Here is a 57,671-nt window from a genome sequence, read left to right as displayed (position 1 = left end):
GGATGGCATTGGTACGGTCTGTTTCTCCGGTTCCGGTGGCTCTCACTTTATGCTGAATAGTATAAGGATCTGCCCATGCAATAGCAGAAATGGCGGCAATAAAATAACAGTTGGCAACTGCACCCTGAATCGGGTCATTATATTCGGTAACGTCATTGAAGAAATTTCCTCTGTCGCTCCACGAAGTTCCTGCAGGAGTCCATCCGTTGGCATTTCCTATCCCGAAAATGATATTTTTAATAGAAGGGGAGAGTACTTTATTGCTGATGGTGTTATTCAGCTTTGGGATATTCAGTACTACTTTTACATCACCTTTGTCTAATCTGGCATTTTTTACAGCGATGCTGTTCAGGTCTTTTATTCCGGTACCTGAAAAATCATTGAGCGTTTTAATATTCGAAAGATTTACAGTTTCCAGCTTATCTGCAGCTCTTACTTTAATATCATCAGATTTCATAACTTTTACAGTGTTGTCGCTGTTAAGCTGCAGTCCGGCATACAAAGGAGAATTAAATTTAATGTCGAACAGTTCTGCGTAATTGGTTTCCAGGGTTTCCTCAAGGATTTGATACGATTTTGTGTCTTTCCAGTCGAATGTTCTGCCGGTGATGGCTTCAGTTAGTGCATAAGGATTAATAACTCCTACAAACAGTTCTTTAGGTGCTTGGTCCATGATAATTGGTTTTTAAAGGTTAAGGTTAGAATTAATTTGGTTGATGAAATCGGGATTGTACAGATATAAAAACCGGTTGAACAGAGAAACTCCGAAATCATCATCCGGATGGATCTCGATTTTTTTTGAATTCACCTCAATCATTCTCTGGCTTCCTCCCACCATTGAAGGATCTTTTACAGAATCTTTTATTTTGCTGATTAAAGAAAGAAGCTGAAGAAAAATTTCTGTGTTGAATTTTATTTGCTCAGATACAATCATTTTTTCATTCGTTTCGTAACCTCTGAAGATTTTCAGCTCGGCATTTCCGTCCTGTTCGGAAAATAAAATCTGATATCGGTAAGCATACTGTGGCGGAACACTTCCGTTATTGAATGATACGATGATGGTATTGGCTTTCATACTGTTGATTTCTGAAAACAAAATTATATCAGATTCATATTCTGTATGTTAGGGATTTCACGAAATGTATATGGGGAAAAAACGGAAAATAAAAAAAGCTGCTTCAAAATGAAACAGCTCATTATTTTTTAATGGAAAAATTGTTTAAAGAAATTAAATTTTAAAGCATTCCAAGCTCAAATTTAGCTTCTTCGCTCATCATATCTTTGTTCCAGCTTGGTTCAAAGGTAAGCTCTAAGTCTACGCTTTTTACATTTTCCACTTCTGCAACCTTATCTTTTACCTCCTGCGGAAGCGTTTCTGCAACCGGACAGTTAGGCGTTGTTAACGTCATGATAATTTTTACGTCCGCTTCATCGGAGATCTGAACATCATAAACCAACCCAAGTTCATAGATATCTACGGGAATTTCAGGGTCATACACGGTTTTTAAAACACCGATGATTTCCTCACCGATGTCAGCAATCTGATCGTCTGTAAATTTCATTTTTTAATCTAAATTGATGTACCTTTTCAACAAATCTTCCTGACGCATGCGCCGGAAAACATTCGCCAAAGTTAAGACATCTTTTTCACAATAGTCAACTATTCTTTGCAAGTCTTTCTCTATGTAGTAGATTGATGAAACCATTGAGCCGTCAATATCATCTTTTGGAGTGGGAATTCCGAAAACATGAGCCAACAGTTCCAGAGACACAAAACTTTTGTAATCCCCGAACTTCCAAAGCTCCATGGTATCGATATGCGGAATTTCCCAAGGCTTTTTTCCGAACATCTGAAACGGAGTAGGAGGCATCATTCCATTAATTAAATATCTTCTGGCAATCCACGGAAAGTCGAATTCTTTTCCGTTATGTGCGCATAAAATGACGTCGCGAAGTCTCGGGCTGTTAAAAATTTCACCAAATTCCAGAAGTAATTTTTTTTCATCGTCACCCGCAAAGCTTTTGATCTTCAGCGTATCGTTTTTTTCGATCATTCCGATGGTAATGCAGATGATCTTCCCGAATTCTGCCATAATTCCGGCTCTTTCCACATAAAATTCTTCCGGAGAAACCTCATCTTTTCTCTGGAATCTCGTTTTTTTATCCCAAAGTTTCTGTTCGGCTTCCGAAAGTTCTTCCCACAATCCAAATCCCGGAACCGTTTCAATATCAAGAAATAAAACTCTTTCTAAAGGAATATGCTGTATCATTTTTATTCTTCGTAATGATTTGTTAGAAACTAAACCTCACAGGTTTCAAAAACCTGTGAGGTTTTCCTGTATTCACAGATGTTTTTAAAAACTTATCCTACCTGCATTCCGTTCTTTGCCGGCAATGAAGGGGTTAAAAGGGTAACGTCTTTTTTATCTTCTCCGTAAACACCCAAAACCAGACATTCGCTGAAAAAATTGGCGATCTGTTTCTTAGGAAAATTGACCACTGCCAAAATCTGCTGACCGATCAGTTCTTCCTTCTGATATAACGAAGTAATCTGAGCGGATGATTTTTTAACGCCTAAATCTCCAAAATCTATTTCTAGCTGATAAGATGGATTTCTTGCTTTCTCAAAATCGTTCACAGAAACAATGGTTCCGCATCGGATGTCTATTTTTTCGAAATCTTCCCACGAAATTTCGGGTTTTACAATCATGATAATGTGTTGATTAATTGTTCTACTTCAAGTTTCTGTTCAGCATACTTTTTCTGCAGTTCAGAGCCTTCGCCCATTCTTTTATAATATTCAAGTGCTTTGTTGCCGAAATCTTTTTTATAAAAATCGGATACTTCAGGAATCTGCGGAAAAACCTTATGAAAAAGCATTTCGTAATATGCCTGAAATTCCCTTTCGCTTTTTTCTTCAATAACGTGTCCCGGAGCTTTCTGTCTTACATGCAGCATTTCGTGGGCAATTAAATTTAAAACCAGATTCAGATCAAAATCGAATAAATTTTTAGGGATCATTACTTTCTGGGGACTTCCTAAAACACCTTCTGCTGTTAAGACAAGAGAGTTTGGAAAAACCTCATCGCGAAGACCAAATCCTTCGAAGTTGTCGTGTTCGAGATTGAAGGAGCGGATAATGTATTCTGCTGCATCAATGATCTGGTCGTGTTCCCTGTAAGCTTCTAAGTGTAAAGCAACCTGTTCGAAATTCATCTTTTAATATGTTTTAACAAATGTATTAAAATCCTGAAACTTAAGAATTATTTCATTCGATTTTCGTTAAAGATCATCATGTTTTATTTTTTAACAACATCCTGAATGTATAACAAAAAACCTCCTAAAAAGAATAGAAGGTTGCTAAAAACACATAAATGATAATGAAAAATTTTATTTTTACTCGCCGAGTTAGTAGGAAAAAAGAAAAAATGTTACAGGAAATTTTCTGATTTTTCAGAAGCGATTTTACATCGAGAATTTTTTGTAACATTTTAAATTTTATGCTACAAACTGTGAAAAGATTCTGAATTTTAATTTAAACTATCCGGAATTTTTACACAGTTATAGTTCAATTTAAATTTGCAAGAGCCGGGTCAAAGATCCGGCTCTTTTTGATGTATGAATATGACGGTTACTTTTTAATCCACCATTGGCTGTCCTTTCTGTCGGAACGTTTCACGCCGTTGTTTAAAGTATAGGCAAAACCAACGCCCAATGTCTGTTTCAGCTGTGTTTTCTGAACCTGATTATGGTCGTACATTACATCTACAGTAATGTTGGACGATATAAATTTATTAACCTTTAAATTTAAGATCATTCCATACGCCAGAACCAGTCTTTCCGGATGATCCAGATAATTGGAGAAAACGGATGCTGTATTGGTAATATTTACGTTCTCCATCAAATTGAATTTATAATAGGCTGTTCCCAGAAAACCATATTGTAAAATTGATGAATCGCCATCAGCTTTTAAACCGTAATTTCCTGCAAGCTGAAGATCTCTATCCAACACAAAAGCCCATCTCGCGTTGCTCGGACGAAGGGTTACATTAATATTGTCATTGGGTCTGTAGGTAATCCCCATCCCGACATTCAGATAACCGGGAGCCATAAAATTGGATATTTTTTTTGCTTCCGGATTATTTCCGTCCTCATATCCCGCAGAAAACTGAGAAATCAGACCCGCTCCTACAGAAAGATACCAGCTTTTTGAAAACTTCCTTCCATAATTAGTGGAAACATTAATAACGTCCTGAGTTTTTCTTACACCAAGACCTTTGGTATCATTTTGTCCGTAATTCAAAAGAATGATGTTTTCCCAAAGATCTTTATCTTTCTCATACGTGATGTTATAATCCAGCGCAGCAAGCCATCCCACATTGTTGGCTCCTCCGCCGACCCAGTTAGAAAATGCTGCCTGATTAATCATCAGCGACTGTTTTCCTAAAACCGACCAGTGTTTAATGGTATCTGCTTTAATGGCTGCGGTGTCTGTAATAACAACCTGTGCATTGGCGAAAATTCCCAGAGAAAGAGAGAGTGCGAATAAAAACTTCTTCATGAGTTCAGGATTTCATTATACAAAATTCCTTACAAAAATATTAAATATAAATTTTATGGAAGGAAATTCAGTTTTAAGAATGGTTTTCAGCCTTTACTTTTTAAATTTCAATGACAAAACAGAGAACTTTTGTTTAAAAAGCAGTGAAAATCATTACTTTTTGGCTGAAATAAATTTTTGAATAGATTTTTCATCGACAATTTTTCCGAAATTTATCCTTGGCTTTTCATTTGACGTAGAATCTTCATGTTAAAAAACAATATAATTTCCAAAAAAGCGCTGCTTTATCCTTTGCTTATGCTTGCAGCAATGTGGCTGGGTTTCTTTTTACAGATGCAGGGCTTTTTTCAGAGCTGTTTCGGGGCGATCATTCCATTGTTGCCGGAAGGCTTATTGGGAATTATAACGTCACCGCTTTTACACGGCAATCTAGAACATATTGTGGGAAACTCTATCCCGATCGCGGTGCTTATGTTTTTACTGTATCAGTTTTATCCTTTGGTTGCCAATAAAGTGTTTATCACGGGCTGGCTCGCTACAGGATTTCTGGTTTGGCTTCTTCCGCCAATAGATATCATGACGGGAGATTATCTTTATACCTGTACCATCGGAGCGAGTGGAGTAGTCTATGTTCTTGCGTTTTTCCTTTTTTTCAGCGGGGTTTTTAAATGGAATATGAAACTGCTCACGATTTCTCTGTTGGTCGTTCTGTACTATGGAAGTCTGATCTGGGGAATGCTTCCCGAAGAACTTTTCTCCAATCTTCAGGAACCCAGCAAAATTTCTTGGCAGGCGCATCTTGCAGGTGGAATTGTGGGAGTAATTCTGGCTCTATTATTTAAGAAAGTAGGCGATAAAAAGAAAAAATTCATCTGGGAATTTCCAAACTATTACAGTGAAAAAGATGATAAACTCTGGCAGGAATACAAAGAAAACCATCCCGAAGATTTTATGGAGCTGCCTTACAAAAAGAAAGACGATATCTGGGAAAGACTGGATGAACTGAGAGGTAAATAATTTTAAAAATTTCTACATTTGTGAAAACAACACAAATGTATTCTGAAGAACATCTTTATTCCATTGCTCTGCGCGAGTGTAATTTAATCGGAGATATCAATTTTTATAAGCTTGTGCGTATTTTCGGAAGTGCCAAAAATGCATGGGAAAATGCCAAAAAAGAATACAAAAAGCTGGACGGATTCGGTTCTAAAATAATTTCAGACATCGGAAATCCTGCTCATCTGAAGTTTGCTGAAAATGAACTGAAGTTTTGTGAGACCAATCAGATCAAAATTAATCTAAGACATCTCCACGATCTTCCTAAACTCTTAAACGAATGTGATGATGCTCCTGTAATTCTTTACCAAAAAGGACATTTTGATGATGCTAAACCAAAAATAAGCATGGTCGGAACTAGAAATATGACTTCCTACGGAAAACAATTTATTGAAGATTTTTTTAAGGAAACATCATCCTGTAATTTTATTTCTGTGAGCGGTCTGGCTTTGGGAGTAGATAAAGAAGTTCATGAGCAGTCTCTTCATCATCAGGTTTCTACGGTTGCGGTTTTAGCGCATGGTTTTCATACATTATATCCTTCAAAAAATAAAAAATTATCCGAAAAAATTCTTGAAGAAGGAGGAACTTTATTTACAGAATTCAATTCATCCAAGAAGCCGGACCGCGAAAATTTTATTCAGAGAAACAGAATTGTTGCCGGAATTTCTCCTGCGACAATTGTGGTGGAAACAGCTTTTGGAGGTGGTTCAATCAGTACAGCAACGTTTGCCAATCAGTATAACCGCGAAGTATTTGCGCTTCCTGGAAAGATTACAGATAAGCATAGCCAAGGCTGTAATCATCTGATTTTTCAGAACAAAGCTTCGGCAATTTCCACGATAAAAGATCTGGTTGAAAATTTAGGATTTAATAATCCGGAGGGCAGAACGGGAGAATTATTTCCTCATAGTGAAATTTCAATCCAATTAACTGAAAATCAAAATGAAATAGTTAAAATAATATCTGAAAATCCATACATTTCTCTGGATGATCTTGCTGATAAAACAGACCTTTCCTCACACAAAATTTTACCGGTTATTTTAGAATTGGAACTTTTGGGGAAGGTAAAATCACTTTCGGGGAGACAATTTTTAGCAACCTGACAATTAACGATTTCTTAATATTGCATTATTTTAAACATAACATTTAATTTTTAATAAAATTAATGATTGAATTGCTGATTTAATAATATTAAGTCATTATATTATTAAATTTTCAACAATTGTTATTTAGGGTGTTGTGAATCTTGAAAAAAAAATTAAATTTGTTGGCAATAATATTCAACCCTAATATATGGAACAATATAATATTGACCAGAAAATCCAAGAATTTATAGCAAAAATTGAGGCAAAAAACCCTAATGAGCCAGAATTTTTACAAGCAGTAAAAGAAGTTGCGGTAACTGTAATTCCGTTTATCTTAACGAAAAAGGAATATACGGGAATGAAGCTTCTTGAAAGAATGGCGGAAGCTGAAAGAATTATCATCTTCAGAGTTCCATGGGTTGACGATAAAGGAGAAATCCAGGTAAACAGAGGGTTCAGAATCCAGATGAATTCTGCGATCGGACCATACAAAGGAGGAATCCGTTTCCATCCTACCGTAAACCTTTCTGTTCTTAAATTTTTAGCGTTCGAGCAGGTGTTTAAAAACTCTTTAACTACGCTTCCGATGGGAGGTGGAAAAGGAGGTTCAGACTTTGATCCGCAAGGGAAATCCGATATGGAAGTTATGCGTTTCTGCCAGGCTTTCATGACGGAAATGTGCAAACACATTGGTCCTGAAACAGACGTTCCTGCAGGAGACATCGGAGTAGGAGCAAGAGAGATCGGATATTTATTCGGGCAGTATAAGAAAATCAGAAACGAGTTTACGGGAGTTCTTACAGGAAAAGGTCTTGCGTACGGAGGTTCATTAATCCGTCCTGAAGCTACAGGATACGGTGTTGTTTACTTCGCAGAGCAGATGCTTAAAACAATCGGACAGACTTTCAAAGATAAAACGGTAACGGTTTCAGGTTTCGGAAACGTAGCTTGGGGAGTTATTAAAAAAATCTCTGAACTTGGTGGGAAAGTTGTAACGATTTCCGGACCGGACGGTTATGTATATGATAAAGACGGAATCGATGGCGATAAAATCGATTATCTTTTGGAATTAAGATCTTCAGGAAACAACAGAGCTGAAGATTACGTGAAGAAATACCCTTCTGCAGAATTCTTTGCAGGAAAACGTCCTTGGGAAGTGAAGTGTGATGTTGCTATCCCTTCTGCAACCCAAAACGAATTAGATCTTGACGATGCTAAATTATTGGTGGAAAACGGATGCGTTTGTGTAACAGAAGCTGCAAACATGCCTTCAACACTTGATGCAATTAACTATTTCTTAGACAATAAAGTATTGTTCTCTCCGGGGAAAGCTTCTAACGCAGGAGGTGTTGCGACTTCAGGTCTTGAAATGACGCAAAACTCAATCCGTCTGAATTGGACTTCTGAAGAAGTTGATGCTAGACTGAAAGAGATCATGATCGGAATTCACAAAGCGTGCAGAGACTACGGAAAAGAAGAAGACGGCTATGTAAACTACGTAAAAGGTGCCAATATCGCCGGATTCGTGAAAGTTGCAGAAGCAATGTTAGCTCAGGGAGTAGTATAAAATATAAAGGTTGGGAAATTCCCGACCTTTTTTCATATAACCTGTTCCCGGGATTATAAATGGGAAAAAAGTAAAAAGTGAAAGGAGAAAGCGTTGATTATTCAGCGCTTTTTTTTGTTTTTAACGCTACATTCGCAAGATCTTGTTTTGGAATGACGCTGAATATTTTTCGATCGTGAAGGCATTTCATTCAGCTAATGATAATCATTTTAATTCAAATGAAATTAACATCTTCATGTCATTTGGGCATAAGAGCAATCTACAACGTCTCAACCAAAGACAGATTCTTCACTTCGCTACGCTTCGAGCTGAATGATAATAAGAACTTCCAAAAAGTGAAAAATCATTACATTTAATTCATGAAAAATACAATTGAAAATATTGATGAATATATCGCCCTGTTTCCGGAGATTCGGGATAAATTAGAAAATCTCAGAAAACTGATTCTTTCACAAAGTTTTGAAATTGAAGAATATATTGGTTATCAGATGCCTGCTTTCAGATACAAAAATAGACCGGTGGTCTATTTCGCAGGGTATAAAAAACATATCGGATTTTATCCCGGAGCAGAAGGAATAAAAAGATTCGAAAGTGAATTTAAGGAAAACGGCTATAAATTTTCAAAAGGAGCGGTACAGTTTCCTTTAAATGATAATCTTCCTGAAAATTTAATAAAGAAAATTGTTCAGTTCAGACTTGAGGAAATAAACCACAAAAAATCCTGAAAAATGATTCAGGATTCTCTTTATTTGCATATCGATTATTTATTCAAAATTTTGATATTATGTTAAATACAACTTTCGTACAAAGTTTATAATTTCTACTTCTTTTAACCTGATTTATAATTATTTAAGATAAATTATACTGTTTGATATTTATATAAAAAAATCCTGAAACATTACATTTCAGGATCTTCTTTCTACTTCTTAAAAATTTAAATACTTACTTCGACTTTTTCTTTTTGGATTTCTTCTCTTCTTTTATAGCGTCTGTGGATTTGGTGGTGTCTGTTACAGGTTCTGTATTGGCATTTACAGTGGTTTCTGCGGATACTGTTGTGGCGGGTGTTGTTGCTTCAACAGTAGCAGTGGTGCCTGTATTTTGGTTTTGGCTTGACGTTCCGGAGTTTGTTTCCCAGTTGGTAGTTGTCTGTGAATTCTGTTGGGTCTGAGTTGTCGATGGATTATTAGAATTTGTTGACGGGTTTTGTTGTGATGTTCCTGTCTGAGCCGATACTGCGATTACTCCGACTAATGTAAACGCTGCTGTTAAAACTAACTTCTTCATAATATTAATATTTAAATGGTTGTTTAATTTAAACGGTGGTATTTTATCTAATATTATGTGTAAAGTCTTTATTTAACGGACTTTATAATTATTTAAGACTGATTTTGAATTGGATATCATTTTCCCAAATTTTTCATAATGCGCTCTACAAATTCGTACGCAGCTGGACAAATGACGGTGTTTTTAATCATCAGATTATTGATCTGGTAGATCTTCTTTCTGTCGGTGTGCGGATATTCTCTGCAGGCTTTCGGACGAACCTCATAGATGGAGCAGGTATTGTCTTCATTTAAAAAAAAGCAGGGTAAATTCTGAAGAACTTTATCATTATCTTCATCTACACGCAGGAATTTTGCTTCAAAATCGGCAGGTTTCATGCGGAGATGCTTGGAAATTCTTTCAATGTCCTTTTCTGTATAAAGCGGCCCCGTTGTTTTACAGCAGTTGGCGCACTGCAGACAGTCTATCTTTTCAAAAACCTCTTCATGCGTTTCCTGAACGATATAATCCAGATTTTTGGGCGGTTTCTTTTTCAGCCCGTCCAGAAATTTTTTATGTTCCTTTTGTTTTTGTAATGCCTGTTTTTTATAAAATTCTAAATCCATTTATTCTTCTTCTTCCATGAATACCGGAAGTTCTGCTTTTTGATAGTCACTTATTTTATCGAGATTCAGCACCGTGGAGAGATTATCTTTATCAGGATAATACATCGGGATAAACTTTGCACCGTACACGATTTCTTTGGTTACATAAGAGGTTCTCTGTACTACCGTATTTGAAAAAACCTCGTCAAAAGCACGGATATGAACAATAATTTCAATGCCTGTATTTTTAAAATCGTCTTTTGAAAACCCGTAAAACGGAGACTCTTCATCAATTTCATGTACGATTGTCCAGTTCAGAGCCAAAGTATTGATTTTGCTGAGCTGTGTTTTCAGCTGATAAAAATTAATTTTCGGAGAGCTGTTTTCCATCACTTCAATTGCTGTCGTAATAACAACATCTGCATCCGTTAATGCATTGTTTTTATAGGGAGCCAGCCTGAACATTAATGCTGAAGTTTCTTTAAAAGGTGCGACAACCGCAACATCAGAAAACTTCAGATACGCTCTCGGTCTAGAAAATCTTCCATAGAAAAGTCCCGTTGCAATGGCAAAGGTAAGCAATCCTAAAAAAGCCTCAAAAGTAGCGACCAGACTTGCCGTAAAACCTACCGGAGCAATCCTTCCGTATCCTACTGTTGTAAATGTCTGGGAACTGAAGAAAAACACATCAATGAATTCATTCACAGGATTACTTTTATCAATTCCTGTTAAATGTTCTACTCCGATGAGATAATAAATTAAAGCAAAGAATAAATTCACTAAAATATAAGCAATCACCAGATAAGAAAGAAAATTGAATGTAGAGAGATCCAGCATCGTGTGATACCAACTGTATCTGTTGAAAATATTCACTCCCTTTCTGTTGACATTCGGAAGACCGTCCTTATTAATGAATCTTCCCGAAAGATTGCTGCCAAAACCACTGTTTTCGGTATTTTTCTGCTGAATTTTTTTTCTGAATCCCCGTGCCATTTTTATATCATTTTTGTTTTAGTTTTTCTGTTGATTACAGAGCTTAAAAATAAGTTAATCTGCCAATTTATTTCATTAAATAAAAACCAACATGCAAAGATAAAATATTGTTGTGATGAAATCTGTAAAAGCCTTTATGAATATTTTTAGTTAAAATATGAAAATTTCAGTTTGATTTTAATGGCAAAAAGAAAGCTCGTAGAATTCTTTCATTTCTTTCTGAAAAAGGTTAAAAAATAAGACAATTTTCTCTTCAAAATTTCCGAAAAATCTTTCAAAAATTTTTCTCTCTGATTTTCAATCAGCTATGAATTTTCATCGAAAATAATTATAAATCAATTTAATACGACGAGTTTTGTCGCCATGCCGGACGATATTTGCAGTATAGAAAACAGAGAAATGAAAAGAAAATTTAAAACTCATGGTGGACATACTTTAGCCTGAAGACCACCTAAAAAAATAAGGCTAAAACCTGAAGTAACTCTACTAAAAAGAGGCTTCAAATCTTAACCTTTATAATGCAAAACAAATTTACAAAATGTCAGGAAAAAACAATGCGTCTCAGACGCTTTTCAGGTTCGTGAGCTTAAGAAATCCACAGCTTACAGAAACCAAAGAACGAAATTTAGGATTTATCCACAGACCAAAAGGGGTTACCGGAACTTTCGATACTGCCGTTGCAGGAAAGTCTTCAAGAGCATCAAAGCTCTCAGAAATGACAAATGCGGCAAAAACATTCAGTAATTCAGGATTTGAAACCGAAAAGAAAATTGAAGAAGGAGAATTCGGGAAACTTCTGATTATCGGGAGAAAGATTTCTAAAAGAGAAGAACTTAACGCTAATGAATTAAGCTATGTAAAAGATTATTATTTAAATCTTATCGATGCGAACAAAGAGCTTACAGCAGATGGAATCAAAATCTTTTCAACTCTTTGGAACAATTATATTTTCCAGATCGTTACTCAGGGAGATTTCTATGTGAAAGAAGCAATCAGCCATATTTTAATGGCAATCCATATTGGCTTTGCCCAAAGTATGAATTTAGCAGATCCTGAAATTATCAATGCTAATGGAGGGAAACCATTGGAAAAGGCCTTGGATGGGAAAATCGTTTTGCCTAAGTTTTTATTCTCTGAAGATGCCGTTACTGCTGGATCTGTTTCTTCAAGAGCCGCTTCCGGAACATCGGCTAATGTTTTGAGTGCAAGAACTTCGCAAAGATTAAAATCTGAAACACAGGCTTTATTGGCTGCCAACAAAGCACTTCATCAAAAAGAAACTTTGGAAAAGCTTAACGCAGAATTGGAAAAGCTTCAGAAGAAATATCATAAATCCTCATATCAGGCTTATCAGGATGAATATGCAAGATATCAGGAAGAAAACAGGGAAGCTCTGGAAGCCTATGAAAGAAAACTGGCAGAAATCGAAAGTAAGATCACTGAAGACACTCCGGAAGAAGAAAAAAATCGGATGTATGAGGAATTGAAGAGATATGAGGTCGCTCCTTTTCAGTTTTCTTATAAAAATGAGATCAATTTGCCGGATCTGAAGGAAAAACTTTCCCCCGAATCTTTTGATATCTTCATCAAGCTTTTTGCAGAGTTTGATCACCAGAAAGCCTCCGAAGAAGCTGTAAAAGAAGGAATCAGAATCCTTTCTGACAATACTTTAAGAATCGGTTCCCAAAACATCACGCTTGATGATGAATTAGAAAGTTATTCAGATGCCTTAAATATTGTTGGAAGTCATATTTCTTCTTCTATGCAGACCGCTCTGGAAAGCTCACCACTTCAGCAGCAGCAATATGTTAACCTTGCAGGAGCGTCTGTTCCGGTGGTACAAAGTACGGCAAGAACACCGATGGCATATAGTTTTTATGCTCACAATACATTCGGATTTGCAGGAACAGGAGGATTTGTTAATTTCTCTTTTGAGGTCGCAGATTCTTCATGGAGTGTGGCTTCTGTAAAGATTATTGCTACAACCGATACCGCAGGAAGTTTTGAAGAAAATTTCAGCAATATTCCGGTAATCAACGATAAAATTACTTTGCCAACCTGTCTTATCAATAAGTTCAGAGCAAGTCTTTATTTTAGAATAGAAATTATTTTTGATAATGGAAGTAAAGCATCCGCAGATCTTGGACAGCTGTACCCAAAAGAAGATATCAGTCTAACCGGAATGCTTACTCTGACTAGAGGGGTAGCTGAAAATCCAGAAGAGCCGGAAAACGTAAAGATCCAGAAACGCAGAAACTTCGGAATCAAAAGATTAGGTGTTGCCGATTATCTGAAAGTCGTGCAGAGTGTTCACGCCTATGTTCCGGGAGAAGTTTCCAATATTGAGAACGTGATGGCAAGTGAACTGAGACACAAATCTTCCGTAGCAAGGGATTATTCTGAAATTACGGATACGACTTCCAAGTCTCAGGAAACAGAAAAAATCTCTGATACGACCAAAACTTCCAGAACGGATATGCAGACGGAGGTGGCTAAAGAACTTGAAAAAGACCAGAGTATCACGGCTTATGCAAGATACAGCTATGGTGCGGGTAAAACAGTATTTGAAATGGGGGCAGACTATGCGAACAATACAGCTCAACATGACAGCACGAGACAGGCGGTTGCTAAATCTCAGGAAATCACGGAAAGAGCGATGGAAAGAGTTTTAACCAAAGTTTCTGAAGAAAGGATACAAAAGATCATTAAAGAATACACGGAAACCAATGTTCATGAATTTGACAACAGAGGAAGGGTAACCAAAACGGATAATGCCGATGCAGCGCAGCCTAAACATATTACAGGGGTTTACAGATGGATCGACAAGAAGATGAAAAACCAGATTTATAATTATGGGGTACGTACTATGTTTGAATTTATGGTTCCTGAACCTTCAAGACTGCATCGTCTGGCGGTTGCCGTTGCAAAAGCGCAGGTGCTTACAGCTCCGGTAGATCCTAGAACAGCTCCGGAAAGAGCATGGACAATGCCAAATCCAAAATCGGCAACTATCGAGCAAATCCAGCATTGGGCACAGATTTATGGAGTTACCCTTACAAGTTTACCAGATTCCAATAAGTCAGTTTCCGATACTAAGGTTAGTGGAGGAGATACAGGAGTGATGGAATATGCTGTCCCACAAAATTATATTTGTGAAAGCTTAAGCGGAAGAGTGGAATATGTAAGAACAAAAGGCTGGCATAACGCAAAAGTATGGGTGTATCATCCAACCAACGGATCAGAAATAGCTTATACTTCAAATGGCGGAACTTCATTTGGAACATATGGGGGAGTCAATACGGAAGGAAGTGTAAAAGTACCTTACAAAGGAAAATACTTATCTACTGTAACATTAATGATCACTCTAAACTGTAGACTTTCAGATTCATTCATTCAAAACTGGAAAACAGAAAGTTTTAACGCTATCATTAAAGCCTACGAAGAAGCGTATAAAAAATTCCAGGAAGAACAAGCTCGATTAGACGAAGAACAAAAAGCTAAAGAAGCAGAAGCAAAAGAAAGACAGGGGAATTTCTACCGTTATATGGAGCATGATACCCTGAAGCATAATTGTATCGCTTATCTGTTGCAGGATTACCTTAACTCAAATACATTAGGCTATGAATCAACAAACGCATTGAATGATAATACCAAAATGGATAACTTCCAGGTGTACCTGAATGACAATCTTGATCAGTATGCTGCTTTGGCAAAGTTCATGGAACAGGCATTTGAGTGGGAAATCATGGATTATACTTTCTATCCGTACTATTGGGCAAACCGTAAAAGCTGGCAGGAGTTCTACCTTACCGAAAGCATGGATCCTTTGTTCAGAAGCTTCCTTCAGGCAGGGATGGCAAGAATTATCGTTACCGTAAAACCCGGCTTTGAAGCAGCTGTACAGTTCTTCTTGGAAACAGGAATTATCTGGAACGGCGGAGCAGTTCCTGTGATCGGAGATCCAATGTATATGTCCATCGTGGATGAGATGAGACAGCCACAAGGAAAACCGCAAGGGAAATACTGGATCACAAGAGTTCCTACAACGTTGACGATTCTTCAGGCATCTTCTACAGGATTACCGGTTGATCCGTTGCATCCGCTTCCACTGTTCCGTGAAGATTATCCGGAAAATTGTGAAAACCGTGATGAACTTGAGTTTGAAACAAGCTTCAAATTGGATGAAGAGGCGCAGTTGACTCATAGTGATGGAGCGACCACGTTGCCAAGTACAATTATTAAACCTGTATAACAACGGTTAAACTTTGTTTTGAAAGTGGTGGGAAACCACCGCTTTCTTTCTTACTAACATTTAAAATTAACAAAAATGAAAACAGGAAATATAGGAATTAGAAACCTTGCGGATATTGGTGTAGAAGATATTGATGTGTATGGAACAGACAAAAGAAAATATAAAGCATTTGAAAAAACAGAAAAAGTAAAACTTCGTATTGGAGTATTCTTCGATGGTACAGGGAATAACAAGTATAATTCTGATACCAAATATTATAAATTACCTCTACCCATTGATGAAAATAATCTTCCAAAGAATAAATTTAATGGATTTGTTCCGGAGTCAGGCAGTAGCTATTGGAATAATTATTCTAACGTTGCACTATTGCACGATTTATATCAGATAGATATAAAAGAAAAAACAGATAAATATGCATTCTATTATTTACAACTCAGACAATATGTAGAAGGAATAGGAACAAAAAAATATGAGGAAGATGATGTGTTCGGCTCTGGTTTTGGAGAAGGAAAAAGAGGGATAGTAGAACGGGTAAAAGAGGGATGCGAAAAAATTGTAGAGCAATTACAGGAAGAGTTAAAAAAAATACAAGCTTCTTCGGTAAATAAGTTTCCTTTGGAAATTGTAGAAATAAAATTTGATGTATTTGGTTTCAGCAGGGGTGCAGCAGCAGCCAGACATTTTTGCAATGAAGTATTGAAAAGAGAGCAAATAGCAGAAACCATAACAAATAAACAGAATAAGGAGCAAAAAAAACAAAATGATTTTCCTACCAACAAAGATTTGCTGAAAAAAGAAACAGACATTACATTGAAGAAGCCATTAGATAATATGCTTCATCCTAGTGATACAGGAAGCTATATGCAATACTTATTTCAAAATAAAATTAAAATGGAATATCCTGTTGATAGAGTATCTGTTGAGTTTTTAGGAATTTTTGATACCGTGATTTCACAAATGCTAGAAAAAAACAATATCATCGATGTGGCTAAAAGCATAGAAGATAACAAAAATATTGTGAAAATAGTTGAAAAAGTTGGCGTATTAGGATGTGAAATGATTATACCTCCATCCCCAATTTCTAATGTGCTTAAGCCTCTGGTTCCTCTCGCAGGAGAGATCATTACACAAAAATTGCTTAAACTCAATAAAAAAGTGGCAGATTTGCCAAAGGCAAATCCATATCTTAAACACAGAAACCTTAAAAAAGTTTTTCATATAATGGCAAGTAGCGACTGGCGGAAGAATTTTCCTGTAACTCCGGTTACGGATGCTTTTGATAGTAGACAAATATGGATGTTGGGAGCCCACAGTGATATAGGAGGAGGATATGCAGATGCAAAAGTAGAAGAAAAAGTACTTCATTTTATGGATGTCTCTGTAAATGCAAGTTCTGAAAAAAAAGCAAAGGCACAACAGGAAAGAAATGACCTAAGAAATTGGTATATCAATAATTACTACTGTGAAGATACTAAAATAAAATGGGACGAATATCATCATATATTGGCAACAGATAAAAACTATTTTATTCCAAAAACAAAAATTATCATAAAGCCTAAAGAATTTATGGGATCACAAATTACAAAAACCGAAGGGCAAATAGAATATAACCTTTTTGCATATCATTATAAATTAAATGCAGAGAGAGTACCAAGCAATAAGCTTTCTGTTGTAGCATTGAAAGTAATGCACCACATGGCAATGCAATATGGGGGAGTTCCTTTTTTTGATGACCATAAAATAGCAAAACCAGATGTAAAGTATCCTTTTGAATATGAACTTCCGCAAGAACTGCAAAATTATTATGATACCATTAAAGCTGTTGCAGAAACAGGCTGGAAAAAAGATAATAGTGGTAAAGTGCTAGAAAATAGAGATTTATTTTTTGATTATGAAAAAAGAATATACAAATTAAATCCTGAGGATTATAAACTCATTAACAAAAAATATGTACATTTATCTGCAAGTTATAATGGAAGATTAGCAAAAGATAAAACAGATCAATACGTAAATGCAGCTACTTCAGATGCAATAGATCATATTCCAATGCTTTATGCTAACGAGCCTCAATTTAATGAAAATGAAAACAATCGTACAAAGCAGCCCTATCAGCGGCTATTCTACACTCCGAAATTATCTAAAAAAGATACAATTAAGTCTCATTAGTCTTTTGCTATTAGCCTGTAAAGACCAACAAGAAAAAAAAGAAAAACAGGCAGACCTCTATAACTGGTCTGCCAATATCTCTGCTCCCAAGTTTTATCCTGCTGCTGGTTCAGTTGATTTTGAATATGCTGGAGCAAGTACCCATACAACAATAGAGCCTGGTTGGGGAGATACAGCAGGAAATTATATTTCTGGAGATAAATATAAACCTGTTCCTGAAAAAGTAAGTATAGAATATGCAACGGCTACAGATTCCTTATCATATAAAGGAACACTACAGCTCCCGAAAGAAAAAATACTTGCCATATTTCGTGAGCAGTCTCATCCCAAGCAGATAACAAAGACTATAAAGAAACAAATTGAAGTTTTTCCCCGAGAAAAAGAGGATAATGCCATAGAAAACATACCTAAACCCAGTAATTATTTCGAGCTGATTGTGGGGATGGCTCCGGGTGGCTGGATAAGGGTTTGGATAAGAGGAAATGGTGATTTTGATAAAGTAGAAATTATGAAAGCTAAATTGCCTTCATACAAAGATCCTAATCTTAATAAACATTTTGGAAATTTAGAAAACTGGGGAAATTCAACGCCTTACTGGCAATATCACGGAATCCCTTATGATGCTTGGGCAAACAATGAGAAAGAGTATAATTACGGATTTAAATTTGTATCAAAAAATAATGAGACTAAATTAGATAGAAGTTATGTAGTTTCATCTGATGGCTGGTATTCCTCTTTTTATACAGAAGATCTTTCAGAACATCTTGATAAAATAACAAACAATACTTGGAAAGGAAAAATTCCCGTTCATCTTTCGGTATCATGGCAGGATCAGCAGAATAGAAAATATTATGATACTAATATTGTTATGCCCAAAAATCTAAAAAAAATTTTTGAAGAAACTTATATTGCGGATAAAAATCATACCTACAGTAATTTTGTGATAGAGCTAGAGCAAAATAAACTAAATGCTATAGTGTATTTAAAAACGAAAAATAAAATGATAAAGCTCCTACGCTTCAAAGGAGAACCTTCCTCAAAAGAGAAGCAAGATTTTGGAGATTTTGCATATGCTAAAGAAATAGAATATTTCATTCCTTAAATGCAGAAGATACGATTAATTCTCATTAGTCTTTTGGCGTTATTGCAAGAATCAGTAGCACAGACCACCTTGTTTCGATTTGAATTGATTTACAGAATGTTATGAGGTGGTAAAACGATGGATTAAAATCCATACAATAATCCTAGCCATTATTTATATTATTTTTTTCTTAGTGCAAAGAAAAAATCAGCATGTAGAACAAGAGATTGATTTTTGGACACTTTTGCTAATTTTTGGTATAAATATATTTCATTGGAATGATATTAACTCTTCTTGGGGGATTTTAGCATTACCTTTAAATAGTTTTTTACTTCTTTATTTTCTATTTTTTAGAAGTAGTCTAAAAAAATATATTTATTTAAGCATTCTTTTTTATTTTTTGATTTATTTAAATTTAATGTCTAATATTTCTGAATTGTTTTATTACAATCAGAAATATAACAACTATGAGAATTACTTATATATTTTTAATACCGTTTTATTAATCTTATTTTTAGTTCTTAGAATTAGGGATTTATTGAATCTAAAAAAATAAATAAGAACAAAATAGGTTGTCTCATAAAAGAGGCAATCTTTTTGTTTTTCGTAAATTGAAATCGTAAAAACTTTAAAACAACTTATGTTAACAGAACAAGAAATCGACAGGATTGCTCAAGATCATATTGATAAATCCAGTGAAAAATCCGGGATTAAGCTCTCTCTTTTCAAAGAAGCTACTATTAAAAAAAATTATGGAATGATTTTTTTCTATGTGAGCAAAAAATTTTATGAGACAAGAGATGAAAAGTATAATACATTAGTTGGAAATGTTCCTTTTTTAGTCAAAAATGTTGATGGAGAAATTATAGAATTTGGCTTCGGCAATACGATCGAATATTACATTCAAGAATACGAAGCGGGAAGATATTGTTAGATTTAAATTTATTAAAATGAAGAACTCTTTTACAGAATATTTAATAAAAAACGGATGGATAGAAGTTAGTTTTTTAACATATCAATTTCAAGAAAATAAATCTGTAGAATTGTTTTTTGATACTTCAAATCAGGTCGAATTACATATCAATAAAAAAAGAATATCTGGAAAATATATTGAAAGAATTGAAGATTTGGTGAGTTTTTTATCTGACAACAGATTAATCTGACTTGTAGAAAATTTTTTACTGCCCTTGTAAAAGAACAATCTCTCTTTCTGTGGTGAACTTCTTCTTAACATCCGCAATGAGACAATACAAAATGGTCAATGGATTGATAAATTACCAATATTTCTTATGAATTGGGATTCTGGAATTTTTTAAATTGTAATAATGCATAAATCTTCAGTTTACAGCTTTTGATAGTTCTGTAAAGATTACTAATTCCTGATGTTTTTTATAAAAAAATAAAAATTAAATGAAGTACAAATTTAAAAAAATAGATTTCAGCTCTGGAACTATGCCAAAGAATAAAATAACGTATGATTTCGGAGTTGATTATGAATCATTAGATGAAAAACATAAAGTGTTATTCGAGATAGCTTGGCATGGCTGGACGAATAAAGAAGTTCAATTAATAATTGATAACTCAAAAGCTTTAACAGGAGACGAAAAATATACTTATCAAGTAGAAGGAAGCGATTTGATGATGTATGTCTATAAAAATAATGTATATTTCTTTGATAAGAGAAATGATGGAGAAGAAGCTGATTTAATTTTAACATTTAATGAATTCATAGAGTTTATGAAGAATTTTAAAAAATTTCTTTTAGAAAATAACAGATAGTTTTAACGACAACCATAGGTTGTCGTTTTTTTAATTAATATCAGAATCAAGGAATATAGAATTAAGTAGGCTGTTCTAAATATTAAAATTTGAAATGAGCTTATATTCTTTTACATTAGATAACTTTTCAGATAATAAATTAATGTAGAATAAAAAAATGTTCGATTGTAAGTATTTTTTATGTTTATAATAAGCTGTTTTTTGAAGAGCATACTAAATTCCCACACCTGAAATGTATCAACCTAGCCACAAAACATTTCCACACAATTTTATGCTAACTTTGGTGTATGAAAAAATTAGAATCAAGAGAGGATATTGAATATCTGGTAAATTCGTTTTATGCCAAAGTCGTTAAAGATGAGGTGATTGGCTTTTTCTTTAATGATATTGCTAAAGTAAACTGGGACAGTCATTTGCCGAAGATGTATTCGTTTTGGGAATCTATTCTTTTCGGACAGATGTCGTACAAAGGAAATCCGATGGGCGTTCATTTTCCGGTTAATGAAATTCAGGCGATGGAACAGCATCATTTCGATCGTTGGCTGAATCTCTGGAAAACAACGGTTGAAGAAAATTTTGTGGGAGAAAACGCAGATCTGGCAATTTACAAATCTGAAAATATTGCCAAACTGATGGCTTTTAAAATGGATTTGGCGAGAAGACTTTAATGTTTAAAGTTCTTTGTTGTGAGTTCAGTGTTTTTTTAAGTTACGGAACAATTACCGTGAAAATATAGGCTGCAAGGTTTACCAATAAAACCGTTCCGTAGAGAATATTTGTTTTTCCCCGGCTTAAAGAAAGCATCACGATAAAAACAGAAAGCGAAAGCAGAATAATATCTTTCTTATCCAGACCCAAAACCAGCGGAATATCATACAAAATACAAACGACAGAAACCGCAGGAATCGTAAGTCCGATACTTGCTAAAGCAGAACCCAGAGCAAGATTTAAACTCGACTGGATCTGGTTGCTTCGAGCCGCCCGAATCGCCGCAACACCTTCCGGAAGCAGAACAACCGCCGCGATAATGACTCCGACCAGAGATTTTGGAGCGCCTAAACTCTGCACCATATTTTCAATTGTGGCAGAAAGACCTTTTGCCATCATCACAACAATCGCCAGACAAATCACCAGAAAAGTAAAACTGATTGCCGTTTTTGAAACCGAAGGAATATAATTTTCTTCTGATTGCTCTTCCGGAACGATAAAATAATTTCTGTGACGGATCGTCTGAACCATCAGAAAGACACCATAAATCACAAGACAGGCAATAGAAACAAAAATAAGTTGTGCCTGATTATAAAAAGGACCGTTTACGCTGGAGGTGAAATTCGGAAGAACCAAAGTCAAAATCAGGATGGAAACAATACTAACCAGATAAGTGGTGGCGGAAGTTCTTGCGAAAAACTGTTCGTAATATTTCACGCCGCCCACCAAAATACAGATTCCTAAAATTCCGTTGAGAATAAGCATTACCGCGGCGAAAACCGTATCTCTTGCAAGCGTAATCGCCTGATCTCCTCCCGCAACCATCAGCGAAATAATCAGCGCCACTTCAATGATTGTAATACACAGCGCAAGAATAATAGTTCCGAAAGGTTCGCCCACTTTATGCGCGACAACTTCCGCGTGATGCACCGCAGATAAAACACTGCCCGTTAATAAAATTCCGGCAATTACATCAGACAGAACACCCGTTCCCATAAGTCCGGAAAAATAATAACCAACTGCGAGAATGGGAAAAATGTACGTATAATGTAAAAATTCTTTCAATTTCATAACTGTTCCTAAAATACAAAAAATCGATGACTTTTGAAATATCAAAAGAAAATATTAATGGTATTTTAATGGCTCCAGAAATAAAAATCCTGAAAATCCGTCAACATATGAAGCAGTAATCCAATGGCTATAATCCTTATATTTCCTTTAAAAAAAAGCATCAAAAAATACACCGCAATCGCATAATAAGAATGCAAAAAATGAAAACCGATGCTTCCGCGGTTAGGATCAAATATAGGATTGGCAAAAAGATGATCCACATCTACAAGCATGGTTGCCAGCAAAATAAGATACACTTTTTTCCAGTTCTTCCTGTAAAAGATTAAAGCAATAAACACGGGAAAAACAAAATGCAGGAAATAATGCGTAACGGTTTTTAGTAAGGTAATATGTGAAGCATCCATTGATTTTTTATTTTTTTACCACCTTAAAATCAAAGGAAGGTCATCTTTTTTAAACTGTACTTTCAGACAATAATCCTGATCTCTGTTTCCGTAAAAAATGTAATCAATATCGGAAATCATTTTCTTTTCCTTAGGTGATAATGTATTTAAAAAAGACAGCAATAACGGATTATTTTTTACAAAAATATAATTTTCATTCAGATTGAAAGACTGCTGAATTGGTTTTCTTGTAGATTTTATCTCAAAATCTTTTCTTTGCTGAGTGATGAGGTTAGGCTGAAAAGGAATTGCTGTGAACTGATTCTGGGCATTGATCCATTTTTTATTCTGAAAATACAGCTCCGTCTTTTCAGGGTTTAAACTTTGAAAATCAATGATATAATTTGGCTGAATGATCCTTTGGAACGTTTTCTTTTCAACTTCATTAAAATTATCATCGTAGCTGTAAGTAATGATCGTGTCATTCACCTCTTCCAGATGTACGGAAGCTTTGATCTGATTGACTGATGAAGAATCTGCAAATGTTTTATCAAAAAAAGAACTAAAATTTTTAATATTTTCAGCATCCAGTTCTGTTTCTAAAAAAGAATCGGTCTTCAATAGTTTTGAAATAGCAGGGGAGAGATCGTAAGAATCAGACTGATTCCTGATTTCAATTTCATCATGTTTCAATTCGACAGAAAGATTGTGGCTGCCTTTTTTTGTGTTCAGAATAATACTTCCTAATCCATTGGCAATGAGCGCGTGTGCATCAAAAAGATTTGCCTGAGAACTGTGAAATAACTGGTTGTTAATTCGCTCAAAATCATCATTGGAACTTCCGATAATAAGGTTTCCTCCAAAAACTTTAATAAAAACCTGATCTTTCCTGAACACCTGATTTCCCAGATCCGTAAACTTCTGCTGTTTCAGAAACAATAAAAAAGTCTTCCTGTCTTCCAGTTCAAAAACACTGTACCAGTTCGAAACTTTTGAATTTTTCAGATGGAAAGCCTGTAAAAAATCGGGAATTTTCACTCCCGATTCTTTAAAAGATATTGTATTTTTCTCTTTGCTTTTAAACCATAAAGAAGGATGCCCTGCAAGACTGTAAACATATTCTCTTGTCAGCTTTTTTGTATCAATCAGAATGATCGCATCTGCTTCCTGCGGAGAAAAAATCTTCGTATTTTGTTTATGGTAAAAAACGAAATACATCATCCCCGCAAAAAGTAAAATAACGAAGACAAAAAGTTTCTTTTTCATTATAAAATAGGCTGCTTTTTATCAGATTCTTTCATTTTATATACTTCATCAAAAACGTCGAAGAAATACATTAAACTGTTTTCCGAAGCATTTTTAATGTTGTAATTAACTTCTGTTTCTATCTTTTCTCCTTTGGCTTCTGTTTTAAAATACACTTCGCCCAGATTTTTCTTCAGAAGATCCAGTGTTTTTCTTTCCGACGGAGTTTTAAGCTCTTTCTCAAGTCCGACCATTAGTTTCTGAATGTCAAACCTTCCCGACAAAGGATATTTCGCCGAATCTTTTGCCCATTTTTCAGAGATTTCCGAATGGTTTTTAGATGAAATATTCTCTGTTGAGGTCGTTACGTAGACAATTCCGTCTTTTACCGTAAAGAATAACTTATCGAAATATCCGTCATTTTTTCCTTCGCTGAAGGCATAAAAATCTCCGTTTTTAGAGAATTTCTTAGCCGTCACTTTATTCGTGGTCAGCATATCGAAAATACGGTTCCAGTACCCTTCATTTTCCGTAGCAAAAGCAAACGTGAAATTCGGAACAGCGATTTCTTTGGTTTTCTTCACTTCCTTTTCATTATAATCATCATCATATTCATAATCGGTGTATTCTACGGTTTTGGATTTCAGTTCATTAAGAACGAAAATTCCGTTCCCGGGTGCGATCTTGGTAATGGCCTTTTCATCCAGAACAATCTTCATGGTTTCCATTAAAAGTTCCATTTCTTTCTGATAATCGCCTTCTCCGGAATCTTTCAAGAGGCTGTACATCAGATCAAAATACTTATTTCCGTCTACATTAATGGCGTAATATCCGATGCTTTTATCGTTGATGAGAGCTGTCAGCTTTTTATTCTTTTTCCCTCTGTAAACAGAATTGATGCTCTTCTGAACCGTTTCATTTTTATGCTGATAACTGTTCACCAGTCTTACTTTATCGTTATCAAAATACAGATTATAAGAAGAATTGGAATTGTATGCTTTCCCCATAAGATTTCCGAAAGGGTAGTGGCTCATAATTTTACCGTATGCTCCGTTATTTACGATTCTTCCATAATCCGTATACACAAAAACATCAGAATCCGGATCCCGGAAAGACAATATTTCTTTGGAAACATCGAGCTCCTGCGCAGAGCTGAAATAATCATCAAAATCCTTTTCCGCCAGTTTCTTGGTGATTTTAAACTTTTCGATCTTCAGAGAATCCATTTTCTTCTCATAAGTGCTGTCTTCTTCTGTTTCCTCACTCATTTCTTCCTCCATATGCGGAAGTGTATATTCGCTTTCCTTTTCAGAGTAATTTTTGTCACTGGAATCTTTTTCTTCTTCCGGATATTTGTGATGCTTTTCCAGATATTTAATGTCTTTTTCTTTCTTGGCAATTTCGGCCTTGTATTCTTTAATGTCTTCCTTTAGATACTGAATATCATCTTTCAGATATTTGATCTCTTCTTTGTAATCGAATGCTTTTTCTGCGTATGCGCTGTCAACCGCAACGACCGCACTGTCCATAACAGCCGCTGCTGCACTGTCAATTGTTACAGCAGCACTGTCTGCTGTCATTTCATCATTCCATTCAGCAGAGGGTTTGTCATAACCTATGAGCTTCAGTACCGCCTGCTTATCGTTCCATGCAACAAACAATTCATCATCGAGATTAACGTAAGAGTAATTTTTTCGTTTCGAAATTTCCAGTCCTTTTTTCTTGGATGAATTAATGAATTCCTGAAATTTTTCTTTGTTATCCAGCAGAAAATGAGCGGTATACGTTTTTACGGAATCGTTGAAATTGGCATAATGATATTGTGTGGCATCGTATTTTATCCCGGTTTTGGAATAATCGTTCCACGAAGCCTGTTTTTCTTTATCTTCTTTGGCTACTTCAAGCAAAAAAGGATTCAGTTTCTGCCAGTTGATTTTCTGGTTAAGCTGCTTTCCGTTAATTTCCATATAAAAAAGAACGTCTTTGGGAAGCTTCATTTTCTGTTGTGAAAAGATGGAGCTGAAAGCAAAAAGTAAAAGTAAAATTTGTGTTTTTTGTAAAATAGATTTCATGGTTGTCGATTGAAATTATTGAAAGAGAATGGTATTTTGTAGTTGTTTTTTCTGAAGGATAAAATCCAGAACGTTGGCTTCCAGTTTTACTGCTTTTTTATTCGGGGAAAGCAGGTAAGAATTATTGGTCTGAGCTTTTATGGTATTCTCAAACTGCATTACGGAAGTATATTTCGCATCGTTAAAGACTTCCTTATCTGCTTTGCTCATCTTGTTGTAATCATTTTTAAAACTGCTCACTTTATTTCTGGTGAATGTTTTTTTCTCCGGACTCTGACTGTAAAGCTGTACCGGAACCATTTTTCCAACGATGTTTTTCGCTTTCAGCTGTTCCAGTCCGGCATTGATGTTTTCAATTTTCTTAAAATTACAGCTTAGTTTGATAATGTAGTTATCAAAATCCATGGAAGTCTTCACATTCGAAATTCCGGGAGTTGCTTTAAAAATTCTTGCCGCTTCATTAATTTTAGCTTCAATTTCAGACCTTTTGGGAACTTTTTTACCGTTAATTGTTTCCATTTTCGAGATGGAAGCCAACCGTGTCTTGCTTTTACTGGCGTTCAGAATAAGTGAATATTCTCCGCTGCCATCTGCTTTTACGTTGATTTTATCTAAAATATCAAAACAGCTTGTAAGAAGCAACAGAGGCAATAATAAAAACATCTTTTTAATAATATTTTTCATATTTGAGTTTTATTTATGTTTAAATTTTTGCGGTTAAATAAAGTTGTTGTTTAAATTCTGCCTTTCAAATAATCCTGCCGGAGATCTTCGTCCAGTTTTTCAATAGCGTACCGAAGACTCGTTCTGGGCATTTCTTTGTAATGTGTATCCAGGAAATTAATTAATTCCGCTTCGTTTTTTTCTCCCATTTCTCGAAGCAGCCAGCCGTTGGCTTTGTGCATCAGATCATGGGTGTGTTTCATATTTTTGGTAACGAATTCTTTGGTAAGATCAAACGATCCTTTTTTTACATAATGCATCGTTCCCACAACAGCTATTCTTTTATGCCACATTTCTTCAGAATCCGAAAGTGTTCTCAGTATTTCATCTTTCTGATTTTCAAAAGCATAGCGTCCCAGAATTTTATAACAGCTTGAATCTACCAGATCCCAGTTGTTAATGTGCTGTAAATGATTCAGATAAAACTCAACAATGTCATCTTTTACCGCTTTATCCTTTGTTTTTTCAAATTTAGAAATTAACATGAATAAAGCAGTCAATCTGTGTTCATGATATTGGGAAGACAGTAATTTGCTGAGTTCCTCCATCGAAATTCTGGCATAGAATTCTTTTGCAACAGAACGCTGATCCGGAACTTTTACCCCTAAAAACAAATCGCCTTCTCCATATTCTCCTTTTCCATTTTTGAAAAATTTAGCAGAAGAATCTGATTTTTCCGGAATTGAAAGCTCATTTAAAGCTTCTTTTATTTCTTTTAAAATTATACTCATTTGATAATTAGCAATTTAGTCAACATTATGTAAAGCAACACCTTCCTGTTCCTCTTCTTCTTTTGCAATCTTCTTCGGATTGGCAACTTTGGCAATCGTAAGTCCCTGAACAATAATTGAAAACACAACCACACAATAAGTAATACTTAAAACAATCGTGCTGTTTTCATTTTTCGGAATAGAAAGAGCCAGAGCAATCGAAACTCCACCGCGGATTCCTCCCCAAACCAAAACTTTTACCGTTTGCGGACTGAATCTTGTTCTGAAAGACATGAATTTAGTAGGTCCCCAAATTGAAATAAACCTTGCCAGTAAAACTACGGCAATCGCTACTAATCCCGGAATCATATAATGGCTTAAGTCTTTGATCATCAGTAACTCAAATCCGATAAAAAGAAATAGAACAGCATTCAGGATTTCGTCGATAAGTTCCCAGAATTTGATCAGATAATCCTGTGTTACAGATTTCATTTTGAATTTCACATTAAAATTCCCCATGAATAATCCGGCGGCAACCATGGTTAAAGGTCCCGAAATATGCATCTGTCTTGCAATAAGATAACCTCCCATGACTACAGAAAGCGTCACCAGTACGGAAATAATATAATCGTCCACTTCACGCATCAGTCGCGAGGTAATCCACCCGAGAACAACACCGAGTAAAAGTCCGCCACCTGCTTCTTTCAGCAATAACAAACCGATGCTTTCCATATTCAGTGTTACTTCGTTTCCAATCGCAAGCTGAAGAACAACTGTGAAAACCACCACCGCCATCCCGTCATTAAAAAGCGATTCTCCGGCAACTTTGGTTTCCAGAGATTTTGAAACATTTGCCTGTTTTAAGATACTGAGAACAGCAACAGGATCTGTAGGAGAGATGAGTGCGCCAAAAAGAAGACAGTAGATAAATGGCAGCGAGATCCCGACAAGAGGTAACAGATAATACATGCCGAAACCCACTACAAAAGTAGAAATCACAACTCCTGCCGTTGAAAAAATAACGACAGGAACAAACTGCTCTTTGAGATCATCGATATTAATATGAATTCCTCCCGCAAACAGAAGGAAATTTAGCATGGCGCCCATCAGAACTTCTGTAAAGTCGATCCCCGTCATTAAATTGTGAAGATGCCCGAAAGTTCTCGGCAAAACCGTTTCTCCGAAGGAAACTAAAAATATGGAAACCACAATGGCGATCACCATAATTCCGATGGTACTCGGAAGCTTCAGAAATCTGTAATTAAGGTATGAAAATATGGATGCTAAAACAATTAAGGCTGAAAATGAATAGTATAATTCCACTAATTTGGTGTTTAAATTTTTTTGTGATTAATAATCGATGTATAATACTTTGATGTAGATTTTATTCCCGTCTTTTTCCCAGATATCAAGAATTCCGTCTTTTACAGATTTTGATCCTCGTGTATATTCCTTTCCAAGATTCAGAATGTTCAGCAGAATATATTCGTCGCCTACTGAATTCACGAGATACGGTGTTTTTTCTGTTTTTCCGTCTCCGGAAGACTTCATTCCGTCGGTTAATGCACGAAACTGACTGAGATGATACAGAAAATTTTCTCCGTCTTTAATGCTGTCATATGCTTTCAGAAGAATCAGCAGAATATCCAGATTGGTAGGATCTTTATCATACAACGCTTTTCCCTGTTTAATGCAGTCCTCAAAATTATTATTTTTGTAAGCATCCGCTAAGCTTTTAAACGCTTCATCCGTTGTAAAAAGCAGATCTTCTCTGAAGTTTCTTCCATAGTAAAGATGCTGTGTTTCAAGCGTGTCTAAAGATTTAGGATAGGCTTTGTATTTAAAAATCAGCTTGTTGTAGTTGTATTGGGACTTCTCGCTTTTCAGGTCTTTCTCAATTGCTTTGAAATCAATTTTTGATTTCTGTGCAAAACCATTAAGCGAAATCAGAAGAAACAGGAGAAAAAAGTAATGTTTCATCGGTTCTTTTTTATTTTGTATTTGTTGTATAAGACCAGCATGACAAATCCTAAAACCAACCGGAACAAAGCGGGCATAAAATAGGTTCCGGAAATATATCGGTCGTTGAATATTTTTTCGTAAAGAAAATAAATCAATAAACAAGAAGGAGAAAGCAAACCTTTACCGTAGAGATAAATTTTAAAGAAAAGATGATTGAATTTAAGATCTGTAAAGAATGATAACAGTGCCAACAGACAAACTGCGACTGTTATCATTCCTAAAATCTTTACTATCAGAATATCCGTTTCTTTGCTGATTCCTCCGATGCTTCCCAAAAAATTAATTCCTACCACGATTAGAAAAAAGTAATAGAATGTATTGTTGGAAAACAGTCTGTTCATGAATTATTGGTCTTCATGATTTTTTTCTGTACTTTCTTCCTCATCGTTATCGAAATATTCGAAAAGGAAATCGTTGTACGGGAATCTGGAAATATGAATCTTCATCACTTCATCATAGATCAGCTTTTTCATTTCCGGGAAATTTTCTTTCGTAATGGCAGAGATGAAAACCGTCGGATATTTGGATTTTGCCATCCATGTTTTTTTCCATTCTTCCAGAGAAATATTCTTTTTTGTAGATGGTGTTAAATCATCCTCGTCTTTTTTCTCATAGCTGAAATCATCAATCTTATTGAAAACCATAATCATCGGTTTCTGATGGGCATTGATCTCCATTAAGATCTGATTGACAGAATCAATATGATCTTCAAAGCTTTCATGCGAAATATCCACTACGTGAATCAGCAGATCCGCTTCACGAACCTCATCCAACGTAGATTTAAACGACTCAACCAATTGGGTAGGTAGTTTTCTGATGAATCCAACGGTATCCGTTAAAAGGAATGGTAAATTTCCGATCACAACTTTTCTTACCGTCGTGTCCAATGTCGCGAACAGTTTATTTTCTGCGAAAACTTCAGATTTAGACAGAGCGTTCATCAAAGTAGATTTTCCTACGTTGGTATATCCTACCAAAGCGGCACGAACTACTTTTCCGCGGTTGTTTCTCTGGGTTGCCATCTGTTTATCAATGGTTTTCAGCTTATCTTTTAACAATGAAATTCTATCGCGGATAATACGTCTGTCGGTTTCAATTTCCGTTTCTCCGGGACCTCTCATCCCGATTCCCCCTTTCTGACGTTCAAGGTGGGTCCACATTCTTGTTAGTCGGGGTAAAAGATATTGATATTGAGCGAGTTCTACCTGTGTTCTTGCATAGGATGTGGTGGCTCTCTGCGCAAAAATATCAAGAATAAGATTGGTTCGGTCTAAGATTTTGACTTCCATTTCTTTCTCGAGGTTTTTAAGCTGCGAAGGAGATAATTCATCGTCAAAAATAACGGTTCCTATATTGTTTTCTTTTACATATTCTTTAATTTCCTGCGCTTTACCGCTTCCGATGAATGTTTTAGAGTCCGGCTGTGTAAGCTTTTGTGTAAAACGCTTATCTGCCGTTGCGCCGGCTGTAAAGGCTAAAAACTCCAGCTCATCCATATATTCCTGAAGTTTATCCTCATCCTGATGCTGTGTAACAACACCTACCAAAACTGCCTTTTCGTAATTATGTTCTTTCTTTTCTAGCATTAAATTCTGTCTGTATTTGTGAGATTTACAAGATACTATTTTTCAGGAAAAAATCCAAGACGAATTTTTTGTGGTAGGTATGGCGGGCTTTCCGGCAGAATTCTGAAAAAGAGGATTTTGATGCCCGTGAACGATGCTAAGGAGTGGGAGAGTTATAAAGTTTAAACGATACTTAAAAGTGTAAGTCTCCCAAAGCCCAAACAGAAGATGAGGTTCAGATTGGCGCCACTGTTCAAAAAAAATATTAATTTTCCTACCGATGCTAAATTGGCAAAAAAAAGTGATTGATAATTACGGGAAAATAGCAGAGAAACAGTGTGTTCTACAAAGGCAAAGCTACAAAAGAGTAAGCGTGCAATTCTTGAGAAATGCTTATTGGGAACATATTTTTTACAGATATAATTTTCGAAGATGAAAAACAGTCCTTTTTAAGAAATGATAATTATTTAAAATTATTGCTAATGTTATACTTTTTTCCATTAAACTTATAATAATTTTCTTCAGCAAAAGGTTTTCCATCTCTTATTCCTTTTGTTGTGATAACAAGATCATAAAATCCAGTACCATATTTCTTGACATCTATATTACTTTCGTAAGAGTCTTCAGAAATCTCTTTTGCTCCCGAATCATCAAAGCTAGTTTCTAAATTAAGAATCTCTTTAAATTCATCTGAAATTATACTATAAATTATTGTGTAACCAGATGAGTATCCTTGTCCTGTTCCGCCAGCATGGAGAACAAATCCAAATTTATGATATCCAATATTAATTAACTTCCAATCTGGATTAGGCTCACCCCATTGACCATCTTCTAATTTATCAAGATATTTTTTTTCTATTTTCCATCCATTTAAGTATTTTCCAAATTCTATAAAACTCATATTGCCACCACAAGCATGACATGAATATCCTGTCTTATCGTTGCCATATTTATCAAGTACTCTTCGAGGTCTTGAAAATGTAACAGCAATAATTGATTCTTTATCACCGTAATCCATGTTATAAAAATCTAAAATTTGATGAGAATATTGATTTTTTACACTATCAGTTTTTTCATTAAGTAGTGTTAAGACTATTTTAATTGCTTTATTTTGATTCCAAATGCCTGGAATATCAACAGAATCTGTAATTCTCTGTTTACCCTCTGTTATTGTAACATTATTGTCTCCTACATTTACAACATTTCCATCGTTATTATCACCTTCAATTCCTACTTTACTCTTATTATTACAAAAAAACAAGCAGTTTAGTAGTGTAATTACTATGATATATTTGAATATTTTTAGTATCATTATTTGATTTGAATTTTGTTATTATCATTATTATTACCTTTTATTCCAATTGTTGAATTGGTATTAAAGTGTAATATACAAAATATAAGTATTCCCACTAAAATAGTAATAATTAAAATTAATTGAAGTTGATTAGATCTATTGTTTTCACTACCATTTGAATTGAACGCCTGTTGTTCATAAAATATCCCTATAAATGTTAAACTTGATACAATCGTACTAATTAATGGTTCATAATCAAACTCACTTTTTATTAACCATACTAAAGAAATTATTAATACAGATAGATTTAATAAAATCGAAACTATTTTCATACTAAGTTTTTTTACAAATTGGTTTTCGGACAATTAATTTCTTTAACACGTGAAGGACTAATTGTTAGAGTAGTTAAAAAATTTGATTCCGATCAATATACACTATTTCGTCCTAGCTGGAATTGCCAAAATTCGAAATCAGTTATTGTTGTAGTTATTTTGGGAAAATTAATGAAATGAAGATTATTATTGTATAGAATGCCATTCAAAAAGATAGTAATAATTGCCTATAAAAATTTTAACAAAATAAAAATACAAAAATTTCAAATTATATTATTCCTCATTTATTTTTTCTTTAACATCAAATCTAATTTTTAGTCAGTTGTAATTCATTGATAAATATGACTTTTATGAATTTACAAAAAATGTAGAAAAGTATTTTCGTTATTTAGAATAATTATATAAGTGTGTACAGATAATATTGATGTAGTATGGTTACAAGTTTATTGGTTGTGAAAGTAGCCCCAGTGTAGCCTATTTTTATCATGTGCTACAGAAACTAGCGATAAGATAGATGTAATAGGAGGATTTTCTATTTGGTGCTTTATCTAATTTTCACAATTTTAAATAACAAGTTAATGCTTTCTATACAATACTTCTATTTTCTTACAGTGATAAGGATTGAAGTAAAAACAGTTACAAACCCAGCTAGGCTCGAATCAGAAATACTATAATTGTCTCAATCCTCTACAACCCTTTCCTAAAAAGACTTTTCGTTTTTATGTGTCCTGTTTAGTACGTTGCGGTTCGATATGATCCTCAAAAAAAGCTAAAAAAATCATGAATATTGAACTGCTTTTTTATTTTGTATCTGTTTAAAAACAAAGTTTTACAAACGAAAAGAGGAAGTCTCATAACTCAATGATGTGGGTTGAGAATCGTCTGTACAAAAACCATTCTCAGACAGGAGGTCGAGAAAAAACATAAAAAAAGGCTGTTTTTACGAGTTGTTATACAGCCTCTTGTAAGTTGGACTCCCTCCCGACAGGAGTTCGAACTAATTAATGATGATATTCAGGAGTTTATACTAATTCATATACCAACCATACTGAGCTCGAAACATTTGAGTTAAGGGGTATTTTAGAATCAAAAATTCGAAGTAGGTGGAAATCATCCAAAGGGAAGGTTTTGGCATTTTAAAATCCACAAAATATGCCCTTCATATCTTTGAATTTAAGCCTTGTAATTTTATGGTTAAAAAAAACACTCCCCTAAATTGTTTTAAATGAGGCTACTTTTTTACAAATTAACGAGTCGTGCAGCGATTACCTTGTTGTGCACTCGTTCTGTTACTTAGACTATAAATTTACTTACCTACATTACCGTCAATATTAACTTGAAATCGGTCAAATTTCTCTATCATTCTAGTATAAATTTCATTTTCATAATAATATTTGACAGAAATATTAAAGTCAGGCTGAGAGTTAGAATATGGTATATCAAAATCATCATTTTGCCCGATAGTTGTCAGTGTTCTTTCGTAGGTTTGTAACTTTCCATCCAAGCTATATGAGAGGACTACAACGATTTTTTCAAATTTATTATTATTTTCACTTACAAACTTACAATTATTATAAATAGAAAACTTTTGATAAATGGATTGATAACTACTCAAATCATCAAAAAGATGATAATTTTCTTGGAATTTAGTCCCATTTATTTTGATTTCTTTATTTGTCGAAAGACCAAAAGAAATTGGAATATTCGAAATGAATTTTTCATTATTTTCAAACTTACAAGATAAGTTAATGTAAAAAGGTTGATTTATTATTTTTGTAAGAGAAATACTTTCACTTTCAAAGTCGAGGCTAAAGTCTATAATTCCATTTCCGATATATCTTATATTCATATTTTCAATATCGAGATTGCTTGTGTATGATTCTATTTTCCAATCATTTAAAACTCCAAAATTTAAACCGCCATATTTATTTGATAATTGCTTTATCGTTTTCAAATCTTGATCATTTTGAAAAAGAAGTGCCTTAAAACTTAAATTTATCCTTTTATCTTTTAGAGAAATTGACCCTAGTTTGGATATATTATTAACAGTATAAGAAACAACTTTAGCACTGTTGGGAATAGAATAAAAACCAATATTATTATCCTTAATTATGTACAATTGATTTTGGTCTATCTTAAAATATTTATTTTCATTTTGACTAATTATTTGATTTATTTCTTTTATTAACGTTGTTTTTTCATTTGAAACTATTTCTCTAGATAATTGAATATTTTTATAAACTCGTAGTTGATTTAAAAAATTCTTTTTATCACTTTCTTTAACAGCCAAATTTAATTCTTGATTGATATACTTTAGCATCTCAATCTCCCACATTTGAAGAAAAGGAATACTCTCATTTAAGCCCTGTAAGTTTTGCAATTTAGACGCAAATATGAATTTTCCATTTTCATCTAAGTATTTTGAGTTAAAATCAATAAAAAAATTTAGAGGCAGGTTTCTTGGATCATCTAAATTGTTGTGTACAATCCCTTCATCTAAAACCAAATTATTGTATATAGTGTAAGAATTTTGAGATGTGTAATTTAAATCTTTAAAGTTTTTTGAAATAGATAATAGTAATAAAGCTAAATTTTTTACAGCTTCTCTTGGAAATAGTTTTACTTCCTTTCCATTGCTATCTACCATAACCGCACTTGTTAGTCCTGTTTCTTTTTGTTGTTTTAATTTTGAATTTGAATACTCTGGGATTTTAGAAAAGTCAATTTGAATTGTAGAATTAATGATATCGAAATATTCATTACAATATTCATTGAAAAACTTTTCAGAATTTTGTAAATAGTTTTCTATAATATTTTCTTCGTTGAATTGATAATTATTGATAATTAAAAATGTTTTATCAATTTTAGGAGGTCTTCCGACAGGAGCAGCACCGTAAGTTGGAGTAATTTTGCGAATATTATTATTTATGATAATTGCATTTGAAGTATTAAAAACTGCCTCATTTGCTGCTATCAAAATTTCGCCACTTCTCAATGGTAGAGATTCTTCCTGAAGAGGTTGATTATTAATAGATAATGTTCCATTTAATATCAAACTTTTGCAAATTATATATATTCCTTGTTTTCTTTTACTAAATGTAATTGTCTTTCCCTCTTTTGGTATTACAATAGTATCTGCGATAAAAATAATTGCATTTGAGTTGTTTTCATATTTTTGTTCATAAGTAAATGAACTTTTACCTATTAAATTTACAACATCATAATTATTTTGCCCATACAAAAAACTAACTAATTTTCAATTTCTTTTAGATTGATATTATTGTATTTCCATTTTTTTATTTTACCATTTGAATACACAAAAGTTAAGTTAACAAAAATATTTTTAATCATTTCAATGTTTGGAACAATATATTTAAGTGATTCCGGTCTTAAGTATACTCCATTTTCAGAGAATGGCTTTATACTTCTTTCAAATGCTTTTTTTTGATCGAAAGTCATTTGCACTATTACTTCTAACAGTTCATCTTCTTTATTTATTTGGTTAAACTTTAAATTAATTGGATTTACAGTTAAGATATTAAATCTATTGTCTGATAAACTATTAGTCCCTGAACCACCTGTAAATGCTTTAAACTTTCTTTCCATTTCCAATGTATAATTTAAATCGGTAGAAATAGAAATCTTTTCTTTAAAGACTGTATTAGCAACCAAGTTTTTATCTTCCTCAGACCATTCTTTCATCAGAGGAAATGTTATAATATTTCTATCTTTTCCTAAGACATCTTTCCAGGTGTAATTTGGAGATTTTGAAAAGACATACTTTCTATCTGATTCGTTTGATTTTGACACAAGACTTATGGCGTAATCTATTTTGTTGATTTTTAATTCTTTACCAATTTCTGTCGAAAAGTTGCTCGGTAGACTTATTGTTACGGATTTAAAATCACTTTCAGTTGCATTCAAAATTAGTCGCTTTTTTACTTCATCAGAATAACCACCAATTGAGATATTACCTCCACAAATAGTATTTCTTTCAACCATTTGTTGTACAGTAAAATTATATACTGTTGAACCTTTATTTATAAAAGTAGCGTCTTTTAATGAAGTAGAGTAACCGGCAGAAATAAAACGACCACTTGCAGAAGGGTCTTTTGCTTCTGCTGGCGTAAGTTGTTGTGGTGGCTGTATATTAGTTAGGATTTCTTTATTTATAATATCTAAAATTGGCAATAAAAACTCTTTTCGATCAGCAGAAGTAAACCCTTCACCTAGAATAGTTTCAACCTCAATACATTTGTTTGTTTCCAATTCGTTTAAAATTCTTTGAGCTGAAGATTCATAAGAACCACCAAATAAACCAAAATAACTTGCTTCTGCTTTAAACTTATCATTGCTAGAGTAGTGTTTGTAGGTTTGAGCCCAATTTACCTTTATTCTAAAACCTAATTTTGGAGTAAGACCTAAATATTTCAGCTTAATTATTACAGGTATTCCACTATTGCTATTAAGTAGAGGCTTACTAATATCGGTTTCAATCTTATTTAATGGAATGCTAAAAGACATCTTTTGGGTAGAAAATACGGGAGCCATACCTGAGCCAACACCACGATTGGCAATAATCACACTAGGAGAATCTGGATTAATTGAAGGAGAATAAACTGCTACATCTGCATCAGTAAACATTATTGGACCAAGTCTTATATTATTTCCATACTTCTTTTGCAACTCACTTTTCAAAAATCAAATGCTTCATTTGGAATCTGAAGGCTTACACCAAAATTTATAAAGCCACCATCTAATTTTTGTTCTTCATCTTTTGGATTAAGATATGAATATCTCAAAAATAAAAAATCGGGCAAAATTTCATCGTCTATTTTGTTTTCAAATAGCCTTGGCATATCAGGAACATAAATGAAATTAACATCAATGAAAAAAATGCTATTATATTTTTCATATTACTAATATTTATTTTTATAAGATTATTCTTTATGTTGTTTTTTTGTCTGCAGTTGCTTTTAGGTTTGTTAGAGTGGGTAGAGGACGCAGAACATTCAAATATACGCATTGCGTGAAAATTATCATTATTAGTTTTGTTAATATATTTTATAAAATTTGAAATTAATACATTAATTTATATTATTAATGAATTCTAAATACATAATTCAAGGGGTATTAGTTATAATGTCATATAAAGATGTTGGTGACTGTCACGGTTAGTAGTTTGATATTTTTTGCCATATAGTGAAATTATGGGATTGTGAATTTAATAAATGTATTATTCAGTAAGTCACATCATTTACTTACTTTAATAGGTTTTAAGAATACATTCCTGAAATTTTCAGGTGAAATTTCAAAAGCATTAATAAATTTTCCAATCTCTTCTTTACTCACAGCATTAATCCCCTTGGTTATAATTGCTTCATAAAATCTTTCTAACTTATCTTTTAAAGTTGAAAGAGAGGAATCATCAATAACTCTTGAGTTTTCACTGGGATTTACGTTCCATCCTTTTACTTCAGGAGATTGAAGGGTAACTAGTGTGTGAGGCGTATTTTGCCCATAATACTTTTTAAACCATTCTCCAGACTGTAATAATTGCCCAATGTTATCTCTAGTTATTTCTTTATGAATAGCCATTGATTTAGCTTCTAATATCAAATAATGACCATCACTCATAATCCATAGTACATCTGGACCGTTCCCAAATTCATTCTCAGGTTGTTGAGCATCAAATCCAAATAATCTTCCAATCTCTTTCAGAGCTTTTTCGAACTTGAGAGCTTTGATATCCTGACTAAACGTAAGATCATCTAATATTGCTTGTATATGTATTTTAAGGTCTTGAGATTTGTTAAATTGTTTTATATAAGAAAGTATCATAGAAGATTGACTTTCATTTTTATTTAACTTACTATAATTTTCACCATTTCGAGGTGTAAGCATATGTGGAACAATTGTTGCTTTAATCTGCAAATCATTAGATTTTACAGGATCATTTTGATAAATTAGTTTAGCAGCATATTCATAATACCATCCTTTATGCTTTAAAGTCAAATCTAAGTCTTTATTGTTGATAATTTGATTGTCTATAATTTCTGTAGCATTATTATATTGCCTTAAATTGAATTTTTTTAATGATTCTTTTTCTTTTTCAGCAATACTTAAATCTCTTTTTTTAATGTCACTTAATTCATCATCTTTTACCTCGCTTAAAATTGAATTATGAAACTCTCTCCAACTTTCATCCTGATCTAGGCAGAAAAAAACAGTGCTCTTAATTGTTTTTATTGAATCTGATTTGTCTTCTTCTTCATCAAGAATAGTTAGTCCAGATTCTATTTGCTTTCTAGTTACTGGAGAGAAATAACCATAATTAAATCTGTTTCCCAAAAACTGTACTAAATCACTTCCCATAAGAATTACGGCACAGTAATCGCTTCCAGATCGTACGGCTCTACCTAAACCCTGTTCTATAATTTGTGACTTTAAAGATGCTTGAACTGAATCTACTCTCATTTCTTTATAAAGATCACTATAAGATGTAAAACGTGGATAACCGTCTACAATTAATAAGCGACACATATCTCCTTGCAAATCAACCCCATCATATCTGTTTATTAGAACATAAAAACCTCCTTTAGAGCTTTTTAATTTTTCTATATTATCAATAATATTGCCATCTTCATTGAGATTAATAGCGCCATATTTGTACCATATTTTAGCTTTTTCCATAGAAGGGACTAATACAACAGTATTATATCCTTCGTTTGCTATTTCAGCTGCCAATTTTCTAATCTCAGAATCATCAATACTTGGGTCAAATCTCTTAGGAGCTAATATTAGTCTTTGCCCAACATCTTTTCTATTTCTGGGAACGATAGCATTAAGTACGCTTTGTTCTGAAATCCCAAAATCTTTAATCAAATCAACTTGATCTTCAAATGTTGCAGACAGGATATATTTAAATTTAGCTTCTGAGAATGATTTTATAGATTCATAAGGTACTATCATAGGTGAAACCTGTAATCCTTTTGATCCAATATAACAATCGAAAGTATCTAGTGAATCAAGTATCATTTGCCATTTGAATTTAAGTTCATCATCTTCCGAAAACTCATTCAAAATGTCCAATATTTCTTCTTTTCTATCAAACCAAGTCCAATATGGAACTTTCAATATTTTAGCATGAGGATCACCATCAATTAATCTTCTATAACTTCCTGGAGCTTGCCTTTTTAATTCCGATTTAAAAAGTTTTATTAATCTCTCAAAGATTTCATGAGTATTGGATATTTCAAGTGTGGTATTTTGTCTTGCTATATCTAAACATGTGTGTGCATCATCTATAACAATTGATCCAATTTCAATATTATCCCGATTAAATATAGACTTTGCATTAAATAATTTATGAAAGTTACATAGCAATATACTTTTACAGTTTAAAAAATCTGCTGGGAATTGGTTACCTTCCTCAATTTCGCAAACTGGAATTCCATATAAAATTGCTTGTTTTTTTGCTTGTTCCAGAAGATAATTATCTGGACAGACATACACAGCTGTTCCAACACCTTCAATTAACTTCGAGTAGAGCATCATTAAGCTAACCAATGTTTTTCCAGAACCAGTATTCATTTTACATAAAATCTCACTTTCTTCTCTTCTTGAATGCCATATTTTTAATACTTCTTCCTGGATACCTCGCAAATATGCATATCCATCCTTGTGATATAAAGATTGGTAGAGATCAATTGGGTCAATTGGTAATGATGGTTTGTTCTTGTTTTCGAGTTTCTTTTTAAAAATATTCATGATGATTAGTTTATAAAGTCCTAAAATACTAAAAAAATATCTATATAGTATTCTTTACCATTAAGAATCTATTTTAAATATAATGGTAAAAAGTATTATTCAAATATTGACAAACCCTGCTGGGCTCAAAACAGAGTCTGTTTAATTGACTCACTCCTCTGCAACCCTTTCTTAGAAAGTATTCGGATTTTATTTGCCTCCAATTTAGCACATTGCGGTTCGATAGGATACACAAAAAGGCATAAAAAAAACAGTTCATATCGAACCGCTTTTTAATTTTTTATCTATTTGAAAAACAAATGGTTGTAAATAAAAAAAAGTCGCTTTTCAACGACTTTGTAAATTGGGCTCCTCCTGCTGGGCTCGAACCAGCGACCCTCTGATTAACAGTCAGATGCTCTAACCAACTGAGCTAAGGAGGAATGTCCTATTGTTTTAGTAGTGCAAATATAAATGGAATATTAATATCAAGCAAATTTTTATTTTAAAAATAATTAAAAAATTCCTTTGTTGATGGGTGGTTTGAATGTTATTTGATTATATGTCAGTTAATTAAAATAGAGGGTTGGGGCAAAACTTCTTTCGTGAAATTCAATAAAAAATAAGCTGTATTTCTGCAAAAAATTTTTTGCTTCTCTTCTTTATAATATTTCGGGTTTGTTTGTTTTAAATTTCATATATTGGATTGAATGACAATTATTTGTGAGGCTGAAATGTTATTGTTTTCTACTAGTATTCGAAATGGTTTTAAGGAATATTTGCCTTTATAAAATGTATAGCAGAAGATATAAAAAGTTTGATAATAATTTCATGCTGCAGTGTTTTAGGAATCTCAAATGAAATTCTGCCTGAAAATTCATCAGTAAAACCTTGTATACTTCCTGTTTCCGTCATTTGGGAGACCTTCCGATAATGATTGATTTAAAAGTTTTTGCTGCAAGTATACCACACTGAGCGGAGCCGAAGCGTACAATGAAGCAAAAACACGTTCATAAAATTCTCCCGAAATCCTTCGACTGTTGTTCGGTATTCCTTCGGAAAAAATCCCATTTTTCCGAAGCCGATCCGAAGAAGACCCGAACATGATCCGAAGAAATGGGTTTTCAAACCGGTCAAAACCGGTCAAAAGCAGTCAAAACCGGTCAATTTTTTTTATAATCGTGGAAACACACCGGAATGCTGTAATTTTAGTTCGTTAACCGGAAAAATTTAGAAAAGAATGAATGAAATTATAATAACTGAAAAGCGGAAAGCTTTAAAGTCAGTAAGGGTAATAGAAAATAAATTTAAATCAGTCCCAGTCTGCGGCAATGAATTTCATGCTGCTTCCCTCATCATTTTTTAAAGTGAGAAAATGTCCTTCCACTTTGTAATGATTCATTGTTTTGATTTTCCGGGAGAAATCACTTTCCAGTTTCATATTCGGGCACGCCATTTCTGTGGAGACAACTTGCGAAATTTTTAATTGACTCTCCTTTTTAAATTCAGATGTGAAAAACAGTTTATTGCATCCCATAAAGGCGGAAGTTTTTATTTTTCCGTTTTCAAGAGGAGAAGTAAGGTCAATTTTAGCATTGCTTTTTATTAATTCTTCTTTAGAGTAACTGCCAAAAGAAACCAGCATCCATTCTCTCTGGATCTGTGGATTTTTTACGGCTGCAGAAGAGCAGTTTAAAACAAAACTCAGGCACAAAACTGTTAAAATTGCAGTGAATATCTTTTTCATAAGCCACCGGAATCCATTTTCATACCATTCTCAGACATCAGACAGTAAAAAAATTACTAAATTAGCGACACAAAAATTATTTTATAAAATGAAAAGAATATTACTACTATTCACTTTCCTTTTAAGTTTTGTCCAGATGAGGGCAGACGAGGGAATGTGGCTGTTAATGCTCGTGAAAAGACTGAATGGGGTAGACATGCAAAAAGAAGGATTGCATCTTACACCGGAAGAAATTTATTCTGTCAACAATTCGAGCTTAAAAGATGCAATTGTAAGCTTTGGAGGATTCTGTACAGGAGAGATTGTTTCTAATCAGGGTCTTATTTTCACCAACCACCACTGTGGATACGGTGCTGTAGCAGCAGCTTCTACACCGGAGAAAGATTATCTGAAAAACGGTTTTTGGGCAATGAAGCAGAAAGACGAATTCAATGCTAAAGATCTTTACGTAAGATTTTTGGTAAGAATGGATGATGCTACGCAAAGAATCAATTCTAAATTAAACAACAATATGTCTGCTGCAGAGAGAAAAGCTGTGATCGACGCTGAAACAAAAGCGATCCAGTCTGAAAACTCTGAAAACGGAAAATATACAGTAGTTGTAAGAGACTTTTTCAACGGAAACGAATTCTACTATTTCGTTTACCAGGATTATAAAGACATCAGATTGGTGGGAGCTCCGCCTTCTGCACTGGGAAAATTTGGAGGTGATACCGATAACTGGGAGTGGCCAAGACATACGGCAGACTTTACGGTTTTCAGAGTATATGCTGATGCAGCGGGAAATCCTGCGGAATATTCTCCAAGCAACGTTCCTTTAAAACCAAAACATTTCTTACCGGTTTCTCTGAAAGGTGTAAAGCCCGGAGATTTCTCTATGATCTTGGGATATCCGGGAAGAACCAACCGTTACCTGACTTCTTACGGAATTCAGCAGATGGTAAACAAAGATTATCCGGCTTGGGTTGAAGCTTCTAAATTAGCCATGGATGTAATGAAGAAGTACATGGATAAAGACAAAGGAACTCAGCTGAACTATGCTTCCCAATATGCTTCTGTAGCGAACTACTGGAAAAACAGACAGGGTACTATTGATGCCGTTATTAAAAACGGAACCATCACAGACAAGCAAAAGATTGAAGAAAGATTTAAAACATGGGCGGTACAACCTGAAAACGTGGTTGAGTACGAAACAGTTTTAGAAGATATCGGACTTTATTACAAGCAGACTTCAGACAGAAATGTGGAGAGAATGTATATGACGCAGCTTTCCAGAAATTCTAAATATTTCGCACTTGCACTGCAGGTAGGAAATGTTCTTCAGGCGTATGCAAAACAGGATATGGCAGGAAGATTGGCAATGAAGCCGAAAGTAGAGGCTGCATTGAAATCAGCCTACGAAAACATCAATATCAAGCTTGAAGGCGAAATGATGAACTCTATGGTAAACCTTTACCAGACAAGAGTAAACAAAGATGTAGCTTCTGAAACCATTATGGGACTGGATGCTAAAAATCTTTCGAATGTTGCTTACTCTTCAATCTTCGCCAACAAAACTTCTGCAACAAACTTTATGCTGAATCCTGATCCGTTGAAACTGGATGCAGATCCGCTTTGGAAAATTGCAAACGGAATTATGGCAGATCAAAAAGCTTCTGCAGAAAGATTCGTAAAAATTGATGATAATTTTGCTAAAAACAACAGATTATTCTTAGCAGGATTAATGAAGGCAATGCCTGAGAAAAAATTCTATCCGGATGCAAACTCTACCATGAGATTAACGTACGGAACGGTAGATAAATTGCCGATCAGATCAGACAGAAACTACTTCGGGATTACCGATAACTACTACACTGACATGACGGGTCTTGTAGGAAAATATAAGAAAGGGGATGAAGAGTTTGATCTTCCACAGAGAGTGATCGATCTTTATAACCTTAAAGATTTTGGTCAGTATGCCGATGCAAAAGGTTATATGCCAGTAAACTTCCTTTCCAACAATGATATTACAGGAGGAAACTCCGGTTCTCCGGTAATCGATGCAGACGGAAACTTAATTGGTATTGCATTCGACGGAAACAGTGAGGCTTTAAGCGGAGATATCGTTTTCGAACAGGAATGGCAGAAAACCATCAACGTAGACGTTCGTTTCGTTCTTTGGACGATCGATAAATACGCAGGTGCAAGAAGACTTATCGACGAATTACAATTGGTAAGAGACGGTAATACTCCTGCAGATACCAAAACAAAAATGCCAAAAGAAGCTCCTGCAAAAGCAAAGAAAAAATAATCTTTAAACAGATATTAAAGCCGCGAAAGTTTACTTTCGCGGTTTTTTTATGCTGAATTTTTATTACTTTAACCCGATCAAAAAATACATTATTAAAAAATGAAAAGTAAAATTTTCGGAAGCTTGCTGATATTTTTAGCATTATGGAGCTGTCAGAAAAAAGAGAAGGAAGATTTGAAATCTTTACAGGACAAAGATTCTTTACAAACGACTATAAACAAAGACAGTTTACGTACAGAAAAACTTTCGGAAAATGAAGTCCCCAAAGTATTTACAGACGATTTCCTGAAAATTGAGAATGCTCAGGTGAATGGAAATGATATTGTTCTGTCTCAGGAACAGTTCCAAAAGCTTTATTCAAAACACGATTCCATTAAAAGTGAAGCGTGGGACTGCGGAAGCCCTTTTGAATGGCTTGATAAAAAGTGGATGGAAAAAACATACGGAAAGGATCTTATGAGCTTTGACGGTAAAATAACAACTTTCTACGCCGGCAATGCTGAGTTTATTTCAAACAATCATAAGGTAATTTTCAGCAGTGCGAAATCCGGAAACAACCGTTTTGAAATCAGATCGCATCATATCATTCTTACTAATAGTACAACCGTTGCCGAATTTCAAAAGCTATTTCCCAAACTGAAAATAGAAGATACGGATCAGAAGAATGTTCAGAGCTTCAGTATTCCGGTTGGAAAAGAAACAGAAGATTCATTTATGTTCTACTTCAAAGACGGAAAACTGGATAATTTTAATCTATGGTGGTTATTGTGCTAAATTTTAAGCTATGAAAACAGATGATATACAATTTAAGGCGGTTATTAAGCAAAATGGCAAAATGAATGCGGCTTTTGTGGAATTTCCTTTTTCTACAGAGGAGCTATTCGGCAAAAAAGGACAGGTAAAAATCAAAGCGGTTTTTGACGAAAAAGTTGAATACCGGGGAAGCCTCGCTAAAATGAAATCCGACTGTCATATTTTAGGCTTAACTCAGGAAATCAGAAAACAGCTCGGAAAGACTTTCGGCGATGAGGTTTTCGTTTCTTTAACGGAAGACAAAGAAGAAAGGATAGTAGAGATTGCGGAAGATATTGTATTGCTGTTTAATGAAAATCCTGAAGCGAAAATATTATTCGACAAAATGAGCTATACCCACAGAAAGGAATATATCCGCTGGATTGAAGAAGCAAAGAAAACGGAAACAAGAGAAAACAGAAAGCTGAAAATGATTCAGATGATTCTTGAAGGAAAAAAAGGAATTTAAAAAGTTCCGTTATCTATTCAACAGCTCTTATCATAGATGAAAAAGTCCGCTCATTATTTTGATGCGGACTTTTTTATTTAGGCTGACTTTTTTAAATTAAACCATAAAATGGATAGTCAGAAACTGTTTCACTCCACCATTAATCACCGTAATAGAATCTCCATTATGATGAACAGTTACGCCCAGATCATTCATTATCTCTTTAAAATATCCACTTTCCGTATTGGAAGAAACGATATTTTTCTGCCATGAAAACTGAGCCGTCTGATCCTGATTGTTTTTAATAATTAAAATCCCGAAATCATTTCTGAGAATGGCAGTGTCTGTTTCCTCCACCGAACTTTCATGCGGAGCAAAATCTTTTGAGAGAAGAATAATGGATTTAAAATGATGTTCTTTGGTCTCTTTTTCCGAAATTTCTACAGCAGTTTTCATTATATTATTTTGAGTTTTATTCTGATCTTTTTTGCAAACATGAATCTTCATAACGACAAAACTTGTCGTATTTAAAAAGAATTGAAAAAAAGTTTCGGGGCAGCTTCGCTGCCCCGAAACCATAAAAAATAATAATTAAAATATAATTTGATCATTGGTGTCCATTATTATCCATTCCAGAATTCTCGGTCTAAACTTCTGTATTGGATGGCTTCTGAAACATGATGAGAAAGAATATTCTCAGATTCCTCCAGATCGGCGATGGTTCGTGCTACTTTTAAAATCCTGTCATACGCACGGGCGGAAAGGTTCAGTTTTTCCATTGCTGTTTTAATAAGGCTGAAAGAAGCCGTGTCCAGTTCACAGAACTTTTCAATTTCTTTCGGTCCTATTTGAGCATTGTAGCTGATTTTTAAATCTTTATAACGTTCTCTCTGTGCTTCGCGGGCAATGAGAACCCTTTTTCGGATATCTTCGCTTTTTTCACCTTTTCTGCGTTCTGCCAACTGTTCAAATTCCACTTTCTGCACTTCAATATGAATGTCTATTCTGTCCAGAAGCGGTCCGGAGAGCTTATTCATGTATCGCTGCATTTCGTAGGTGGAGGAAGTGTTGTTGGGATCATCCGGAAAAAAACCGCTCGGGCTCGGATTCATCGAAGCAACGAGCATAAAACTGGCAGGATAATTTACCGTAAATCGGGCTCTTGAAATGGTAACTTCACGATCTTCCAAAGGCTGTCTCATCACTTCAAGAACCGTTCTTTTAAATTCCGGCATTTCATCCAGAAACAAAACCCCGTTGTGAGCCAGTGAAATTTCCCCCGGCTGCGGATAACTTCCTCCGCCAACTAGTGCTACATCCGATATTGTATGATGAGGAGATCGAAAAGGACGAACCGTCATGAGTGATGTTTCCGTTCCCATCTTTCCGGCTACGGAATGGATTTTGGTGGTTTCCAGCGCTTCTTTTAAAGTTAAAGGCGGTAAAATACTCGGAACTCTTTTGGCAAGCATTGTTTTTCCGCTTCCGGGAGGTCCGATCAGGATGATGTTGTGTCCTCCTGCTGCTGCAACTTCCATCGCTCTTTTTGCTGCTTCCTGTCCTTTCACTTCAGAAAAATCAAACGGGAAATCATTAATTTTTTCCTGAAATTCTTTTCGGGTATCCACTTCAATCTTTGGGAGTGATTTTCCTTCATTAAAAAAGTCAATAACTTCCTTTATATTTTCAGCAGCAAAAACATCAAGACTATTCACAATGGCTGCTTCGCGGGTGTTTTGTCTGGGCAGAATAATTCCTTTAAAACCTTCTTCACGTGCCTGAATTGCTATGGGGAGAACGCCTTTAATGGGCTGTAAAGTTCCGTCCAGAGAAAGCTCCCCCATAATTACGTAATCCTGAATATTTTCGGCAGTAATCTGATCTGAAGCGGCAAGAATTCCGATGGCAATGCTCAGATCATAAGCAGCACCTTCCTTTCGGAGATCTGCAGGAGCCATATTAATGGTAATTTTCTTACCGGGAATTTTAAAGCCTACGTTTTTCAGCGCGGCAGAAATTCTGTAACTGCTTTCTTTAATGGCGTTGTCCGGAAGTCCTACAAGATGATAGCCAACTCCGCCTGTATCTACATTTACTTCTATCGTAATGGTTTGTGCAGCCACACCGTGAATGGCGCTTCCATAGACTTTAATCAGCATTTTTCTGTGTTTTTGTAAAAGTAGAAAAATTTTTAAATAATGATTTTCTTAAAACAATTTGCCTAAACTTTTAAAAATAAAAATGTAATTCCCTTAATGTTCAATTTTTAATCAGAATTTTCTTTCAATTGATCAATCAGCCGAAAAAAATATTCTTTACGGTTAAAATTTTTAAGAATGAAAAAAAATAAGGGCTGATCCCAGACTATTGAATTAATGATTTCAGGGTTTAGGTTTCTAATGAAGTTTTAATAATCAATATAAATATCTAAAAAAAATCAGATGAGAGGTAGCTTATATGCTTTAAATAACACAAGTAAAGTTTACTTTAAAGTTTAAAAATTCTTTCTCAACCTTTCCAAAAAACATTCTGTAAATCTTTCTTACTGATTATCAGAAAACTGTAAAAAAATAACAAAAATATCTGAAAATGAATTTAATACGTCAAGTTTTGTCGCTTCCCCGATGGATATTTGCATCATAGAAACAACACAAAAATGAAATTAGACTTTAAAACTCAAGGTGGACATAATTTAGCCTGAAGACCACCTAAAAAAATAAGGCTAAAACCTGAAGTAACTCTACTAAAAAGAGGCTTCAAATCTTAACCTTTATAAAAACCAAAACAAATTTACGAAAAAATGTCAACAAACAATTTAAATACTAATAATAACGCATCGCAGACGCTTTTTAGATTCGCGACCAGCAGAAATGCGGAGTTGTCTGATCCTAAAAATTTAGAAAGAAGATTTATCTTTAGAAAAGATACCCAGAAAGGAGTATTTGACCAAAAGCTGAACGCATCTACTTCCTTGCAAAAACTTTGTGAGTCTCCATCTTCCCTTCCGTTAACTGTAGAAACAGAACAAACCTTAAAAGCAAAAGATGCTGTATTTTATGATCTGGCAGTATGGGTAGCGAGAAATAAAGCAACTGCATCTAAGGCAGAATTTGATGCTAAAATCAAGGAATACAAAAACTATTTGGTAACAACTAATACATCAATGCTTGCAATATATTCAGGGCTTTGGGATAATTTAGTTTATCAGGTGGTTACCCAGAAAGATTTCTATGCAAAAGAAACACTCATGCAGTTTTTGCATCTTAATCATATTCTCTCTGTTTACACCGATGGAGCTGAAGATGTATATAATGATGTCATCAAAGCAAAAGTAGTCCTTCCTAAAGAACTCTTCAAAGTAAATAATTCTGCATCAGCAGCTGCATCAGGAACTTCAAGAATGGCAGATCAGCCTGTTGTTGCGGCTCCAAAAGTAGCCTATAATGATAAGAATATGAAGTTTGCAGAAGCTAAAATTCAGCTTCAGGCGAATGAAAAACTACAGGGTTCTTTAGAAAAATTGGAAAAAGCCTACCAAAAAGAGTATCAGGATGCTTATAAAGAAGCCTTGGCAAATTATGAAAGAGAAGCGGCTCCCGCAAAAAAAGAGTATCAGAGAAGAGTATCAGAATTAGAATTCCGAAGACAGAGAATTCTGGAATCCGGCAATAAAGAGGAACTGATGAAACTCGAATATATTCCTGCACCGGAATTGCCGGAATTTAACTTTGAATTCCGTCCTGAAATTGATGCAGCAGCCATTGAAAGAGCTTTAGATAAAGAGGATGCATCTTCAGTATGCAGAATATTTGGGATGCCGTCAGTTGCACAGGCATTGTCTTCCCTGCCTTCTTTTGCAAATATCCTTCAAACCATTGCACAGAATAATCAGTCTCTTCAGCAGCAGCTTATCAACAATACGGTTATAAATCAACAGGTTTCTACAACAGTCGGAGGAGTTGTTGTTCCGGTAACAAATTCTAATGCAGCAAACGGATGGATTCCTTACAGTGTAAAGACATGCGTTAAAAATAATTCTGAATGGTTTATACAGATTATTGTTGAAAATTTTGCTCACAGGATTGTATCAGGAAATTATAAAGTAACCATCAATGGAACAGAGATTAGCTCCAATGTAGTATTTGAACCATCAATGGGAGTAAGTTTTATGTTCTACAATAGTCCGGGAATTCCTGCTTCACTCACGCTAAGACAAGGCGGATTCATCCTAGAGGGTGAAGTGGTTTTAGAGGACGGAAAAACGTATCTGATGAGCGTTACATTAGTACAGGATCCATCAGACTTCAACAATCCTCTGAAACAAGGAGTATTCAAAGGAAGTGCAGCCTTCACTCCGAAAGAGATAAAACCTGATACCGGATCTGGCACAGGAACAGGAACAGGGACTGGAACCACTGGCTCCGGAACAACGACAACCACTCCGGCAGGCTCATTTATCCCTTCAGGGTTTGGGATGAAAAACATCGGAGTCACTGATTATAAAAAAGTAGAACAATCCACTTATTGCTATGTGGAAGGAGATGTGGCACACATCGAAAACATCATGGCAAGGGAATATAAGGAAAGAGCTACAAGAAAACTCAGAAGAAGCGAAAATCAAACCACAAAATCGACTGAATCTGAGAAAGAAAAGCTGACCGATACTACTTCTACCGACAGACATGAAATGCAAAGCGAAATTTCCAAAATCCTTCAGGAATCTAAAGATTTTGCAGCACAAGCCGGATTTAATGCCAATTGGAAATTAGGTTCAGCAGGAAGCATGGGAGTGAGCGCAAACGCAAACTATGCTACCCACAATTCCAAAGAGGAAAGCAACAGACAGGCGGTTACGGAAGCCAAAGATATAACAGCAAGAGCACTCGACAGAATTGTTACCAAAGTAAAAGAAGAGCGTATTGATAAGATTATCGAAGAGTTTGAAGAAAACAATAAACATGGTTTTGATAATACGAAAGGAAGCAGTCATGTAGTAGGCGTTTACCGTTGGGTGGATAAAGTGGTCAAGAACCAGATCTACAACTATGGTAAGAGAATGATGTTTGAGTTCATGGTTCCTGAGCCTGCAAAACTTCATAAACTGGGGATGACGATTTCTAAAAATCAGGAAAACCAATTGGTAAAACCTGTTGACCCGAGAGAATCAAGTATCCATAAAATGGAAAACTTCATGTCTCTGGATGGCGTTTTGGGAGATGCTGTTTTAAAACACTGGACGGGACAATATAATGTGGAAATAGATGAAATGCCATTATCGACCTTTAGTATTGGTAAATCCATAGGAGGACAGTATTCCAACAATTTATGCAATATTGAAAACATGGCATTGAAGGATGAAATACAAATTCCTGACGGTTATGTTGCGACTTCCGGAAATGTTCAATATACAGCCGCATCGGATGGTGATGGAGCGAGTGTGAGTGTCTTACTGGGTAATAAAGGATTTTTCTTTACCGGAAGATGGGGACAATTAGGAGGTAAACCCAATGAAATTTTTGATGTTCCTTATTCCAAACTAATTCCTATTTCGACAACCTTCTATAATGAATTCTCCGGAACAGTTAATTTCACTGTTAATATAACACTCACCAAAGAAGCTAAAAACGCTTGGCTGCAAAAAACCTTCAATAAAATCATTGAAGCTTACGCAACAGAATTAGCGAAATACGAACAGGCTTTAGCTGAAATAAAAGCGATGGGGGTTCAGATCAAAGGCTCAAATCCCGGGTTCTACAGAAAAATAGAAAATACCATTTTAAGAAGAAACTGTATTTCTTATATGCTGGAGCAGAATCCTAACGTAGACCTTACCTTCGGTAGAGGGAAATACTACAACAATGGCTATTCTTCCGGAGATGAAACCTTCCTGAATACAGATATCAAAGTAGACGGAAAACTGGATCAGTATGCCGCATTTGCAAAATTCATGGAGCAGGCATTCGAATGGGAAATCATGAGCTACTACTTCTATCCTTACTATTGGGGTGAAAGAAAATCATGGGCAGACTTATACCAGTTCGATGATAATGATCCTGTTTTCAGGGCGTTTATGCAATCAGGTATGGCAAGAGTTATCGTGACGGTACGTCCGGGCTTCGAAGAAGCGGTAAGACACTTCCTTGCGACAGGACAGATCTGGAACGGAGGAGAAGTTCCTGTAATTGATGACCCGTTGTTCTTATCCATCGTTGATGAAATGAGATCTCCGAAAGCAACCAAAGAAGGAGAACCGTGGAGAGAGAAAATTCCGACATCGCTTACCATTCTTCAGGCAGATTCTATCGGTTTGAGAGTAGAAAAAGCATTGCCATGCAATTGTGAGCCGGGAGTGAAGTTTGATGATAATCTGGGCGAAATGTGTTCTACAAATTTTGAAATGAACCAAAACCAGATTGGGCAAACTTCCGATAAATGGATGCAGATTAGTTTTAATGAAATGGATACTTTATCAGGCTTTAAAACAATAGGAGATGCAGATGAGAAAGAATTTTTCTTGAAAAAATATGAATGTTTAGGCAATTTAATTACAGTTGAAAGAGATGCCGGTTGGTTAAAAACAGACCCTATCATTAAAGTATATAAAGCTTTGGCAGATGAGATTTCGCAGATAGAAGGTTTAGAGGCATATCCTACTGGAGAAAATGGAATTACGTTTAAAATTAATGTAACCAAAATTAAGAACTTTATTTTTAAGAAAGGACCTTTCGGAGAACCTCTTGATGTATTAAGATTTACAGTCAATACAGAAGAAGAATATGTGAAAATTTATTCCCCGGAGTTCGATTCATACGGACAAAGAATTTTAGACAAAAATGGACAAAAGCTTTCCAAGTCTGATTTTACAGATAAAGCCCTTCTAAGTAAGTTTTTACTCTAATAATTTTAACAATATGAGCCGGGTAAAAACCGAGTCTATTTGGCAGCACGAACAAGTGCTGCCTTATATTCTCACACGTCTTAAAGACAAGATTAGCGAGATTACTGCCGTAGAAAAGATTTTGCTTTTCGGGAGCAGAGGAAAGCTTCCTTTGGAACGCTGGAGTGAACTGGAAGGAAAAGACTGGGATATTTTGGTACAGGCAAAATGCAAACTGAAAAACGCTCATGTTTTGGTTGAAGAGGGTTATCATCTGGATCTTTTGGTTTTGGATGAATACCGGATAAACGAACTATATGAGCATATTAAAACCAAAGAGCTTTTTCCTGTAAACGAGTTAGAATGTTTAATCGCAAAAAACCAAAACTATGGAAAAATTTGATGACGAATTCGGGGATTTATCCGGATACAAAATACTGTCTTTCGAAGAAGTAACCCAAGGGTTTGAAGGGAATAAAAACCCAGTGCAGGGTACTGCTAGTAAGTCTTTTGAGGAAATGAGTGCTTTTAAGAATAGTCCATTTGGGCAATATTGGGAAAAAAATATTCATGAATGGGCAAAAGATATTTTTGGAACTTCAAAAATAATAGAAAAAAGAAATCTTACCATTGCTGATATTTCAAAAAGGGTTTCATATAGCCAAGCAGATGCTTACGGTGCTTTTTCAGATACATCTAAGTATAATTTTGTAGTATATGCTCATCCTGATGGAGAAGAAGTCATAAAAATGTATGAAGACCCACAGAATATACCTAATTCTGATAGACCTTTTGAAGTCTTAGTTTTCATAGAAACAGACGATGGTAAATTTGATTTTGGGAAAATTGTAAGGGTAAAATTTGGACCAGCTGTATTAGACGATTTAAAGGATAAGTATTTTAGAGAGCTGCCATGGAATGATAATGATCCTAAAGATATTGCAGAAGAATTTATTAAAAGAGCATGGAAAGCTAGTGTGTCAGCACAAACAGTACAAGCGGTGGAACAAGAACAGAATACACCAGATTTTAAAGATCTAATGATTAAAGCTATTCAGTATGAATATGATAATCACAAATTTGATGATTTTTCTTGGTTTATGCTCATTGTGAAAGGGGGAGAATATTTAGATTTTAGTTTACCAAATTGGGCTTTTGGAATCGGACATTGGCTAAGAACCAAAAAATACAAAGAAGATAAATATTGGAATGGCGATTTGCCCGAAAAAGAATACACTCCCGCTTTTTTACCTAATTCTTTTTTTTATGACAAGCAGGAAGACCGAGTGAAATCGTTGAAAGAATATTTTCATAAACCTTATGACGCTTTGAAATCAGAGATTGATAAGAAAATTACTCATGACGATCCCGTTTCCAAAGTGGTAAAAAAATGGCTTGTACAAAATATAGACGAATGCCAAAAAATAACAGATGGATATCTTGAAAATCTTGCTAAAATTTATATTCCTGACGGAAGTTTTCAAACCATTATAAAACATTATCATGCTTTTTATGTAGGGCTTTACAACGGAATATTAGAATTTGTGGCTGGGTTGTGTGATTTGGTTGCGATAGTCATACTGATATTAAGAGATGAACTCGGCTTCAGAATGACGGATAAGCTTACCGAAAAATTTGAAAATTTTGTTAATGACCTTTTTTATAATACTTTTGAATTACTGGATAAAATTTGCAAAAAGTTTTACAAAATATTGTTGGATTTTGGGAAATGGTATTTGACGTATGAAGGGAAAAGTTACTTTTTGCTGAAAGAATTAGGAGAACTGGTTCCGGACATTATAATGTTTCTTGTTCCTGTTTTAAAAGGTTCTAAAGCAGCAAGAATAGGTACAGTAGTAGAAAAAGAAGCGGTAGAGGAAATCATAGAAGAAACCGAAGAAAAGTTGGTGAAAGAAACGGTAGAGGAACTAACAGAAGAAGAAGGAAAACACATCTCCCAATCTGCTAAAGAAGCTCTGGAAACAGGCAAAACCAAAGAAGCAACAGAAAAAGCTGTAAAAGAAGCAGAGCAGAAGTTAGAAGAAAAAGCTCCTATTTATGAGGAGATTGAGGAGGTAACAGTAACTAGTAAAAGAAAGAAACTTTCTAAAGAGAAAAAAGTTTTTCTTAAAAAAATAGATATGAATGTTCTGCTTCGGCAATATGCAGATGATGCTCTTACTAAATGGAAAAATCCTGATTTACGGCCAGGAGCCGTAGCAGTATTAGAAGGTGAAATTAAAGATACAACCTATCAGGCAGTAAGCTATTCTTCTAAAGGAATAAGAAAAGCCAGTATGTCTACCAGAAGACATAAGTTAGTAGAAGAATGGTTAACCAAAATAGCTGATGAAAAATTACGGTTAAGAGGACCTCATGGAATGTGTGGAGAACCCGTCTGTATTTCAGAGTTTTTGTTTGAAGCAGAGAAAAGACTTGGAATGCCTAAGAACAGTATGAAAATAGAACAAGCAAGGGAAATTTTAAGCAAAACAAGGAGTAGAGCTGTTGCGATTCCCAATGGAAAAAATGATAAATTAATACACGGACTTACGAAAAAAGCGTGTGAATCATGTAATCCAATGTTGAAATATTTTAAAATTGCAGAAATTAAATAGTATTATTATGTTTAGAAAAGAAGTACAAGAACAGTTTAAAAAAGCAGGATGGAGTTCTGGGCGAAACGTCCAAACAACTTTCAATAAAATAAAAGGATTTGAAAAATTTCCACAGTTTTTAAAAGATTTTTTATATGAGTATGGAGGTTTAAAATTAAAAACTTTAACAAAATATGCAGATGGAAGCTTAGATTTTAATGCTCTTGCAAAAGGATATTTTTTAGTAAATAAATATCTTACAGAACCAGCATATTATGGTGGGGAATTTACCTTTCCTATTGCATATTATGATTTAGATAATGCTACATTAGAGTGTGATGCAGACGGCAAAATTTATATGTCGGGAGATTTTCCAGTTTTAGTGTCTGATGATTTTAAAACAGGAATAGAAAAAGTAATTATGGAAGATTATTCCGATACTTTACAGTGGAATCCAGAGATTAAACAATGGGTAGATGAATATTAATTTTTAAGGGCTAGAAATAGCCCTTTTTATAATTAAATATACCATGGAATTCAAAAAAGAAGTACAAAAGCAATTTAAAAAAGCAGGCTGGTTTGAAGGTCGAAATATAAAATCAAAATTTGATAAGATAAAAGGATTTGAAAATTTTCCACAATTCTTAAAAGATTTTTTATATGAATATGGAGATTTAGAGGTCGAAACACATAAATACAATAAAAATGATGTCACTGGAATTATGAATTTTAAAACATTAACAAAAGGTATTTATAAAATTGAAGGCTTTCTAAAAAATCCTAGATATTATGGTAATACTTTTACTTTCCCAATTGCTTACTATCTATTGGATAATGCAGGATTAGAATGTGATGCTGATGGCAAAGTCTATATGTCTGGAGATTTTCCATGTTTAGTTTCCGACGATTTTAAAACAGGGATAGAAAAAGTAATCATGGAAGATTACTCCGATACTTTTGGCTGGAATCCTGAAACCCAGATGTGGGAGAAAGATTATTAATTTTTAAGGGCTAGAAATAGCCCTTTTGTTTTTATAGATGAAGCCAAACAAATCTCCAAAACCGCCAAGCTTTAGAATCTGGCAAAACCAAAGAAGCAACAGAACAGGCTGTAAAAGAAGCGGAACAAAAGGTAGAAGAAAAAGCACCTCTTTATGAGTATTTGCCTTTTGCCAATACAGGAGTTGGTCACATAGTATGCATTTATGTAGGAAATGGTAGTAAAAATGGACAAATTTATCTTTTCCGTCATGATGAAATGGAGTCAATTTTTTACAACAATACTTTAGAGGAATTTTTAGAAATAAAGTCTATTGATGATTTATAATTTTAATGGCAACCATAAGTTGCCGTATTTTTGTTTCTCACAAGACAAACACACAAATCGATGCCTTTAAAAGAACATATTAGAGTTTATTAAAATATACGATTCGATTCATCAGACAGATGTCCATAATTTAGAAATCTTAATAGGCAACTCACTACCTGATGATTATAAAGAACATATGCTAAAGTATAATACATTGATATTCATTTTGTTTAAACTATTCATAAGTATATTGATGATGATTTAACCTTAACAGGAAAGTATTTTAAACCAATTAGTTCAACGGGACTAAGTTCTATGTTTGAGTTTGTTAATGACAAAACTAAAATGGCAAAAGCCAATCTAAAAGATTTTGGATTAGAAAAACTGATTTCTAAAGACTTTTGGGTTGTTTCCGAGATGGATGGTTCGATATTTATCAATTACATATTTTTGGATGAGGGAGATATCCACCAGTTTATGGGTTAGATATGGAAGGTTATACAGAATTTCCCGATATGAGGGATGAGTTTTATTGTAAAACGACCAATACATTTTCAGATTTTGTAGAGGTTTTTATTGAAAACTACGATCCAACCTCATTGATTTTCTTTGAACACAGAAATTGATTTTAAAAAATATTCTTTACGATTACAATTTTTAAGAGTAAAAAAAAATAAAAGCTGCTTCAAAAATGAAACAGCCTTCGTATTGATCAATTATATATTGTTAAAACTCTATATCAACCTGAAGCTTCTCTGCCAGAAGCTTTGAAATCTTTTCTTTTAATGGCTCGATGTCAATGTTCTGCATGGCATCGTTCGCAAAAGCATATAACAATAACGCCTGAGCTTCCTTTTTAGAAATACCTCTTGCTCTCAGATAAAATAATGCATCTTCATTCAATTGTCCTACTGTACAGCCATGAGAACATTTTACATCATCTGCAAAAATTTCAAGCTGAGGTTTGGTATCAATTGTTGCTCCTTCGCTTAATAAAACATTGTTATTTTGCTGATAAGCATTCGTTTTCTGGGCAATTTTATCAACGAAAACCTTTCCGTTGAAAACCCCATGAGATTTTCCGTCGAAAATACCTTTGTAATTCTGGTAACTTTCACAGTTCGGCTGATTGTGGTGAACTGCCGTATGATGATCCACCAGCTGATCTTTTCCGATAATGGTAATTCCGTTCATGAATGAATTGATATTCGATCCGTTCTGAATGAAATCCAGATTATTTCTTACCAGTTTACCTCCGAAAGAGAAGGTATTTACCGTTGTTAAGCTATCTTTTTCCTGTTTTGCGAAAGTATTGTCAATTAA

The 57,671-nt window shown here is 34.5% G+C and carries 51 protein-coding genes, 1 tRNA gene and 1 pseudogene (2 of these 53 cut by a window edge); 22 read left to right on the top strand and 31 right to left on the bottom strand.

Annotated features, from left to right (window positions below):
• The 7 genes from WFH39_RS13620 to WFH39_RS13590 all read right to left on the bottom strand — a co-directional run.
• A protein-coding gene (locus tag WFH39_RS13620; RefSeq protein WP_336690312.1) for a C2 family cysteine protease crosses the window boundary here: on the bottom strand, positions 1 to 673 show its 5' portion. Its footprint begins 632 nt before the window's first position; only the first 673 of its 1,305 coding nucleotides appear in the window; it begins with the start codon at positions 671 to 673; its stop codon lies off the left edge, out of view.
• Positions 674 to 685: 12 nt separating this feature from the next.
• Positions 686 to 1,075 (bottom strand): hypothetical protein, encoded by a 390-nt coding sequence (locus WFH39_RS13615; protein WP_336690311.1) that lies wholly within the window; start codon positions 1,073 to 1,075, stop codon positions 686 to 688.
• Between the two features lie 160 nt (positions 1,076 to 1,235).
• Positions 1,236 to 1,562, bottom strand: coding sequence for an SUF system Fe-S cluster assembly protein (locus WFH39_RS13610; protein WP_087711919.1), 327 nt, complete (start codon positions 1,560 to 1,562; stop codon positions 1,236 to 1,238).
• Positions 1,563 to 1,565: 3 nt separating this feature from the next.
• Positions 1,566 to 2,270, bottom strand: coding sequence for a 3'-5' exonuclease (locus WFH39_RS13605; RefSeq protein ID WP_336690310.1), 705 nt, complete (start codon positions 2,268 to 2,270; stop codon positions 1,566 to 1,568).
• A gap of 92 nt (positions 2,271 to 2,362) precedes the next feature.
• Entirely contained in the window at positions 2,363 to 2,710 is a 348-nt protein-coding gene (locus WFH39_RS13600) for a tRNA-binding protein (protein WP_336690309.1), read from the bottom strand.
• Positions 2,707 to 3,216 carry a hypothetical protein gene (locus WFH39_RS13595; protein ID WP_336690308.1) on the bottom strand — a complete coding sequence of 170 codons (510 nt, stop codon included), beginning with the start codon at positions 3,214 to 3,216 and terminating at the stop codon, positions 2,707 to 2,709. Before WFH39_RS13595 ends, WFH39_RS13600 begins: the two co-directional genes overlap by 4 nt.
• A gap of 415 nt (positions 3,217 to 3,631) precedes the next feature.
• The gene (locus WFH39_RS13590) at positions 3,632 to 4,561 is read right to left on the bottom strand and encodes a DUF3078 domain-containing protein (RefSeq protein ID WP_336690307.1); all 930 of its coding nucleotides are present in this window, start codon (positions 4,559 to 4,561) and stop codon (positions 3,632 to 3,634) included.
• A 246-nt stretch (positions 4,562 to 4,807) separates the two neighbouring features.
• Between WFH39_RS13590 and WFH39_RS13585 the strand changes: the two genes are divergently transcribed.
• The 4 genes from WFH39_RS13585 to WFH39_RS13570 all read left to right on the top strand — a co-directional run bounded on the left by WFH39_RS13585 (position 4,808) and on the right by WFH39_RS13570 (position 8,997).
• Positions 4,808 to 5,578 carry a rhomboid family intramembrane serine protease gene (locus WFH39_RS13585; protein ID WP_235132119.1) on the top strand — a complete coding sequence of 257 codons (771 nt, stop codon included), beginning with the start codon at positions 4,808 to 4,810 and terminating at the stop codon, positions 5,576 to 5,578.
• 35 nt (positions 5,579 to 5,613) lie between these two features.
• Positions 5,614 to 6,723, top strand: coding sequence for a DNA-processing protein DprA (gene dprA / locus WFH39_RS13580; RefSeq protein ID WP_336690334.1), 1,110 nt, complete (start codon positions 5,614 to 5,616; stop codon positions 6,721 to 6,723).
• Between the two features lie 190 nt (positions 6,724 to 6,913).
• On the top strand, positions 6,914 to 8,272 hold the full coding sequence (gene gdhA, locus WFH39_RS13575) for an NADP-specific glutamate dehydrogenase (RefSeq protein WP_214587691.1): 1,359 nt from the start codon (positions 6,914 to 6,916) through the stop codon (positions 8,270 to 8,272).
• Between the two features lie 359 nt (positions 8,273 to 8,631).
• Positions 8,632 to 8,997 carry an iron chaperone gene (locus WFH39_RS13570; protein WP_336690306.1) on the top strand — a complete coding sequence of 122 codons (366 nt, stop codon included), beginning with the start codon at positions 8,632 to 8,634 and terminating at the stop codon, positions 8,995 to 8,997.
• A gap of 217 nt (positions 8,998 to 9,214) precedes the next feature.
• Here the strand turns inward: WFH39_RS13570 and WFH39_RS13565 are convergent, their stop codons facing one another.
• The 3 genes from WFH39_RS13565 to WFH39_RS13555 all read right to left on the bottom strand — a co-directional run bounded on the left by WFH39_RS13565 (position 9,215) and on the right by WFH39_RS13555 (position 11,136).
• Positions 9,215 to 9,559: a hypothetical protein gene (locus WFH39_RS13565; RefSeq protein WP_336690305.1), complete on the bottom strand. Its 345-nt coding sequence runs from the start codon at positions 9,557 to 9,559 to the stop codon at positions 9,215 to 9,217.
• A gap of 116 nt (positions 9,560 to 9,675) precedes the next feature.
• Entirely contained in the window at positions 9,676 to 10,164 is a 489-nt protein-coding gene (locus WFH39_RS13560) for a YkgJ family cysteine cluster protein (protein ID WP_116099070.1), read from the bottom strand.
• Complete coding sequence (locus WFH39_RS13555; protein ID WP_336690304.1) at positions 10,165 to 11,136, bottom strand: ion channel; 972 nt, start codon at positions 11,134 to 11,136, stop codon at positions 10,165 to 10,167. It abuts the gene before it with no gap.
• A 538-nt stretch (positions 11,137 to 11,674) separates the two neighbouring features.
• Here WFH39_RS13555 and WFH39_RS13550 point away from each other — a divergent pair.
• The 7 genes from WFH39_RS13550 to WFH39_RS13520 all read left to right on the top strand — a co-directional run bounded on the left by WFH39_RS13550 (position 11,675) and on the right by WFH39_RS13520 (position 21,082).
• Complete coding sequence (locus WFH39_RS13550; RefSeq protein WP_336690303.1) at positions 11,675 to 15,388, top strand: hypothetical protein; 3,714 nt, start codon at positions 11,675 to 11,677, stop codon at positions 15,386 to 15,388.
• 75 nt (positions 15,389 to 15,463) lie between these two features.
• Positions 15,464 to 17,554, top strand: a complete 2,091-nt coding sequence (locus tag WFH39_RS13545; RefSeq protein ID WP_336690302.1) for a phospholipase effector Tle1 domain-containing protein — start codon at positions 15,464 to 15,466, stop codon at positions 17,552 to 17,554.
• The gene (locus WFH39_RS13540) at positions 17,469 to 18,656 is read left to right on the top strand and encodes a DUF2931 family protein (RefSeq protein ID WP_336690301.1); all 1,188 of its coding nucleotides are present in this window, start codon (positions 17,469 to 17,471) and stop codon (positions 18,654 to 18,656) included. The genes WFH39_RS13545 and WFH39_RS13540 overlap by 86 nt, the downstream gene beginning before the upstream one ends.
• A gap of 619 nt (positions 18,657 to 19,275) precedes the next feature.
• Complete coding sequence (locus WFH39_RS13535) at positions 19,276 to 19,569, top strand: hypothetical protein (RefSeq protein WP_336690300.1); 294 nt, start codon at positions 19,276 to 19,278, stop codon at positions 19,567 to 19,569.
• 16 nt (positions 19,570 to 19,585) lie between these two features.
• The gene (locus WFH39_RS13530; protein ID WP_336690299.1) at positions 19,586 to 19,798 is read left to right on the top strand and encodes a hypothetical protein; all 213 of its coding nucleotides are present in this window, start codon (positions 19,586 to 19,588) and stop codon (positions 19,796 to 19,798) included.
• 247 nt (positions 19,799 to 20,045) lie between these two features.
• The gene (locus tag WFH39_RS13525; RefSeq protein WP_336690298.1) at positions 20,046 to 20,414 is read left to right on the top strand and encodes a hypothetical protein; all 369 of its coding nucleotides are present in this window, start codon (positions 20,046 to 20,048) and stop codon (positions 20,412 to 20,414) included.
• Between the two features lie 287 nt (positions 20,415 to 20,701).
• The gene (locus tag WFH39_RS13520; RefSeq protein ID WP_336690297.1) at positions 20,702 to 21,082 is read left to right on the top strand and encodes a group III truncated hemoglobin; all 381 of its coding nucleotides are present in this window, start codon (positions 20,702 to 20,704) and stop codon (positions 21,080 to 21,082) included.
• Between the two features lie 40 nt (positions 21,083 to 21,122).
• On the opposite strand, the gene WFH39_RS13515 is transcribed toward WFH39_RS13520, so the two are convergent.
• The 18 genes from WFH39_RS13515 to WFH39_RS13430 form a co-directional block, all read right to left on the bottom strand.
• Positions 21,123 to 22,193, bottom strand: coding sequence for a calcium:proton antiporter (locus tag WFH39_RS13515; RefSeq protein ID WP_336690296.1), 1,071 nt, complete (start codon positions 22,191 to 22,193; stop codon positions 21,123 to 21,125).
• Positions 22,194 to 22,258: 65 nt separating this feature from the next.
• Positions 22,259 to 22,597, bottom strand: a complete 339-nt coding sequence (locus WFH39_RS13510) for a DUF6122 family protein (RefSeq protein WP_336690295.1) — start codon at positions 22,595 to 22,597, stop codon at positions 22,259 to 22,261.
• Between the two features lie 15 nt (positions 22,598 to 22,612).
• Positions 22,613 to 23,842 carry a hypothetical protein gene (locus tag WFH39_RS13505; RefSeq protein ID WP_336690294.1) on the bottom strand — a complete coding sequence of 410 codons (1,230 nt, stop codon included), beginning with the start codon at positions 23,840 to 23,842 and terminating at the stop codon, positions 22,613 to 22,615.
• Complete coding sequence (locus WFH39_RS13500) at positions 23,842 to 25,893, bottom strand: hypothetical protein (RefSeq protein WP_336690293.1); 2,052 nt, start codon at positions 25,891 to 25,893, stop codon at positions 23,842 to 23,844. The genes WFH39_RS13505 and WFH39_RS13500 overlap by 1 nt, the downstream gene beginning before the upstream one ends.
• A 15-nt stretch (positions 25,894 to 25,908) precedes the next feature.
• The gene (locus tag WFH39_RS13495; RefSeq protein WP_336690292.1) at positions 25,909 to 26,577 is read right to left on the bottom strand and encodes a hypothetical protein; all 669 of its coding nucleotides are present in this window, start codon (positions 26,575 to 26,577) and stop codon (positions 25,909 to 25,911) included.
• A gap of 50 nt (positions 26,578 to 26,627) precedes the next feature.
• Positions 26,628 to 27,347 (bottom strand): DNA alkylation repair protein, encoded by a 720-nt coding sequence (locus tag WFH39_RS13490; protein ID WP_336690291.1) that lies wholly within the window; start codon positions 27,345 to 27,347, stop codon positions 26,628 to 26,630.
• 15 nt (positions 27,348 to 27,362) lie between these two features.
• Positions 27,363 to 28,649, bottom strand: coding sequence for a cation:proton antiporter (locus WFH39_RS13485; RefSeq protein WP_336690290.1), 1,287 nt, complete (start codon positions 28,647 to 28,649; stop codon positions 27,363 to 27,365).
• Positions 28,650 to 28,676: 27 nt separating this feature from the next.
• Complete coding sequence (locus WFH39_RS13480; protein WP_336690289.1) at positions 28,677 to 29,306, bottom strand: DUF4919 domain-containing protein; 630 nt, start codon at positions 29,304 to 29,306, stop codon at positions 28,677 to 28,679.
• The gene (locus WFH39_RS13475) at positions 29,303 to 29,689 is read right to left on the bottom strand and encodes a hypothetical protein (protein WP_336690288.1); all 387 of its coding nucleotides are present in this window, start codon (positions 29,687 to 29,689) and stop codon (positions 29,303 to 29,305) included. The genes WFH39_RS13480 and WFH39_RS13475 overlap by 4 nt, the downstream gene beginning before the upstream one ends.
• 3 nt (positions 29,690 to 29,692) lie before the next feature.
• Positions 29,693 to 30,934, bottom strand: a complete 1,242-nt coding sequence (gene hflX / locus WFH39_RS13470; protein WP_336690287.1) for a GTPase HflX — start codon at positions 30,932 to 30,934, stop codon at positions 29,693 to 29,695.
• 442 nt (positions 30,935 to 31,376) lie between these two features.
• Entirely contained in the window at positions 31,377 to 32,225 is an 849-nt protein-coding gene (locus tag WFH39_RS13465) for a hypothetical protein (RefSeq protein WP_336690286.1), read from the bottom strand.
• A complete protein-coding gene (locus WFH39_RS13460; protein WP_336690285.1) occupies positions 32,225 to 32,539 on the bottom strand; it encodes a hypothetical protein in 315 nt (104 codons plus the stop codon). The genes WFH39_RS13465 and WFH39_RS13460 overlap by 1 nt, the downstream gene beginning before the upstream one ends.
• A 1,306-nt stretch (positions 32,540 to 33,845) precedes the next feature.
• Positions 33,846 to 35,780, bottom strand: coding sequence for a hypothetical protein (locus tag WFH39_RS13455; protein ID WP_336690284.1), 1,935 nt, complete (start codon positions 35,778 to 35,780; stop codon positions 33,846 to 33,848).
• Between the two features lie 8 nt (positions 35,781 to 35,788).
• On the bottom strand, positions 35,789 to 37,225 hold the full coding sequence (locus WFH39_RS13450) for a hypothetical protein (protein ID WP_336690283.1): 1,437 nt from the start codon (positions 37,223 to 37,225) through the stop codon (positions 35,789 to 35,791).
• An 8-nt stretch (positions 37,226 to 37,233) separates the two neighbouring features.
• Complete coding sequence (locus WFH39_RS13445; protein WP_336690282.1) at positions 37,234 to 37,398, bottom strand: hypothetical protein; 165 nt, start codon at positions 37,396 to 37,398, stop codon at positions 37,234 to 37,236.
• 394 nt (positions 37,399 to 37,792) lie between these two features.
• On the bottom strand, positions 37,793 to 40,309 hold the full coding sequence (locus WFH39_RS13440) for a DEAD/DEAH box helicase (RefSeq protein ID WP_336690281.1): 2,517 nt from the start codon (positions 40,307 to 40,309) through the stop codon (positions 37,793 to 37,795).
• 348 nt (positions 40,310 to 40,657) lie between these two features.
• Positions 40,658 to 40,731 (bottom strand) — tRNA-Asn (locus tag WFH39_RS13435).
• 869 nt (positions 40,732 to 41,600) lie between these two features.
• On the bottom strand, positions 41,601 to 42,035 hold the full coding sequence (locus WFH39_RS13430) for an META domain-containing protein (RefSeq protein ID WP_336690280.1): 435 nt from the start codon (positions 42,033 to 42,035) through the stop codon (positions 41,601 to 41,603).
• A gap of 88 nt (positions 42,036 to 42,123) precedes the next feature.
• Here WFH39_RS13430 and WFH39_RS13425 point away from each other — a divergent pair, with 88 nt between their 5' ends.
• The 3 genes from WFH39_RS13425 (at position 42,124) to WFH39_RS13415 (ending at position 45,586) form a co-directional block, all read left to right on the top strand.
• Positions 42,124 to 44,325, top strand: a complete 2,202-nt coding sequence (locus tag WFH39_RS13425; RefSeq protein WP_336690279.1) for a S46 family peptidase — start codon at positions 42,124 to 42,126, stop codon at positions 44,323 to 44,325.
• A gap of 99 nt (positions 44,326 to 44,424) precedes the next feature.
• Entirely contained in the window at positions 44,425 to 45,099 is a 675-nt protein-coding gene (locus tag WFH39_RS13420; RefSeq protein WP_336690278.1) for a hypothetical protein, read from the top strand.
• Between the two features lie 10 nt (positions 45,100 to 45,109).
• A complete protein-coding gene (locus WFH39_RS13415; RefSeq protein WP_336690277.1) occupies positions 45,110 to 45,586 on the top strand; it encodes a YdeI/OmpD-associated family protein in 477 nt (158 codons plus the stop codon).
• Positions 45,587 to 45,682: 96 nt separating this feature from the next.
• Here WFH39_RS13415 and WFH39_RS13410 read toward each other — a convergent pair whose 3' ends face one another.
• Complete coding sequence (locus WFH39_RS13410) at positions 45,683 to 46,021, bottom strand: hypothetical protein (RefSeq protein WP_336690276.1); 339 nt, start codon at positions 46,019 to 46,021, stop codon at positions 45,683 to 45,685.
• Between the two features lie 167 nt (positions 46,022 to 46,188).
• The gene (locus tag WFH39_RS13405; RefSeq protein WP_336690275.1) at positions 46,189 to 47,724 is read right to left on the bottom strand and encodes a YifB family Mg chelatase-like AAA ATPase; all 1,536 of its coding nucleotides are present in this window, start codon (positions 47,722 to 47,724) and stop codon (positions 46,189 to 46,191) included.
• Positions 47,725 to 48,365: 641 nt separating this feature from the next.
• Between WFH39_RS13405 and WFH39_RS13400 the strand changes: the two genes are divergently transcribed.
• The 8 genes and pseudogenes from WFH39_RS13400 to WFH39_RS13370 all read left to right on the top strand — a co-directional run bounded on the left by WFH39_RS13400 (position 48,366) and on the right by WFH39_RS13370 (position 56,974).
• Positions 48,366 to 52,463, top strand: coding sequence for a hypothetical protein (locus WFH39_RS13400; protein ID WP_336690274.1), 4,098 nt, complete (start codon positions 48,366 to 48,368; stop codon positions 52,461 to 52,463).
• 13 nt (positions 52,464 to 52,476) lie between these two features.
• The gene (locus tag WFH39_RS13395) at positions 52,477 to 52,845 is read left to right on the top strand and encodes a hypothetical protein (RefSeq protein WP_336690273.1); all 369 of its coding nucleotides are present in this window, start codon (positions 52,477 to 52,479) and stop codon (positions 52,843 to 52,845) included.
• Positions 52,832 to 55,060: a YwqJ-related putative deaminase gene (locus WFH39_RS13390; RefSeq protein WP_336690272.1), complete on the top strand. Its 2,229-nt coding sequence runs from the start codon at positions 52,832 to 52,834 to the stop codon at positions 55,058 to 55,060. The genes WFH39_RS13395 and WFH39_RS13390 overlap by 14 nt, the downstream gene beginning before the upstream one ends.
• A 7-nt stretch (positions 55,061 to 55,067) precedes the next feature.
• Positions 55,068 to 55,526 (top strand): SUKH-3 domain-containing protein, encoded by a 459-nt coding sequence (locus WFH39_RS13385; protein WP_336690271.1) that lies wholly within the window; start codon positions 55,068 to 55,070, stop codon positions 55,524 to 55,526.
• A 43-nt stretch (positions 55,527 to 55,569) separates the two neighbouring features.
• Positions 55,570 to 56,040, top strand: a complete 471-nt coding sequence (locus WFH39_RS13380) for an SUKH-3 domain-containing protein (RefSeq protein ID WP_336690270.1) — start codon at positions 55,570 to 55,572, stop codon at positions 56,038 to 56,040.
• Positions 56,041 to 56,141: 101 nt separating this feature from the next.
• A pseudogene (locus WFH39_RS21230) lies at positions 56,142 to 56,366 on the top strand (SMI1/KNR4 family protein); the annotation flags it as partial.
• Between the two features lie 297 nt (positions 56,367 to 56,663).
• On the top strand, positions 56,664 to 56,834 hold the full coding sequence (locus tag WFH39_RS13375) for a hypothetical protein (RefSeq protein ID WP_336690269.1): 171 nt from the start codon (positions 56,664 to 56,666) through the stop codon (positions 56,832 to 56,834).
• Between the two features lie 2 nt (positions 56,835 to 56,836).
• Entirely contained in the window at positions 56,837 to 56,974 is a 138-nt protein-coding gene (locus tag WFH39_RS13370) for a hypothetical protein (protein ID WP_336690268.1), read from the top strand.
• Between the two features lie 100 nt (positions 56,975 to 57,074).
• On the opposite strand, the gene sufD is transcribed toward WFH39_RS13370, so the two are convergent.
• Positions 57,075 to 57,671 carry the 3' portion of a Fe-S cluster assembly protein SufD gene (gene sufD, locus WFH39_RS13365; RefSeq protein ID WP_336690333.1) on the bottom strand. Its footprint extends 711 nt past the window's final position, so the window shows 597 of its 1,308 coding nt (coding positions 712-1,308); its start codon lies beyond the right edge, outside the window; its stop codon occupies positions 57,075 to 57,077.

Source organism: Chryseobacterium sp. MMO-72, assembly GCF_037146035.1.
Lineage (GTDB): Bacteria > Bacteroidota > Bacteroidia > Flavobacteriales > Weeksellaceae > Chryseobacterium > Chryseobacterium indicum.
This window is presented reverse-complemented; position numbering and strand designations above follow the sequence as displayed.

Coding starts and splice junctions, on each gene's coding strand:
- WFH39_RS13615 (WP_336690311.1), bottom strand. CDS start 1,075: ATGAAAGCCAATACCATCATCGTATCATTCAATAACGGAAGTGTTCCG.
- WFH39_RS13610 (WP_087711919.1), bottom strand. CDS start 1,562: ATGAAATTTACAGACGATCAGATTGCTGACATCGGTGAGGAAATCATC.
- WFH39_RS13605 (WP_336690310.1), bottom strand. CDS start 2,270: ATGATACAGCATATTCCTTTAGAAAGAGTTTTATTTCTTGATATTGAA.
- WFH39_RS13600 (WP_336690309.1), bottom strand. CDS start 2,710: ATGATTGTAAAACCCGAAATTTCGTGGGAAGATTTCGAAAAAATAGAC.
- WFH39_RS13595 (WP_336690308.1), bottom strand. CDS start 3,216: ATGAATTTCGAACAGGTTGCTTTACACTTAGAAGCTTACAGGGAACAC.
- WFH39_RS13590 (WP_336690307.1), bottom strand. CDS start 4,561: ATGAAGAAGTTTTTATTCGCACTCTCTCTTTCTCTGGGAATTTTCGCC.
- WFH39_RS13585 (WP_235132119.1), top strand. CDS start 4,808: ATGTTAAAAAACAATATAATTTCCAAAAAAGCGCTGCTTTATCCTTTG.
- dprA (WP_336690334.1), top strand. CDS start 5,614: ATGTATTCTGAAGAACATCTTTATTCCATTGCTCTGCGCGAGTGTAAT.
- gdhA (WP_214587691.1), top strand. CDS start 6,914: ATGGAACAATATAATATTGACCAGAAAATCCAAGAATTTATAGCAAAA.
- WFH39_RS13570 (WP_336690306.1), top strand. CDS start 8,632: ATGAAAAATACAATTGAAAATATTGATGAATATATCGCCCTGTTTCCG.
- WFH39_RS13565 (WP_336690305.1), bottom strand. CDS start 9,559: ATGAAGAAGTTAGTTTTAACAGCAGCGTTTACATTAGTCGGAGTAATC.
- WFH39_RS13560 (WP_116099070.1), bottom strand. CDS start 10,164: ATGGATTTAGAATTTTATAAAAAACAGGCATTACAAAAACAAAAGGAA.
- WFH39_RS13555 (WP_336690304.1), bottom strand. CDS start 11,136: ATGGCACGGGGATTCAGAAAAAAAATTCAGCAGAAAAATACCGAAAAC.
- WFH39_RS13550 (WP_336690303.1), top strand. CDS start 11,675: ATGTCAGGAAAAAACAATGCGTCTCAGACGCTTTTCAGGTTCGTGAGC.
- WFH39_RS13545 (WP_336690302.1), top strand. CDS start 15,464: ATGAAAACAGGAAATATAGGAATTAGAAACCTTGCGGATATTGGTGTA.
- WFH39_RS13540 (WP_336690301.1), top strand. CDS start 17,469: ATGAAAACAATCGTACAAAGCAGCCCTATCAGCGGCTATTCTACACTC.
- WFH39_RS13535 (WP_336690300.1), top strand. CDS start 19,276: ATGTTAACAGAACAAGAAATCGACAGGATTGCTCAAGATCATATTGAT.
- WFH39_RS13530 (WP_336690299.1), top strand. CDS start 19,586: ATGAAGAACTCTTTTACAGAATATTTAATAAAAAACGGATGGATAGAA.
- WFH39_RS13525 (WP_336690298.1), top strand. CDS start 20,046: ATGAAGTACAAATTTAAAAAAATAGATTTCAGCTCTGGAACTATGCCA.
- WFH39_RS13520 (WP_336690297.1), top strand. CDS start 20,702: ATGAAAAAATTAGAATCAAGAGAGGATATTGAATATCTGGTAAATTCG.
- WFH39_RS13515 (WP_336690296.1), bottom strand. CDS start 22,193: ATGAAATTGAAAGAATTTTTACATTATACGTACATTTTTCCCATTCTC.
- WFH39_RS13510 (WP_336690295.1), bottom strand. CDS start 22,597: ATGGATGCTTCACATATTACCTTACTAAAAACCGTTACGCATTATTTC.
- WFH39_RS13505 (WP_336690294.1), bottom strand. CDS start 23,842: ATGAAAAAGAAACTTTTTGTCTTCGTTATTTTACTTTTTGCGGGGATG.
- WFH39_RS13500 (WP_336690293.1), bottom strand. CDS start 25,893: ATGAAATCTATTTTACAAAAAACACAAATTTTACTTTTACTTTTTGCT.
- WFH39_RS13495 (WP_336690292.1), bottom strand. CDS start 26,577: ATGAAAAATATTATTAAAAAGATGTTTTTATTATTGCCTCTGTTGCTT.
- WFH39_RS13490 (WP_336690291.1), bottom strand. CDS start 27,347: ATGAGTATAATTTTAAAAGAAATAAAAGAAGCTTTAAATGAGCTTTCA.
- WFH39_RS13480 (WP_336690289.1), bottom strand. CDS start 29,306: ATGAAACATTACTTTTTTCTCCTGTTTCTTCTGATTTCGCTTAATGGT.
- WFH39_RS13475 (WP_336690288.1), bottom strand. CDS start 29,689: ATGAACAGACTGTTTTCCAACAATACATTCTATTACTTTTTTCTAATC.
- hflX (WP_336690287.1), bottom strand. CDS start 30,934: ATGCTAGAAAAGAAAGAACATAATTACGAAAAGGCAGTTTTGGTAGGT.
- WFH39_RS13465 (WP_336690286.1), bottom strand. CDS start 32,225: ATGATACTAAAAATATTCAAATATATCATAGTAATTACACTACTAAAC.
- WFH39_RS13460 (WP_336690285.1), bottom strand. CDS start 32,539: ATGAAAATAGTTTCGATTTTATTAAATCTATCTGTATTAATAATTTCT.
- WFH39_RS13445 (WP_336690282.1), bottom strand. CDS start 37,398: ATGCCAAGGCTATTTGAAAACAAAATAGACGATGAAATTTTGCCCGAT.
- WFH39_RS13440 (WP_336690281.1), bottom strand. CDS start 40,309: ATGAATATTTTTAAAAAGAAACTCGAAAACAAGAACAAACCATCATTA.
- WFH39_RS13430 (WP_336690280.1), bottom strand. CDS start 42,035: ATGAAAAAGATATTCACTGCAATTTTAACAGTTTTGTGCCTGAGTTTT.
- WFH39_RS13425 (WP_336690279.1), top strand. CDS start 42,124: ATGAAAAGAATATTACTACTATTCACTTTCCTTTTAAGTTTTGTCCAG.
- WFH39_RS13420 (WP_336690278.1), top strand. CDS start 44,425: ATGAAAAGTAAAATTTTCGGAAGCTTGCTGATATTTTTAGCATTATGG.
- WFH39_RS13415 (WP_336690277.1), top strand. CDS start 45,110: ATGAAAACAGATGATATACAATTTAAGGCGGTTATTAAGCAAAATGGC.
- WFH39_RS13410 (WP_336690276.1), bottom strand. CDS start 46,021: ATGAAAACTGCTGTAGAAATTTCGGAAAAAGAGACCAAAGAACATCAT.
- WFH39_RS13405 (WP_336690275.1), bottom strand. CDS start 47,724: ATGCTGATTAAAGTCTATGGAAGCGCCATTCACGGTGTGGCTGCACAA.
- WFH39_RS13400 (WP_336690274.1), top strand. CDS start 48,366: ATGTCAACAAACAATTTAAATACTAATAATAACGCATCGCAGACGCTT.
- WFH39_RS13395 (WP_336690273.1), top strand. CDS start 52,477: ATGAGCCGGGTAAAAACCGAGTCTATTTGGCAGCACGAACAAGTGCTG.
- WFH39_RS13390 (WP_336690272.1), top strand. CDS start 52,832: ATGGAAAAATTTGATGACGAATTCGGGGATTTATCCGGATACAAAATA.
- WFH39_RS13385 (WP_336690271.1), top strand. CDS start 55,068: ATGTTTAGAAAAGAAGTACAAGAACAGTTTAAAAAAGCAGGATGGAGT.
- WFH39_RS13380 (WP_336690270.1), top strand. CDS start 55,570: ATGGAATTCAAAAAAGAAGTACAAAAGCAATTTAAAAAAGCAGGCTGG.
- WFH39_RS13375 (WP_336690269.1), top strand. CDS start 56,664: ATGTTTGAGTTTGTTAATGACAAAACTAAAATGGCAAAAGCCAATCTA.
- WFH39_RS13370 (WP_336690268.1), top strand. CDS start 56,837: ATGGAAGGTTATACAGAATTTCCCGATATGAGGGATGAGTTTTATTGT.